This window comes from Methylobacterium sp. GC_Met_2, from assembly GCF_026540795.1.
Lineage (GTDB): Bacteria > Pseudomonadota > Alphaproteobacteria > Rhizobiales > Beijerinckiaceae > Methylobacterium.
On sequence record NZ_JALNUM010000036.1, the window covers coordinates 1 to 49,289 of the forward strand.

Genomic DNA, 49,289 nt, shown 5'->3' on the forward strand with positions numbered 1-49,289 from the left:
CATCCCCGAGCCCATGAATACGGCTTCCGGAGATTAATGCGCGATGCCATTCAGGCGTTTTTTTAAGCAATAATCGGCTGAACATTACCTTCCAGTTGGGCCGGCACTATCGATCATGGAAGGTGGAGATATATCCAGTGACTGGTTTTAGCGATAAACAGTCCCTGTTCCTTGACTCAGGATCAAAGGCGGACGTTGCCAGAGGGTTCAAGTCATTCAAGACACCTGTCGCAATCCCATATCCGTGCCGCTGGCACAGGGACTTCCTGATACAAGCCACATTAGACCCGGCGATTGAGGCGATCAACCCGCACGTATGTGGACCACATGAACGCTTTTCTATCGCAGTAAGCACGAAGTCATCGACCCATGTACTGATAGCAGTCCGAGATCGATCAAGACTTTTAGATGAAAACCCGCACTCTACACTAAATCTGATCACGAGATCGTTTGTACTTGCCGAGCCTCGCTGCTCGACGGCCCGATCGATCTGGGCAGCGCGTGCAACGCAGGTCGCGCCGCGCGATCGCATCAACATTCTACGACAGCTTGGAGAGCAATCTGACAGCATCAGCTTGGCTGCCTCTCCATCGCGAGGTCCGTGGGATCTGTAACGTGAAGCGCGATGCGACGGCAGGCGGCGGCTGCGCGGGCGATCCGATCGTCCGCGATCTTAGCCTCAAGCGGGATGCTTCCGCTCTTGCAGAACGCCCTGAATAATTCGGCGAGCCACGGGTGGGAGATCGTTCGGGCTTCCGCCCCGATCGCCAGCCAGGCAAGACGACGGCGAGTGCAGGGGTAATAGGGAGCATTCCCGGATCCGGGTACGACCTCCTGGCATCCCGGGCACCGATGAGTGAGGCCGACCGCGCAGGCGAGGCACAACCTCGGATTGGCCATGATAATATGTCGGCGGCCACAGACTTCGCAGATAGCACTCATCGCCGCTGTGCCGCCTCCGTGAACGCGAATGACCTCTCTCAGCCAATGCGAAGGAGCCGAGGGCTTCGCGCATTCTGTTCACTTTCTGTTCTACATCAAGGTCGGACGCTGCTCGAGGCCGGCCCCGATCAAGGGGGGTGTGGATAACGGGGATGAATGCATCAGCGTCTAGCGCGAATGCCGAGTATATGCTGCGACTTAGCCACCGGTTTCGGTACTCGATCAGCGCGCGACGACACGGCCAAATCGATCGACCCCCTCGCAGTCTGAGGCCCGGGAACGCGCCGTCTGCAAAATCCGCATTGGCAATCAGCAGAGGAGACTTCTGCGCCTCTACGTAGCAGGCGCGCAGTTGCCAAGCGACGCTTGTTCTTGTTTTGTTCAAGGTGTAAATAGGAGGTCACGTGAACGCGGGTCCAGCGCCTGCACGTTCGAGTTGGACGTGGGAGAAGCGAGAGACAGGGGCTCGATCGTATCGTCTGGGTTGTCAGCGTCCTTGCGCCCAGCCAATCTCGGCCGCAGTGAACGACACCTGAGGTCGTCGCATTCGCCGCCGGGAGGACAGGTGACAAACACCATTATCCGCGTCGCGATCCACGACCTGACCAAAACCCAGGGGGCTTTCGTCGTAAAACACGGGAAAAGCGATCTGAAAGTTACTCAGACCATGCAACGCGTGATCGACGACCTGACTAATCTCTACGCCAAGCGAACCTCCAAATCTTACGGCAAATTCGCGGTCGATGAAGATCGTCTACCCACCAAAAAGCATCTTCGCGCCTACCTGGACGTCAAGCCCAGCGATTTCACGACGTTGACGCACAAGATGATGGAAACGCTCAAAGCTCAGGCTGGCTACAAGGGCGCGGCCACAGGTGGCCACGTCTTCTTCGCCCAATTCGAGCGCGAAGAACGGCAGTACCTCCTCATCGCGATCGTCAACGAGAAGCTCGGGGCGTCGATGACGAGCGACCTCGATGTTCGCGATGTCCGCCACCTCGACATGGATGGATTTCGGTTCGCGGGCCGCATCAACATGACCGGCTGGGACAGTGGCGAGGAGCGCTACATCGGCTTCCTGAAGGGCAAGCGGGAAGTCTCCGAGTACTTCAAGGAGTTCCTTGGCTGTGATCTCACGGTCGAGAACCGACGTGACACGACCGATCTCGTCCAGGCCTTGATGGCGTTCGCCACCGATGAAGCTATGGACACGTCGGTCAAGGATGACTTCCTCGCCCGCGCAAAAGCCATCTGCGAGCGGTCGGCCAAGGCCCAGGAGGAACTCAGCTTCGAGGCTCTCGCCAACGAATTGAGCCCGCAGGATCCCGAGAGGCTCATGACGGCTCTGGCCAATCCGGATCTTCGCCTCAACGATGGGTTCGTGCCCGATCGCCGAGCCCTCGGATCGCTCGTCAAATTCAAGGGCAAGACTCCAACCTGGAGCATCGAGTTCAACCGAGACGCGATCACCCGCGGAAACGTGCGGTTCAACGCTGAGGACAACACCCTCACGTTGTCGGGCCTGCCAGAGGATCTCAAAGCGCAGTTGCGTGCCGAGTACAGCCAAGATGGCTAGGATCACGTTCGACCAGCTGACCCTGCTGTATCGTCATATCGCCTTCGATCAGAACAGCGATCAGGGAAGGCTGTCGATTGCGACCTCCGAAGTCCTGGAGGTCATCCAACTCATCGAAGATGACCAGGATGTCGCCGCCGATGCGGACATCGCTGTGGTTGAGGACGTCGACGCGCTTCGCGTTGGCCAAATCGTATCAGTCCGCGTTGGCCCCCCGCGGACTGCGCTCGGGCCCCTGGTTCGTGACTTCGACGGATTGTTGGATACGCCGGATGCGCGGGTCAAAGAGCCACGCGCTTATTTCGTCATCGACGGCGGTATCACTCCGGACATCGCCCCCTGCCCCGAGCGCTTGGGGACCTATCGCAAGGTCCTTGAGGTCACGAAGCTCGTCGGCGAAGCGGCGGCTTATGTCGATCAATCCAAAAGGGAATTGATCTTCATCAAGGATGGCAAGTTCAGCGTTCCGCTGGCGTATACGGCCGCCGACTTGGACCGTGTGAGCGTCTCCGACGCCGACGCCATTCTCAATGCCTGCGCCGACGAAATTCACAGAGATCAGAAACTCGCGATCCTCGCCGAAGCGGTCATCGGCATCTGTGCGTCTCAGCCGGTTGTCGGTCGATTTCGACACCTCATCGCGAACCTCGGCGCGGTGAACGAGGAGGTCCGCAACGGCTACAAGCTGTTCGCGTCCAGCTTCTCCTACTCGAAGATCCGCAACGAGATCGAAGCCGCGCGCATCGATTATCTCAACAAGATCCACAAAACGATCATCGATATCCAAACCCAATTGCTCGGCATCCCCGTCGCGACTGTTATCGTCGCCTCGCAGCTGAAAGTCGCATCGGCCTGCGGCGTCGAGTTCTGGACCAACTTCGCCGTCGTCGTAGGGGCGTGGATCTTCGTCGCGCTCTTGGCGATCGCCATCGGAAATCAGTGGGCGACCCTCGCGTCCATCTCCGACGATATCGCGCGCCAAAAAACCAAGTTCCAACGGGACTTTGCGGCAGTCAGCGATCAGTTCGATACGATCTTCGTCACCCTTGCCGGTCGCATAAAATGGCAGCGGCGGTTTCTGGGGTTTGTTGGAGTGCTCGCAGTCGTCGGCGCAGCGGTAGCCACGTTCGTCGCGTATCGAGTGACCAACGTTCCGTACATGAGCTGTTGGTCGGGTGAGCTTTCGGCGTCGGCAGCGACCCCAGTCCCGGCGGCCGCGACGCCTGCCCAAAGAAATCCGACACTAGGCGTGCCGGACAAGCTTCAAGAAAAGTCGGCGGCACCTCAGCCAAGCCCGGCTCCTAGCGCAGCACCGCCATTTCCGTCACCAGACCCACCCAAGGTTCCTCCGACAACGTCACTGCAGCCAGAATCGCCTGGAAACGCCGGCCGGTGATCGAGCCAGACGGCTTTGCGTTGGGCGTTTGGTACCCATGGGACAGGATTGGGGCGCGGCTTTTTGGGGGCGATATAATGGCCCTATGCCGACGCCCCCTGTGAGAGGTTCAGTTTCACCCGACTTTATTTACTCGCATGTTTCACTCGACTAATTATTTCACCCGACTTTATTTTTTCACCCAACTTCATTCGCCGGACACAACAGGGCGTGCGCGAAGGCGCGGCTATTCCACCGTTACCGACTTGGCCAGATTCCGCGGCTGGTCCACGTCTTTCCCCATGAACACCGCCGTGTGGTAGGCGAGCAGCTGGATCGGCACCGCGTAGACGATCGGCGCCACCGTGGCGTCGAGCGCCGGCATGGTGAAAGTCGCCATCGTCTCCAGCCCGTGCTCCGCCGCGCCCTTGGCGTCGCCGATCAAGACGATCCGGCCGCCGCGGGCGGCGACCTCCTGCATATTCGAGACCGTTTTCTCGAACACCGCGTCGTGCGGCGCGATCACGATCACCGGCACGCTCTCGTCGATCAGTGCGATCGGCCCATGCTTCAGCTCGCCCGCCGCATAGCCCTCGGCGTGGATGTAGCTGATCTCCTTGAGCTTCAGCGCGCCTTCCAGCGCCATCGGGTAGCTGGTTCCGCGACCGAGATAGAGCACGTCCCGCGCCTTCGCGACCTCGCGGGCGAGACCTTCGATCGCGCTCTCCTGGGTCAGCGCCTCCGCCATCAGGCCCGGCGCCTTGATCAGAGCGTCGACCAAGCGCCGCTCGCCCGCCGCGTCGAGGGTGCCGCGTGCCCGGCCGGCCGCGATGGCGAGGCAGAGCAGGACCGTGAGCTGGCAGGAGAACGCCTTCGTTGAAGCGACGCCGATCTCCGGCCCGGCCAGCGTCGGCATCACGACGGAGGATTCCCGTGCGATGGTCGAGGTCGGCACGTTGACCACGCTCAGCGTGTGCTGGCCCTGGGATTTCGCGTAGCGCAGCGACGCCAGCGTGTCGGCGGTCTCGCCCGATTGCGAGATCACCAGAGTCAGCCCGTCCCGCTCCAGGGGCGCCTCGCGGTAGCGGGCCTCCGAGGCGACGTCGATATCGACCGGCAGCCGCGCCACCTGCTCGAACCAGTACCGGGCGACGAGGCCCGCATAATAGGCGGTGCCGCAGGCGGTGATGGTGATGCGGCTGAGCTTGGCGAAGTCGAAGGGCAGCGGCTCGGGCAGCATCACCCGCCCCTGTGCCATGTCGACGTAATGGGCCAGCGTGCGGCCCACCACCTCGGGCTGCTCGTGGATCTCCTTGGCCATGAAGTGGCGATACTCGCCCTTGTCGATCCGGTAGGCCTGCGTGGCGATCTTCTGGCGCGGGCGCTCGACCGTGGTGCCCGACGCGTCGCGGATCTCGGCGCCGTTCCGGGTCAGGATCGCCCAGTCGCCCTCGTCGAGATACGTGATGGCGTCGGTGAACGGGGCGAGCGCCAGGGCGTCCGAGCCGAGATAGGTCTCGCCCTCGCCGAAGCCGACCGCGAGCGGCGCGCCGTGGCGGGCGCCGATCAGCAGATTCTCCTCGCCGGCGAAGATGAAGCCCAGCGCGAAGGCACCACGGAGCCGCGGCAGGGCGGCCGCCACCGCCTCGACGGGTGCCATTCGCCGGTCCATGTTCCGGCTGACGAGCTGGGCGACGACCTCGGTGTCGGTCTCGGTCTCGAACACGATGCCGTCGGCTTCAAGCTCCTGCTTCAGTTCGCGAAAGTTCTCGATGATGCCGTTGTGCACGACCGCGAGCCGCTTGGTGGCGTGCGGATGGGCGTTGGTCTCGTTCGGCCGGCCGTGCGTGGCCCAGCGGGTGTGGCCGATGCCGATCGTGCCGGCGAGCGGCTCCTGGACGAGACGCGCCTCCAGGTTGACGAGCTTGCCCGAGGCCCGGCGCCGCTCCAGGCGGCCGTGCTCCAGGGTGGCGATGCCGGCGGAATCGTAGCCGCGGTACTCGAGCCGCCGGAGGGCTTCGATCACCTGCCCCGCCACCGCGTCGCGCCCGACGATGCCGACGATGCCGCACATGGGATGTCTCTCGCTTTGACGCCCGGGTGGCCGCGCGCGGACGCGCCGCGCAAGGTCCGGGCCGTTCGCTCAGGCCTTAGCCGAGCGTGGCTTGTACCGGATCAGGGCCGCGCAGGGCCAGCCCCGGCCGAATCGAGGCTGTCGCGGCAGCGGTCCCGCTACGAGGGCGTGGTCCCGCGTGCGGCGATGGTCGGGTTCCGGCTCGACCAGTAACCGGCCAGGACCGAGCCCGACAGGTTGTGCCACACGGAGAAGACCGCCCCCGGCAGGGCGGCCAGCGGCGAGAAATAGAGCTTGCCCAAGGCCGCCGCGAGGCCGGAATTCTGCATGCCGACCTCCAGAGCCAGCGTACGGCAGGTGCCCTCGTCGAAGCCGAGCAGGCGCCCGCTCCAGTAGCCGCAGACCAAGCCAGCGCCGTTGTGCAGCACCACCGCCAGCAGCACGAGCGGCCCGACCGCGGCGATGCTCGCCCGGCTCCCGGCCACGACGGCGCCGATGATCAGCAGGATGGCGACCATCGACACGGCGGGCAGAGCGCGCTCAAGGCGCCCGACGAGCCGCGGTGCGAGTCGGTTGAGCGCCAGCCCCAGGGCCACCGGTGCGGCCACGATCTCCACGAGGCTGGCCAGCAGCCCCGCCACATCGACCGGCACGGCGGCGTCGACGTAGAAGCGCACCAGGAGTGGCGTCGCCACGAGGCCCACCAGCGTCGAGGCCGTGGCGATGGTCACCGACAGGGCGACATCGCCGCCGGCGATGTAGACCATCAGCGTTGAACTCGTGCCGCTGGCGACGCTGCCGACCAGCACCATGCCGGTCGTGAGCTCCGTACCCATCCCGAGGGCATGGGCGATGGCCCAGGCGGCAGCCGGCATCACGAGGTAATGCACGACGACGCCGGCCGCGACCGGCGCGGGCCGGGCCAGGATCCGACCGAAATCCGCGGGCGTCAGCGTCACGCCGAGGGCGAACATGATCACGGCCAGCAGGGCGGCGACGTGCGGGAGCACTGGGAGGAATACGCCCGGCGCGCCATAGGCGACGGCCGCGGCCAGGACGGCGCAGACGGGAAACAGGCGGTTGAGCAGCATCGTGCGGGTCGGGATCCGGGAACGCGGCGGCCGTGTCCCAGTTGGGCCGACGCGCGTCAAGCGCAGGCGTGCCCGCGGGCATCGCTGTTGGTTTGAGCCTCTCCCTGCTGTCGGCGCGTCGGCCGTTTCCCTGAGTAACCAACCGAAGGGTGTCTTTTCGGACAAGCGCATGGCCGGTCGCACGGTTGGCTTGAGCCGGATGCTGAATGGCCGCTAAGGGTGGATTGGAGCCGGTCGGCTTCTGAGCGGCTTTGCCATGAAGCGGACGTCGTTTCCGCCCGCGCTTCCAGCCTAAGGCGGGCAACGGGGACGTCCGCTTCCATGCGAACCTCAGGCGTTAGTGAGCGCCCAAGGACGCATAGCCTCTGGGCCGATGATGTCGGGCGGCGGTTTGAAGTCACGTGCCGCGCCCCGCATCGCCTCGGCGCCACGCCGGAAGCCGCTGCGGCGGCGATAATCGCGTCGGACTTTCTCAGACGGAGCGAGCGGCGCGTCCGAGAGGCTCCGTGCACAGATCACATCGACGGCGGTGACGCCGGCCAGAGCCACCAGAGCGATCAGCACATTGTCCTTTCGGGGGTTGTGGCCCTCCAACCCAGGCAGCACCGTGACGATATCGAGCGCGTCCCCGGCCACGCGTGCCGAGATCCAAGGGGTTGGATCGCTTGCACCTAAGATCCCGACCCCTTGCAGGATCTCGCGCACGCCGTACGCTTGGATGATTGCTGCTGAGCGCGGCATCCCGAGCCAGCGTGCGATGGCGCCGCCGCACGCCACTTCCGTCAACCCGAGGCCGATCGAGAACCAACCTAAGCCTTGGGCAAGTTCTCTGGTTGTGGGATCCGGCCTTCGGCGCGGATCTGATACGAGATAGCTCGGCAACTCTGAGCGATCAGGAGCGCCGCTCCGGCGGCGTTGAGACATGGTCTCGGACATGCTGATTTCCTCGCTGCAGCAGGGATGGCCAAGTGAGCAGGCCCGCCGTAGCGCGACGGGCCGCCGAACCTCTCAGGGTCTGAGCACAACCTTGATGCAGTTGTCCCTCTTGTCGCGGAACGTCTTGTACATCTCGGGCCCTTGTTCGAGCTTGGCCCGGTGAGTGATGACGAAGGAGGGGTCGATCTGACCGTCGGCGATGCGTTTGACGAGGTCGTCGGTCCAACGGTTCACGTGGGTCTGCCCCGTGCGGATGGTCAGTCCCTTGTTCATGAGGGCTCCCATCGGCACCTTGTCGATGAGCCCGCCATAAACGCCCGGGATCGAGAGGATGCCGGCGGGACGGCAGACGTAGATCATCTCGCGCAGCACTGAAGCGCGGTCGCTCTCCAGCATCACCGCCTGCTTGACGCGGTCGTAGGCATGTTCGAGCGCGCGCGGCGAATGTGCCTCCATACCGACCGCATCGATGCACTTCTCCGGGCCCTTGCCGCCCGTGAGTTCGTTCAGACGCTCGACCGTGCTTTCCTGGCTATTGTCGACTGTGATCGCACCGCCAGCGCGCGCCATCTCCAGGCGCTCGGGCACGCTGTCGATGCAGACCACCTGCTTCGCCCCGAGCAGCAGCGCGGAGCGCAGCGTCATCTGGCCGACGGGACCAGCGCCCCAGATCGCGACCGTATCGGTTGGCTGGATATCGGCCTGCACCGCCGCCTGCCAGCCGGTGGGAAAGATGTCGCCGAGGAACAGCACCTGCTCGTCGCTCAGGTTCTCCGGCACCTTGATGTGCGTCTTGTCGGCAAACGGCACGCGGACGTACTCGGCCTGCCCGCCCTGATACCCGCCGGTGAGATGAGTGTACCCGAACAGTCCTGCGGTGGTGTGCCCGAAGGCTTTGTCGGCAATATCCTTGTTGCGGTTCGAGCGTTCGCAGACCGAGAAGAAGCCGCGCTTACACTGGTCGCACTCGCCACAGATGATTGTGAACGGCACGACGATGCGCTCGCCCTTCCTGAGCGCACCGTTGACGCCTTTGCCGGTCTCGACGACTTCGCCCATGAACTCGTGGCCCATGACGTCGCCCTTCTCCATGCCGGGCATGAAGTGGTCGTAGAGGTGCAGGTCCGAGCCGCAGATTGCGCAGGCGGTGACCTTGATGATGGCGTCGCGGTCATGCTCGATTTTGGGGTCCGGGACCGTATCGCAGCGGATGTCCTCAGTGCCATGCCAAACCAGCGCTCTCATGGAACACCTCCTAACATGTATAAATTTTTCTAACCCCCGGATTTCAGCTCCACTTGTCGGAAGCAGCTTCGGCTTGGAAAGTTTCATGTTCGAACTGCAATAAATCCGAACTCGATGACACTCACTTCGGCGTGTCACCTTGGCCATGATGCCATGCATCAATGGATTTTGCGCGTTGTACAAATTGCCGGCAACCAAATTTGACAAAACTATTTAGGGGGTATGGCCAATAGCTGCCAAGCTGGTCTGGTGCTGTGAAGGAAGACGGCCTGTTCGAAGCGGGCTAGCGCTGAGGATACCTGCTTCGGCGCATGCTTCGACGACCAGCGGCTGCCGTTGAAGGCCAAAAGTAGAGCGTCCGCCTCAGCACGAGAGGCCAAGCCCAGTTTCCGCCCGAGCCGAAGCCATTGGAGATCTGACGAACGGCTGCTTCGGAGAATTGCCGACAGCAGTCCAGACGGCTGGGTTGGGTCGTAACCGGCCGCCGTACGATCAAGCCGCTGGGGAGCAGCCCCCGGATCCCCGCGCCTCAACGCCCCCCGCGCAAGGCCTTCTCGGCGAGCAGCGCCGCCCGCTTCAGCTTGGCCCAGCCGGGCTTCACCGCCTGCCGGCCGCGGGCGACCGCCATGGCGTCCGCGGGAACGTCGTCGGTGATGACCGAGCCGGACGCCACGTAGGCCCCCTCCCCTACGGTCACCGGCGCAACCAGCGCGGCGTTCGAGCCGATAAACGCCTGGGCGCCGATCGTGGTGCGGTGCTTGAGCACCCCGTCGTAATTGCAAGTGATCGTGCCGGCGCCGATATTGGCCTTCGCGCCGATGTCGGCGTCACCGAGATAGGTCAGGTGCGCCGCCTTGGCGCCGGCCCCCATCCGGGCATTCTTCAGCTCGACGAAGTTGCCGAGTTCGGCGCCGGTCTCCAACACCGCATGGCCTCGCAGGCGCACGAACGGCCCGATCCGGACGCCCGCCTTCAGCTCGGTCTCGGTGAGATGGGCGAAGGACCGCACGGTGCAGCTGTCGCCGATCCGCACGCCCGGGCCGAACACCACGTTGGGCTCCACCATCACGTCGCGCCCGAGCATCGTGTCGTAGCTCAGGAACACCGTTTCAGGGGCGATCAGGGTGGCGCCGCCCAGCATGGCGTTGCGCCGGAGCCGGCCCTGAATCGCCGCTTCGGCGACGCTGAGCTGCACCCGGTCGTTGACGCCCTGCGCCTCCGACTCGTCCACCGGCACGACGGTGACCGACAGGCCGTCCGCCACCGCGAGCGCCACCGCATCCGGCAGGTAGTATTCGCCCGCGGCGTTGTCGTTGCCGATGCGGGTGAGCAGCGACAGGGCATGCCGCCCGGACAGCGCCATCAGCCCGGCATTGCACAGGGTGACGGCCCGTTCCGCCGCGCTCGCATCCTTCTCCTCGCGGATCGCCAGGACCCGGCTACCCTCGGTCAGTACGCGCCCGTACCCAGCGGGCGACGGGCTCTCGAAGGCCAGAACCGCGATGGCCGCACCCTCGGCCAGCGGCGCGCGCAGCCTCAGCAAGGTCTCGGCGGTGACGAGCGGCGTGTCGCCGAACGCAATGACCACGTCGTCGTCGGGATCGGCGAGCACGTCGCGGGCCGCCAGCACCGCGTGGGCGGTGCCCAGACGATCGGCCTGCGGGAAGATCTGCGCGCCGGGGGCGGCCTTCGCGATCTCGGCGGCGACATCGTCGCGTCCGGGCTCGGCCACAACGGCGATCCGCCCGGCGCCGGCCGCCTGCACGGCGGCCAGGACATGGCCGAGCATGCTCCGGCCGGCGATCCGGTGGAGCACCTTCGGCAGATCCGAACGCATCCGCGTGCCCTTCCCGGCCGCGAGCACGATGGCGGTGAGGCTGCGCGGGGGCGTTCCGGTCGGAGTCATCGCGGGTCCAGGCGTCGTCAGGGCGCGCCACGGATGGGCCGGACCGGCGCGCCGCGCAAGCCCGGCCGTTGGCTCAGCGCAGGGCCAGGGCGGCGTGGTGGCCCGAGCCGTGGGCGAAATGCTCCCGGCGGCGTTCGATCGAACTCGGGATCCGGAGGGATTCCCGATATTTGGCCACGGTTCGCCGGGCGATGTCGACGCCCTCGCCGCGCAGCTTCTGCACGAGCGCATCGTCGGACAGCACGTCGTTCGGCGTCTCGCCGTCGACCAGTTGCTTGATCCGATGGCGCACGGCCTCCGAGGAATGAGCCGCCGCGCCGGCGGCCCCCGGGATCGCCGCGGTGAAGAAGTATTTCATCTCCAGCGTGCCGCGGCTGGTGCCGATCGCCTTGTTGGAGGTGACCCGCGAGACGGTCGATTCGTGCATGCCGATCGCCTCCGCCACCGTCTTCAGATTGAGCGGACGCAGATGCGTCACGCCGTACACGAAGAACCCGTCCTGCTGGCGGACGATCTCGGTGGCGACCTTCAGGATCGTGCGGGCGCGCTGCTCCAGGGAGCGGGTCAGCCAATTGGCGTTCTGCAAAGCCTCCGACAGGAAGGCCTTGTCGCCATCGGCGTTCGCCCCGCGCACCACCCGGGCGTAATAGCTCTGGTTGACGAGGACCCGCGGCAGGGCCTCGCTGTTCAGCTCGACCAGCCAGGAGCCGTCCGACGCCGCGCGCACGAACACGTCGGGGATCAGCACCTCCGCGGCGTGCGAGCCGAACGCCCGGCCGGGCTTCGGATCGAGCCGGCGGATCTCGCCCAGCATGTCGACGAGATCCTCGTCGTCCACGCCGCAGAGGCGGCGCAGCCCGGCGAAATCGCGCTTGGCCACGAGATCGAGGCGCGAGACCAGCGCCTGCATGGCCGGGTCGAACCGGTCGCGCTCGCGCAGCTGGATCGTGAGACATTCGGCCAGGTCGCGGGCGGCGACGCCGGGCGGATCGAACGCCTGTACCAGGGTCAGGACCCGCGCCACGGTCTCGGGCTCGGCGCCGAGGCGCTCGGCCACGCCTTCGACCGTTTCGCGCAGGTATCCCGCCTCGTCCACCGCATCGATCAGGAAGCCGCCGATCAGCCGCTCCATGGGGTTGCGCGTGGCGAGATCGAGCTGGCCGGCGAGATAGTCCCGCAGGGAGGTCTCCGCCGTCAGGGTGGCTTCGAAATCCGGGGCCTCCGCGTCGAAGCTGCCGCCGCTGCTGCCGTAGGGTGGCGGCGTGAGCGAGAGCATGTCGCCGCCGCCGATCTCCCGCGCCTGGAGCGGCGCGTCGTCTGGAAAGACGTTGTCGAGGCGCGTGTCGAAATCGCCCTCGATCTCGCCGCGGCTCGGATTAAGCTCGTTCGACAGCCATGAGTCGGGCTCGGCGGTCTCGAAGCCGTCGCCCGCTCCATCCTCGGCGTAGGCCGGTTCGGCTGCTTCGCCGGCGCCGGTCGGCTCGGGCTCGGCCCGTTCGAGGAGGGGGTTTCGCTCCAGTTCGGCCTCGACATAGGCGGCGAGGTCGAGCTGCGAGAGTTGGAGAAGTTTGATCGCTTGCAGGAGCTGCGGCGTCATCACCAGGGCCTGGCCCTGACGCACTTCCAGCCGTTGCACCAAACTCATACGAGGCCCCGATGCCCTTCCAGCGCGGTTAGCCGGCCACCGCCGAGTGCGTGGCGGCATGAATCTTGCTTGAGTTAGTTTCTCATCTGTAGACCGATCGCGGCCGAACGTCAAAGCGTGTGCACGGCCGGGCGCTGCCGCCATGAGTCTCGGGGCTCGGCGCGTGGCGGAACAGACTGTTCCGCCCGTGTCTCCGGCACCCTAGAGGCTTTCGTTTAAGGAAGTTTGGCGCGGTTTTTCCGGCGTCGAACGCTCCGTTCCGCTGAGGTTATCCCCACTCGATTGCAGCGGAAATCGTTTGATCGCGGATGCAGTGACGGCGTGACACGCGATCCGCCTGCACGCATGAACCGACTGCTGCCGCAGAACGGGGCCGTCAGCTCACGGCGGCAGGTCTCGTCCGGCGAGAGTCTCCGGGCCTGATTGCGCGCCGTGCGGACCGCATCGAGAAACGATCGACCGTCCCGTCGGCTCGGTGCTGATCGCGACCGCACTTGTTCTCCCGCATACGGATTTCGGCGCTGTCGGTCGACGCATCCGCGTGCCGGCCGACCGTCACTGGGGGGCAATCGCCCTGGAGGACGCGGGCTGGTCCTACGGTCCCGCGGAGGCCGGGTACGGCTGCCAGATGCGGCCGTTCACCAACCGCAGTTCGGAACAGGCGGCTGCGCCTTCGCCAAAGCCGACTTCTCGATCTGCACCATGGCGCCCCAGGCGTATTTCTGCGCGTGGGGCGTGACGTTGGCGAAAAGGCAGCCGAGCTGAAAATGGGTCGCGCCCATCTCGCCCGAGAAGGCCATGCAGTCGACGAAGGTCCAGGTCGTGGGGACCGGGGTCATCGAGCGCCAGCGCGGCATCGCAACCGGCGAACAGACTTTCACGGCGCCGGTCGACGCGTCCGCATTGAGGGCGTCCCCAGGCGCCTGGGCCGCCGCGGACCCCAGGGTCAGGGCGAGCGGGAACAGCGCAGCACAGGCGCGGAGTTGGCCGTATCGCATCATGGGGTCAGTGCATCGTCCGCCAGAGTGTCGCGAGGATCGCGAAGCCGACGAGATTATAGAGGATCGCCAACAGCCAGACACCCAGGATCGCGCGGCTCGGCTGCCGCGGCCGCTGCCGGCCGAGGCGCAGGCGGTTGCGATCCTCGGGCGTCGGCCAGATCGCGTTCTTGGGCGCCCGGAGCAGGCGCGTCAGCGTCTCGGGCAGGTGCGGGCCGGGCGGTCGCTCGCCGTTCATGACGGCCTCGGATGCGGCGATGGGCGGACCGCGGTCGCGGCCCGTGCCCGGCTTCTACAGGGGGCCGCCCCGGTGCGGCAATGCAGCCCGCACCGCCGGTCGGCTAAAGAACCGTTCCCGGGGCCTCCGGATCGTAACGGTAGGCCCAGGTTTCGGAGAGCAGCCTGTCGCCAGACTTCAACTGGAGCCGCATCTCGACCGGCTCCGGCCCCTCGGCATAGACCTTGAAGAAGACCCGCCAGGGGCTCGGCTTGCCGTAGGGCGCCCAGGTGGCGCCGACCTCCTCGGCGCTGCCGCGCGAGAGCGTCAGCGTGACCCTGGCCTTTTCCGGATCGAGCCCTGCCAGGGCTGCGCCCTCGAATTCCAGCACGAATTGCCGCCCGAGGTTGGCCCGGCCCGGGCGGCGGTCGGACTCGGCGAGCCATGAGGCCTTCATCGCCCGCGTGGCGACGCAGCGGGCGAGATCGGTCGCGACCGGTTCCTGCACGGTCCAGCGCAGACGGTAGGCGAAGCTGCGCTCGTCCCCGGCCTTCGGCGGATCGGCCGGCACCCACATGGCGCCAATGTTGTCGTCGGTCTCCTGGTGGGTCGGGATTTCGACGAGCTGCACGCTGCCCTGTCCCCAATCCCCCTGCGGTTCGACCCAGATGTCCGGCCGGTTCTCCTCGAACCCGTCGTCGATATAGTGGTCGAACACCCGGTCGCGCTGGAGCAGGCCGAAGCCCTTGGGCGACCGGTCCGCGAAGGCGCTGACACTCAGGCGCGGCGGGTTGTTGAGCGGGCGCCAGATCAGCTCCCCGGCCCCGGTCTGCATCAGCAGCCCGTCGGAATCGTGCACCTCCGGCCGCCAGTCGCTGGCGACGAACCGGCTGATCCCCTCCGAGTACCAGAGCATCGAGGTCAGCGGCGCCACGCCGAACCGCTCCACGCTCCGGCGCATGTAGAGCGTGCAGGCGACGTCGATGACGACGTGGGGCTCCTTGCGGGCGACGAAATGGTAGGCGCCGGTCAGGCTCTGCCCCTCCAGCAGGGCGAGCACCGTGACAGCCCCGTCGGCGGCCGGGCTCACGTAGAACCGGGTGAAGACCGGGAACTCCTCGGTCTTGCCCGGGCCGGGCGCCGTGTCGATGGCGATGCCCCGGGCCGAGGCGCCGTACTGCGCCCCGTCGCCTGCGGCGCGGAAGTAGGACGCGCCGAGGAAAGCCAGCCAGTCCCCGTCGTCGCCCGGCTGGCCGGCCGGGAACTTCTGGTAGCGGAAGCCCGCGAAGCCGGCGCCGTCCGGCACGTCCTTGGCGGGGTTGCCGGGCAGGTAGCTGAACAGGTCGTGGCTGTAGAGCACCGGGCGGGCCTGCCCGCCTTCGAGCGCGTAGATCTGCACCGGGTGCCGGAAGAAGTTTCCGAGGTGGAAGAAGGTCACCGGATAGGCGCTGTCGGCGTAGAGCGCGTGGGCCGGCGGGTAGCGGATCTCCTGCAGCGGCCCGTACGTCAGGGCGTCGAGCGCCTTGGAGGCGGGCGCCTCCGGCGGCGGGCTGTAGGGCCGGTCGCGCAGGCTGCGGGCGAGAGCCTTCAGCCGGTCGAGATCCATCGGCTCGGGCGGGCCCAGCCGCGGTCCGGCGGCGGCGAGCGCGGGCTTCGGGAACGGCGCAAGGGCCAGGAGCCCGAGGGCGGTCAGGACGCGACGCGTGATCAAGCGAGAGCCTCGGAGATTCGGCCGGGCCACGGGGGCGATGCCGCCCTCTATCCAGCCCGGAGCGGCGGCGCAATTTCCCTGATGCAGCTCAGCTCCGCGGCCCGCAGGTGCCCGTGGGGCCGTCCGTCGACCAGAGTTCGGCGCCGCCGCCGGGGGCACACTGCCCGGGCAGCGCCAGGGTGATCAGCTTGGACAGCGCCCGATTCTCGTCCTCGCCGTAGCCGATCTCCCCGACCATGCGGCCGGTCTTGTCGAACAGCGCGACGGTGGCCGAGTGCTCCATCGTGTAGTCGCCATCCTTCGTCGGCACGCGACGGTAGGCGACGTGGTAGGCATCGGCCATGCGGGCGACCTGATCCGGCGTGCCGACGAAGCCGCGGATGCGGGGATCGAACGAGACGAGATAGTCCCGCAGCGACTCGGGCGTGTCGCGCTCCGGGTCCAGGGTGACGAACACCACGTTGATCCTGTCCGCGTCCCGCCCCATCCGGCCGAGCGCCCCCGACAGGGTGGCGAGCGTGGTCGGGCAGACCTCCGGACAATGGGTGAAGCCGAAGAACAGGGCGGTCGGCTTGCCGAGGAGGTCGGCCTGGCTGACCGGATTGCCGTCGAGATCCGCCATGACGAAGGTCCCGCCGACCCTGCGCGGATGGCTGAACCGCGAGCCCTGCTGGGCGACGATCGCCCCGGTTCCGGCGGCGACGAGGCCGATCAGAGCAGCGGAAGCGATGAGGGCGATCGGACTCGGTGCCATGCTATGACCTACGACGGCGCGTCGATGCCCGTCATATGGGGTCGCCGTCGATCGGCGCGATGCTGCGCGGGGTCGCAACCGGGGGAACACCCATAGGGGCGGCCGGTTGCCCGGTCGAGAGCCGGTGCCGCCGCTCTGCCGGCCTCCGCCCGCAGCTTTCCCCTTCCCCTCCGAGGCAGGAGCCGCCGCCATGGCCCAGCAAATCCCCGTCGACCCGGAAGCCAGGGCCGATGATCCGCGGCGCGACGCCGAGCGGGACGATGAAACGCACGCGCTCACCGACGACGTCGCCTATCGGCGCCTCGTCCTCGTGAACGTGGTGTTCGTCGGCGATCCCGGCGCGGGGGATCGCGGCTGGGTCTTGGTCGACGCCGGCGTGATGGGTGGCAAGCGCGCCATCCTGTCGGCCGCCGAGGCACGCTTCGGCGCCGGTGCGCGCCCCGCCGCCATCGTGCTGACCCACGGCCACTTCGATCATGTCGGCGTGCTGGAGGATCTGGCCTCCGAATGGGATGTCCCGGTCTACGCGCACGCGCTGGAACGGCCCTATCTCGACGGCAGCGCCTCCTACCCCACGCCCGATCCGAGCGTCGGAGGCGGGCTGCTCGGCCGCCTCTCGCCGCTCTACCCGACCCGGCCGGTGGACGTCTCCGGACGATTGAAGTCCCTGCCGGAGGATGGCTCGGTCCCGCCCCTGCCGGGCTGGCGCTGGCTTCATACGCCGGGCCATGCGCCGGGGCATATCTCGCTCTGGCGCGCGGCGGATCGCACGCTGATCGCGGGCGATGCCTTCGTGACGGTGGCCCAGGAATCGGCCTACGCGGTGGCGCTTCAGGAGCCGGAGCTGCACGGCCCGCCGATGTACCTGACGATCGACTGGGACGCGGCGCGCACCTCCGTGCGGGCGCTCGCCGCCCTCGAACCCGAGCGGGTGATCACCGGCCACGGCCGTCCTCTCCAGGGGTCGGAGATGCGACGCGCCCTGAATGTCTTGGCGGCGGATTTCGACCGCGTGGCGGTCCCGAAGCACGGGCGCTTCGTCGTGGCGCCCCTGCGCGCCGAGGACGGCTCGGCCTACAGGGACGAGCGGTGAGCGCGTTCCCGTACGCCGCCCTGCCCCGCGCTCAGGACGCCCGCGCCAGTTCCTCGGCTGCGGGCGGCGCGTAGGACGACTCGTTGGCCGGGCACAGGATGTCGTCCATCTCGGATTTCGGCATCGCGCGACCGAACAGGTAGCCCTGGCCGAAATGGCAGCCCTGGTCCGAGAGCCAGTCCAGGCTCGCATCGGTCTCGATGCCCTCCGCCGTCGTGGTGAGGCCGAGGCTGGTGCCGAGCTTGATGATGGCGTCGACGAGCTTGGCGCGCTCGTCGCTCATCGTGATGGCGTCGACGTAGCTCCGATCAATCTTCAGCTTGTCGAACTTCAGCTCGCGCAGATGGTAGAGGCTCGAATAGCCGGTGCCGAAATCGTCCAGCGCGATGCGCACGCCGAGCTGCCGCAGCGACAGGAGCGTCGCGCGCGTCGCCTCCAGATCCTGGATCAGGGCGCTCTCCGTGATCTCGACTTCCAGCCGCTGCGGCGGGAAGCCTGTCTCGGTCAGGATCGCCAGGATGCGCTGGGCCAGCCACGCGTCCTGGAACTGGTGAGGCGCGATGTTCACCGCCAGGACCAGATGGGACGGCCAAGCTCGGGCGTCGAGGCAGGCGCGGCGGATCAGGTTGTAGCTGAGATCGGCGATCATCCCGGTCTCCTCGGCAACGGAGATGAATTCCGAGGGCGCGATCAGGCCGCGGACCGGATGGCGCCACCGGGCCAGCACCTCGACGCCGACGATGTCCTTGCCGGGCAGCGAAACCACGGGCTGGTAGAAGGGCTCGATCGCCCCCGTCTCGATCGCGACGCGCAGCTCCGCCTCGGTCCGGGCGCGGGCACGCAGTTCCTCGTCCATGGTGCTGCGGAAGAAGCGATAATTGCCGCGTCCGTCCTTCTTGCCCTGATACATGGCGAGATCCGCCGCGTGCAGCACCGCATCGGAATCCGCATGCTCCGCGGCCACGATGGCGACCCCGACCGTGGCGCCGACCTTGAGGTCGTTCTGGTTCCACGAGACCGGCTCGGAGATGGCGGTGATCACCGCCTGGGCGAGGCGCGTCAGCCCTTCGCTGCCGTGCTCGACCGGAACCAGCATGGCGAACTCGTCGCCGCCGAGCCGGGCGGCCACGCCGCCGGCGGGCAGGAGCTGATTCAGGCGCTCGGCCACGGCGCACAGGACGGCGTTGCCGGCAGCATGGCTATAGAGGTCGTTGACCGGCTTGAACCGGTCGAGATCGATCAGCAGGACGGCCGCGGTCGGCTCGGTGCTGACCTTAGCATGCGCCCGTGCCACCGCGTCGATGAACCGGCGCCGGTTGGCGAGACCCGTGAGCCCGTCGTGCCGGGCGATCGCTTCGGCCTGCGCGGCCGACGCGTCGCGCTCCAGCATCAAACGGCGCAGCAGGATCGACTTGCGAACGGCCGCGCCGCACATGGCCACGCCCATGCAGGCAGCCAGCATCAGCAGGTCGTTGAGCTGATAGTCAGAGATGAGTCTGCTGAGGGAGTCGAAGGTCCCGAGGTTGACGCCGACGAACCAGATGCCGGCGCCGATGATCAGCAGGCACAGTGTCTCGTACAGCTCGCCCCGGCCCCACGCGTTCGACGTTTCGCTCGGCATGTTTTGCGCCCAATCTCCGACGCATTACAAGAGCACGAAAAGTGCTAAAAGGCTGTGAATCCAGTCCTCACTAAGTCGTGGCTGCCAATTAACGATGGTCGGCATTGCCGGAGATGGGGGATGAACCGAGTCTCGTTCGCCACCGCGTAAGCGTGAGGCTTGGCCTTGAAGCTTGGCTTCGGCGCCTGTTGCCAGCCTGGCCCCTATCTCGGCGCCAAAGCGGGGTCGTGGCTCCGGTGTGACGGCCGCACAGCCGCCGCCGACGCGACCGTCAAGCGGACCCGTCTTCGCAGATCCGGGTAGAACATGGCTTATCCGGTCCCCTGGACGCTTCACGAGCGTGAAACTCGCTCCGGACCGGCGCCGGCCCGTCACCGGGCCTGGGGGCCTACCGCCTCGGGCGAGCGGGCGAGCGAGGCCAGAATGAACGCCATGAAGAACAGGAAGTATTGATTGACCGAGAGTTCTTCGAACATCATCGACGGGATGAGGAATAGGGCGCTGTAGAACAGGAACGGTCCGAACCGCCCCGGCGCCGACAGGATCCGCACCAGTCCGGCGATCAGCAGCAGGGCGACGGCGATACCGTTCTGGAGGGCCAGCGAGACGAATCCGTTATGCGGGGTCACGAGGCCGGTCAGCGCCTTCAGCTCCTCCCGACGGGCGATCTCGCCGACGCCGAACGGATAGGCGACGACGAGGCGCAGAGCCGTGATGCCGGAGAGGAACCGCTCGTCGAAATTTTCTGACACGTTGTGATCGTCGGCGAACCGCTTCTCGATCGCCTGCGCCAACGCGTTGGGCAGCGGGATCTCCCCCGTCAGCGACCATCCAACCAAGAGGATCGCCAGCACGCCGAGCACGCCCAGGACCATCGAAGCCTTGAGGTTGCGCCGCATCAGCAGGGCGAAGACGATGAGCGGCATGAACAGGCCGGCCCGGTTGTTGGTCAGCGGGAAGCTCGCCATCAGGGCGACGAAGTAGAGGACGTAGATCGCCTTGAGCCGGTAGCGCAGGCTCAGGATCAGCGCCGCGACGCCGCCCAGCGCGAAGACATGGCCGGTCTCGTTGCCCGAAGCCCAGAGGCCGCCCTGCTTGTCCTCGACGAACAGCTTCAATTCCTCGTCGAGGCCATCGGTCGGCACGGCGAGGCCGAAGCGTTCCAGAGGCACCCCCGAGGATGCGAGCAGCAGGATCGCCAGGGACGCCAGCAGGCCCGCGAGCAGGCCGGCGCAGAAGGCGTCCTCGACGCGATGATCCCGGAACAGGACCAGCAGGATGAAGGCCTGCACGACGTAGAGCAGCAGGATGAGCGTCAGGTAGACGTCGCCTGCCTGCTTGTGCGCCTTGAGGAGCATGGAGACGCCGACCAGGGCGAGGACCGCACCGAGGGGCGCGATGCTGCGGAGCGCCTCCGTGATGACGGGCCGGCGCAGCCCCAGCCAGGGGATGAGCAGGAACGGCATCAGGTCGGACAGGCGCTGGAACGGCAGCCCGAAGCTCGACGTCAGCACGTTGAACTGCAGCGCCGCTCCGAGCAGGAAGACGGCGGCGCGCTGCGACCCGACGGAGACCGCCGGGATCGTCGCTGCCATCGGTGCCGCCTGTCCCGCCATGGTGCCGATCCGTTCAGAGCGCGCCGATCCCCGGCCACCACCCTCGCGCACAAAGGTTGGCGGAGCGTGGAGATCAGGTGGTCCGGCGCAGGAAGAAGCCGAGGGCGGAGCTGACCGTGTCCCGCATGAAGACCTGGGCGAGGCCGGCATAGGCCAGGATGCCGATGCCGACCGCAACGAACAGGCCGAGCCTGTCGCCGAGTGCGGCATGGATCGGATCCTGGATCAGCAGCACGAGGGCTGCCATCGCGGCGGAGCAGGCGGTGACCGGCAGGAGCGCCCGGGCAAGCTGGCGGTTGCTCACCGGCACGATCCGGCCCACCGCCGACACGATCGCCGGCGTGAACAGGTAGGCGCGTGCCACGTGCCCGGCGACGAGGGCGACGAGGCCGAGCGGCGCGGTCACCACGGCGGCCACCGCACCGAGGCCGAACTGCGCGCCGGCCAGCCGCAGCGCCGTGCCGTTGCGCCCGAGCGCCGTGAAGATCATCCACAGCATCGAGGTCGCGACGAATTCGGGCGCCAGGAGCGCCAGGATCCGCAGCACCGGGGCCGCGTCGTGCCATTGGTCGCCGAACAGGAACGGGATCAGCGTCGGCGCGACCGCCGCCATGCCGAGGAAGGCCGGCACCGCCACGAAGCACGATGCCACCGTGAAGGTCTGGAAGGCGGCCGCCAGTTCGTCCGGCCGGTCCTGCAGCCGGGCATAGGTGGTCAGGCCGACGGTCGTGAGCGGGATCACCGCCACCTGGCTCACGAGGTCGATGCAGCGCCACGCGAGTCGCAGGTAGCCGATATCGGCGGCCGACAGGAAATAGGCCGCGATGACCTCCTGGCTGCGGATCGAGAGAACGAGCAGCAGGTACGTGCAGAACACCCGCGAGCCGAAGGCGATCTGGCTCCGGGCCGCCGCGAGGTCGACGCGGCGCGGCGGCACCCAGCGCGACGCCGCCCAGGTCAGCAGCGTCGTGGCGGTGGTTGCGACGAGGCGCTGCACCACGAGGCTCCAGACGCCGTAGCCGGCATAGGCCATCGCCAGGGCGACCGCCCCGCCGGCGAGGTTGGCGCCGAGCGCCCGCAGGGCGAGCTTGCGGAAGCCGAAACTGCGCTGCAGGCGGGCTTCGTGGATCGCCCCCGCGGCCGTGATGACGAAGCAGATCGAGAGGGCGGACAGGACCGGGCGCAGCTCCGGCATATCGAAGATCCAGGCGATCGGGCCGGCGGAGGCCGCCAGTGCGACCGCGCAGAGGAACCCGGTGCCGAGCATCACCCAGAACGCGGTGGCGGCGAAGGTCTCGTCGAGATCGGCCCGCTGGACGACCGCGTCCGGCAGGCCGCAGCGCGCCACGATCTGCAGGATGTCGATGAACACGACCGCGATCGCCACCATCCCGAACTCGGCCGGGGCGATGAGCCGCGCGAGCACGAGGAACACGCCGAAGCTCAGCACGACGTTGCCCACGGAGGCGAGCGCCACCCAACGCGCCGCCGCGAAGGACCGTCCGGTCACCTCCGCGCCGGTCGGGCCCGGCACGAAATCGGAGGCATCGGCCGCTGCGGCGGCCTCGGTGAGCGTCGGCGTGCCGGCGGTCACGACCGGGCCGCCCGACGCTCGGCCACGAGCTCGGCGTAGAGGTCGATGTACTTCTCGGCGACGCGCTCCGAGGTCGATTCCTGGATGACGTGCTGAAAGCTGCGCTCGTCCGGCAGGTCGCCCCGGCCGCGGGCGATCACGGCCGACAGGCGCGCGGCGAGGTCGGCATCGTCGCCGGGCGTGAACAGCCAATCGGCATTGTCCTCGCCGATCAGCTCGGGGATCCCGCCCGAGGCCGCGCCGATCACCGGCACGCCCATCGTGTAGGCCTCGTAGATCGTCCGCGGTGACGGCTCCGCCCAGAACGAGGGCACGACGAGCACATCGATCTCGCTCAGGAAATCGGCGGGCTTGGCCCAGCCGACGAACGCCACCGGCAGGCCCTCGGCCTGTGCCTTGAAGCGCTCGATCGAGTCGTCCATCGCATGCCCGGCCACGAGGCAGCGCCAGTTGCCGGGGCCGATCCGCTTGAAGGCGTCGATCAGCGTGCCGACGCCCTTCTCGGTGTTGATCCGGCCGAGATAGCCGAAGGTCATCGGCTTGCCGGTCCGGTCGATCGTGCGGCGCGCCTCCGGATCACCCTCCGGGACGGTGCAGGAGTAGAAAATGACCCGGCGGCGTTCCGGCGCCAGATGCGTGAACAGGCCGTGATTGACGTGGGTCTTCAGGATCTCCGTCCCGACGCTGACGACCGCGTCCACGGAACGGTTGGTGATCTGCTTGCCGGCATTGACCACCTTGCAGCCGAGGTGCCAGCGATCGCAGGGCTTGCCGTTCTTGAACATGGCGGCGTTGCCGCAGATCAGATCGTACTCGCAGACCGTGTGGACGATCGGGATCCCGCGCTTGGCCGCCTCGCGCCAGACCAGAGTCGAGACGTCGAGCAGCGAGTGCGTGTTGACGATGTCGGGGCGGAAATCGTCGAGGACCCGGCCGAACTCGGCTGCGATGGCAAAATTCCACTGCTGCTTGAGCTTCGCCCAGGCGCGGCCGAATCGGCTCGCCTTGGGCCAGTCCTCCAGCCAGAAATCGTTGTGGTGCGCCATGCGGTAGACGGTGACGCCGCCGCGGACGCTCTTCGGCTCCGGCTCCCGGGCGATGCAGGCCGCCGCCACCGTGTGGCCCGCCGCGACCAGCTCCTCGGCGAGGTGCTCGACCGAGCGCTCGGCGCCGCCGACGATGTAGGGCGGGTAGAGGGCGCTGAGGTGCAGGATCCGCAGCGGGCCGGTCGCGGCGCGCAGGGACGCGGCGTCCGGCGCCCGTTCGCGGGCGGTCGGGGTCGGGGCCTCGGGCAGGGCCCGGGCATAGGCTTGGGAGAGGGTCGGGGTGATCATGGGCGGCACTCGCTGAGCTGCGGGCGCTCCGCGCGTGCGGGGCTACCGGATTCACTGTTCCCCGTGCGGCCATCGGGTTCACACATCGTGTGGGGCGCGGTGGCGGCCGGATGAAGCGCGGGTCCCCTCTCCCGTGCGGGAGAGGGACAGGGTGAGGATCGAGAACTTTCAGGACGGGACGCGCCCTGTCGGTGCGTCGATGGCGCGCCCTGTTCGGAGAGTTCTCGTCCCTCACCCCAACCCTCTCCCGCACGGGAGAGGGGGCCGGTCGCGCCGTGTCGCACGCGTCGGTGCGTTGCGAGCGGCTTGGGTTGCGCGGCGTCGCGGGTCGCCGCGTACAGGTCGAGGTAGGCGGATGCCACCGCGGCTGGGTCGGTCCCGGCGCGGATCGCATCGGCGCGGGACAGGCCCTCCGCGAGTCGGCGCGGCTCGGCGACGATCCGGGCCATGGCGGATGCGAGCGCGGCATCATCCCCGGGCGGCACCAGCCAGGGACCGGGTCCGATCTGCTCGCCGATGCCGCCGATGGCGGTTCCGATCACCGGGACGCCGCTTCCGTAGGCTTCCGCCACGGTGCGGCCGAAGGGCTCGGGCCAGATCGGCGGGACCACCAAGCAGTCGATGCCGTCGAGGAAGGCGTCGCGCTCGGCGAAGCCCGCGAACGAGACGGGCAGCCCCTCGGTCAGCGCGCGGTAGCGGTCGAGGCCGTCCGCAGCGCGGCCGGCAACGGTCAGGCTCCAGCCCTGCGGCGGCAGCCTCCGACAGGCCGCGAGCAGGATGTCGACGCCCTTGGACGCCTCGATCCGGCCGAGATAGCCGAACCGCACCGGCTCGCCCGGGGGCCGCGTCCGCCGCGCCGCGTGGGGGCGCGACGGGATCGGATTCCAGATCACCCGGCGCAGGCCGTCCGGCACCGCACCGAAGAAGCCGGCCGCGAGATGCCGCGCCAGAAGGTCCGTTCCGACGGCGGCCACGGCCGATATCGCGCGCTGGCAGCGTCGATGCGGCTCCGCGTAGATCCGGCACTTGAGGTGCTGGCCGGCGCAGGCCTTCCCGTGCCGCGCCATCGCGCCGTTGGTGCAGAGGCTGGTGAAGTCGTGCAGCGTGTGCACCACCGGCACACCGAGCTGTGCCAGCATCGGCCAAAGCGTCGGCGGCAGCTCGGAGATCGAGTGCGTGTTCACGACGTCCGGTTCGAACGCGCGGACCGCCGCGGCCATCCGGGCCAGAGAGGTCGGATTCCACTGGGTCGCGAGCTTGTAGCGCAGGCGGTCGAGCCGCCCGTGCTCCGGCCAGTCGAGGATGTGGAACGGCGTGCCGTACCCGGTCCGGTAGACCGTGACGCCGTCCTGAACGACCGGGGCGGCCTCCTGCCGGGCCGTGCAGGCGACCGCGACGGCGTGGCCGAGGCCCGCCTGCGTCCGGGCCAGGGTCTCCACCATCAGTTCGGCGCCGCCGACCTGCTCGGGCGGGTAGAGCGAGCTAAGGTGCAGGATGCGCATGGGGCACCTCCTGCGTGGGTCTGTCGCGCGCGGTGTCGCGGAGCGCGTCCAGCATCAGGGCCTCGTAGCGACGGGCCGTCTCGGCCCAATCGTAACGGCGCGCGTTGTCGTGTCCGCGGGCGATCAGCGCGCCGCGCAGGCCCGGCTCGTCGAGGAGGCGGCGCAGGCAGGCGGCGAGGGCATCGGCGTCGTCGGGGTCAAAGGTCAGCGCGCCCGCGCCCGCGATCTCCGGCGTCGCGGACCGGTCCGAGCAGACGACCGGGCAGCCCAGCGCCTGCGCTTCGAGGACCGGCAGGCAGAACCCCTCCGAGAAGGACGGCACGCACAGGCAGAGGGCGTTCCGATAGAGCGATGCCAAGCGACCCTCTCCGATCCGCGAGAGCCGTGTCAGCCGGACCGGGGCGCCGTCGAGGGCCGTGGCGATCGCCTCGTCCGGATCCTCGCCGACGTGGACGATGCCGATCCCCGGAAGGCCGAGGGCGGCGACCGCACGTGCGAGCGCGGAAAAATTCTTGTTGTACATGGCGTTGCCGACCGCCAGCACGTACGGCCCCGCCGGTAGCTCGGGGGACGGATCTTCCGCGTCGGGGTCGAGCATCGCGGCCGAATGGACGGTCTGCGTCCGATCCCGGACGAACGGGTAGAAGCGGCAGAGGTCGGTCTTGGTTGAGTCCGAGACCGTGATCACCCGGGCGCTGTTGGCCAGGACGAAGCGGAAGATCGGATCGGTGGTCAGGGCCTCCCGCGAGCGGCTCCGGCCCGGCATCGTCCGGAAGTAGAGATCGTGGACGACGCTGACCCGTGCGCGACCGCCGAAGGCCGCGCCGTAGGGATCGGCGTTCAGCACCAGGTCGATCTTCAGGGCGCGGCACAGCTTCGGAACGGCCAGGGCCTGCCGCACGACGTCGAACAGCATCACGCGGGGCCGCGGCACGGTCACGACCTCGATCCGGTCGCGGATCTCCAGGGGGAGCTGGTCCCGGGTCCAGGGTGAGCGCAGCACGACCGCGAAGGCGCCGCGGTCGAGCAACCCGGCGATCACCCGGAAGGCCACGAGGGCGACGCCCGAGGGACGTCCGCCGAACTGGGTCGGCATGTTCACGAGGACGCGCGGCATGGCGGTTCCGGCAACTCCGTTCGTGGATGAGGCTGGCCCGTCAGGCGCGGGCGGTGACTTCGAGGATGAGGTCGGACAGGGCCTGCTGCATGCCGGCCGCGCCGTAGCGGGTGAGCGCGCGGTCCCTTGCAAGGCGGGTGCGCGGGGCGAAAGCGTCCGGATCGGCGAAGAGCTCGGCGAGGGCCGTCGCGAGACGATCGGGCCGGCGCGGTGGCACGAGGGTGCCGGCCGCGCCCCCGTCGAGTATCTCCGCCGAGGCGCCCGCGTCGGTGGCGATCACCGGCACGCCGGCCAGCATCGCCTCCACGAGCGTCCGGCCGAAGGGCTCGGGATCGACCGAGGGGTGCACCACCGCGTCGACGGCCTGCATCAGCCGGGGGACGTCGGCGCGCTGGCCAAGGAACAGCACCCGGTCGGCGACGCCGAGGTGTTCCGCCTGCGCGCGCAATCCGGCCGCGTAAGCATCCTCGCCGAACAGGGCCGTACCGACCACGATGCAGCGCAGGTCCGGAAGGCGCGCCAGCGCCTCGATCACCACGTCCTGCCCCTTCCAGGGTGCCAGACGGCTGAACACCCCGATCAGGGGGCCGGCCGGCAGGCCGAGTTCCGCACGCAGGGCCGCCGGGGATCGGGTATCGAGTTCGAGATCGAGCCCGTTCGGCACGACGGTCACGCGGGATGCGTGTCCGCAGGCTGCGATGAACGCGTCCGCGGCGGCGCGCGAGGGCACGACGACGCGGGCGGCGCACAGGTTGGCCAGCCGCGCCTGCACGACGCGTTGGGTTCGGCCGAAATGGGCGTCGTCGAGGATGTCGTGCAGGTGCCAGATGATCGGCCGGCCGACGAGTCGCGCCGGGATCGCCGAGAGCAGGAAGGCCTTCTGCGAGTTGGCGTAGACGACGTCGGAGGTGCGGGCCGCGCGGGCAAGCTCCAGCGCGAGGCCGGCGAGCCGCCCGAGCTTCGGTAGCGCCCTCAGGACCGAGGCGTCCCGGCGCAGGCCCGACAGGCTTGTTCCCCGCCGGGCGAGGCGGATCTCGATCCCCGCGCCGCGCAGGGCCTCGGCCAGCGCGCCGTCCTCGAACAGGAACGCCGTGGAACCGGCCCAGGGGCGCACGGCATCGCGCAGGACGAGTTCGGCCCCGGACATCGTTCCGGTGTGGGACACGAACAGGACCCGGGGCCGGGCCTGCTGCCCGGCCTCTGCGCCCTGGACGGACAGCCCGTCGATCGACAGTGCCCCGGTCATCACGCGGCCTCGGCGGTGCGCGGCTGGGGCAGACGCATCACGTCGTAGGTCGGCTGACGGCCTGACTTGACCATGGTCATCGCGATCCCGAGCACATTGCCGCCGGCCTGCCGGAGATTCGTGACGGTCTCGACGATGTCGGAGATCTGCGAGCGGCCGTAGCGGGCGCAGCACAGGACGCCGTCCACGTGGCGGGCGAGCATCGATGCGTCCATCAGCAGGCTGGTCGGCGGGCTGTCGAGCAGCACGAGGTCGTAGCGACGCGTCCAGCGCAGGAAGTCGACCATGCGCTCGCTCATCAGCAGGTCGGTCGAATCCGAGGTCGGCATCCCCGCCGGGATCACGTCGTACCGGCCCGTCGCGACCACGGCCTCGGCGGCCGTGGCCTCGCCCCGCAGCACCCCGACGAGCCCTGGCCCACGCCCGAGCCCGAGCGAGGCGTCGAAGTTCGGCCGGCGCAGGTCGCATTCGATCACGAGCACCCGCCGTCCGCTCGCGGCGCCGATTGCCGCGAGCGCGAAGGCCGTGAAGGATTTTCCTTCGCGCGGCTTGGCCGAGGTGACCAGGACGAGGCGCGATGCGCTACCGCCCGCCAGGACGAGATGCGCGTGCAGATTGCGCAGCACCGTCTGCATCACCGGATTGAAACGGGCCCGCTCCAGGGCTTCGGGCAGAGCGAGTTCCCGGCGCCGGTCGGACAGGCGCCCGACGAGACCGGGGGTGTCGAGGGTCGGCAGCTGGGCGAAGACCGGGGCACCGGTGCCGGCCATGAGTGGCCCTGGATTGCGGACCCGCTGATCGGTGTAGTCGCGCAGGAGGGCCGCCGCCGCCGCCAATACGCCCGCGAGCACGATACCGCCGGCCAGGAACGGCACGGGCTTCGGCGAGAACGGCTCCTGCGGCAGCTCGGCGAGGCTCACGAGCCGGGTGCTGCCGGTCAGGATGCGCCGCTCGGTCTCCAGCTCACCGGCGCGCTTCACGAGGTCGGCGTACCGGTTGCGCTGGATCTCCGCGTTGCGCACCATCCCCTCGATCGAGGCCTCGTCGTCCATCGCCGCAGCGGCCTCCGTCTTGGCGGTTTCGAGCTGGGCGCGCAGCGACTGCGCCAGGGCGTTCGAGGCCTCGTAGGACTTGCGCAAGCCCTGGGCGACGTTCCGGATCTCTTGATCGATGCGCTCGCGCAGGTTCGCGCGCTCGGTCGTCAGCGCCCGGATGGCCGGGTGGTTGGCGCCGAGCAGCGTGCTCTGGTTGGCGAGCTGCGCGGAGACGCCGCTCAACTGCTGCTTCAGGGATACGATGGTCGGGCTCGACAGGACCGCAGGCGCGGTGTCGGCACTGCGTGCGCCCCGATTCTCGATCTCGCCGAGGCGCGCGGCGGCGTCGGCCTTGGCGGCCTGGGCTGTCGAGAGCTGCTGGCTGATGCTGGTCAGGCGCTCGGCGCTGATCGGCGCGTTGGTGCCCTTCAGGAGGCCCTTCCGGCGGCGGAACGTCTGGATCCGGGTTTCGTCCGCGCGGATCGAGGCGTCGAGCTGGCTGATCTCGGTGTGCAGCCAGTCGGAGGCCGCCTTGCGGCTGGAAGCCTGGGCTTCGCGCTGGTCGTCGAGGAAGGCGTCGATGAGCCCGTTGGTCATCGTCTGCGCCACCTCGGGCAGCGGCGAGCGATAGCCGATCGTGATGATCCGGGAGCGGCCGGAACTGATCACGGTGTAGCGCTTCTGCATGTACTCGACCAAGGCGTTGCGGTCGGCGGTGAGCTTCGTGCAGGCGGCCTCCTTCTTCTCGGAGATCGGCCCCGCCTTCCCGCCGCTGGCGGCATGGCGGCACTCAGCCAGGACGGAGGCGGTGAGGCCCCCGTCGATGGCGAGCCGCAGCAGCCGAGGCGAGCGGATCACCAAGATCTGGCTCTCGATATCGGCCGGATCGCCGATCTTCTGGATCCAGGCCATGGAGGCGTTGTGGGCGCCGGGCTCCGCCTCGGCGACGATCACCGAGCCGGTCGCCACGTATTGCGGCGCGATCATCGTCAGTGCGGTCACGGCGAGGCCGAAGACCACGACGAAGACGGTCGCGAACAGGTAACGGCGGCGCCAGATCCGCAGGAGCGGCGCGGCGAGCGGGCCACCCCGCGTCTGCTCCTGCGCGGCGGCGCGCATCGGGGGGCGTTCGTTGAGATCGACGGTGACGAGCGACATGGACATCGGCGTCAGCTCACAGCTTCCAGGCGCGGAAGGATGCGCATCGGCGGCTCGCAGGCCGCCCGGTGGAGGGCCATCTGCTCATCCACGAAGCGGGAGAACCGCACCCGGAACAGCTCGGCCGAGAACTGATCGGCCTGCGCCCGGCAGGCCTCGCGGGTGAAGTTGCTTTCCTGTTGGAGGAATCCACGTACGCAGTTCGCGATCGCGTCCGGGTCCGACCTGTCGAAGAACATCCCGGACCGCTGGGGACCGCGCGCCTGGACGGTCTCGCGCGCGCCGCCGCGCCCGAGGGCCAGGACCGGCGTGCCCTCCGAGGAGGCCTCCAGCACGATGATCCCGAAATCCTCTTCCGCCGCGAAGATGAAGGCGCGGGCGGTGGCCATGAGCCGGCGCAGGCCCTGGTCGGACACGAAGCCCGTGAAGGAGACGTTGGGGCCTGCGATCGCCTGCAGCCGCGCGGCGTCCGGGCCGCTTCCGGCCACCACGAGGTGGAGGTCCGGAAGATCCGCAAAGGCGCGGATCACCGCCTCCACGTTCTTATAGGGGACGAGGCGGCTCGCCACGAGGAAGTGGTTGCCGCGCGGCCCGTCGAAGCGCTCGCTCGACAAGGTGATCGGCGGATGGATCACCTCGGCCTGGCGGCCGTAGACCTTCTGGATGCGCCGGGCCACAAAGGCCGAATTGGCTACGATCGCGTTGGGCCCGGCGGCCGTGCGGACGTCCCACAGGCGCATCCGGTGCAGCACCATGCGGGCGAGCGCGCCCTTGAGGCCGGTGTCGCAGCCGCTCTCGCGCAGATAGGTGTGCTGCAGGTCCCAGGCGTAGCGCATGGGCGAGTGGATGTACGAGATGTGGAGCTGATCGGGCCCGGTCAGGACGCCCTTCGCCACGGCGTAGCTCGATGAGATGATCAGATCGTAGTCCGACAGATCGAACTGCTCGATCGCGATCGGCATCAGCGGCAGGTAGGCCCGGTGCCGCGTGCGTGCGAGCGGCAGGCGCTGCAGGAAGCTCGTCTGCGCGTGATCGTAGCCGATCCGTGCCCGGTCCGCCGCCGGCAGGAAGTCGAACAGCGTGAAGACGTCGGCGTCCGGATAGATCCTGAGCAGTTGCTCGAGAACGCGCTCTGCCCCGCCGACGACGTAGAGCCAGTCGTGAACGATTGCGACCCGCATCCGAGATTCCTTGTCGACACACCGCGACGCGCACCGGACGACATTCCGTCTGCCGAGGGCACGTGAGCCCGTGGACTGCGTCACGTGTAGAACCTAAGATGAGGCGCCGGTTTTAAAGAAGGAATGAATGCGGTCTGCGTCAGGGCGATTATTACTTATTTCGAACTAACGGATCGGCGACAACCTTAATTTTAATCCTACGGTATGGTTAATTTGTTGGCGAATTCCAATCTCAATTCCGCATCTGCAGGTTGTTATTCGCGCGGAGGCGAAGCGAACTCGCCGCGAGACACTGCCCGCACTGACAGCCACCCGGTGCGATCTGTTCGCCGTGTCGTATGTGCTTCCGCGTCCGGCCGCCCCCGACCGATGCGTCCTCGCGGACCTGCGCCCGGCGGTACGACGGTGCCGCGCTGCTGTCAGCGCGTCAGGGCGCTCTGCAAAGGCGTCGGCACCGGTCGTCGGTCGAAACGACGCCGGAGGGCGGCGTTCATCGGGGCCTCGATGTGGCGGGACAGGACCGACCCGAGGGCGGCCGAAGCCGCGAAGGCGAGCACGAAGATCAGCCCGGCACGCAAGGATTCGCCAACGGGAAGGAGCGCCACGACTTTCGAGGCCGTGTGGAGCATCAGGTTATGCATGAGATAGAACGAGTAGCTGGCGTTACCCTGAGAGAGTAGCCAGCGTGAGCGCAGGGTGATGCCGCCTTGCTCCAGCAGCAGCATCGCGCCGACGACGAGGCTGGCAGCCGATCCCCAAACCAGGGGCCGGAGGAACCCCGTCATCTCCGGCGACACCCCGAGACTGTAGGCCACGGCCTGCCCTCCGAGCACGAGCAGCCCGGCCGACACGATGGCAGCGCCCGTCACGCGCCGGACCGGGAAGCCCGGGGGCAGGCTCCCGAGGCGCAGATAGGCGTAGCCGAGGCCGATGCCGGCGGCGAATTCGAGCACGATCGGCTTCGTGTAATAGGCCCAGTACAGGCCGGGCACCGGCAGGAGCCCGAGGAGCGTCAGGCTCAGGAAGAGCGCGGTGGCGGTCAGGGCGCGCCATTCGCGCGTCGGTACCAGCAGCAGCCCGGCGAACACCACATAAAAGAACATCTCGTAATTGAGAGTCCAGCCGACGGAGTTCAATGGTTCGATGTAGCCTCCCCGGGAGAACGGCAGGAAGAGCAGGGACTGGATCAGGTATTCCGGCCGCAAGTCCATGATGCCGATCGGCCTGAGGCCAACAAGCGCCATCAGGGCCAGCCCCAGGGTGACGAGCCAGTAGACCGGGACGACCCGCGCGATCCGCCGCGTCAGGAACGTGCCGACGCCCGCATCACCCTCGCTGGTGCTCACGAACATGATGAAACCGGACAGGACGAAGAACACGTCGACGCCGGCGGCACCGAACGCCAGCAGGTCCGGCCTCGGCAGGACTGGGCCGGCATACAGGCCGAAATGGGTCAGGAAGACGAGGTAGGCCGCCAGAGCGCGCAGGATCTGTAGATTGTAGAGCATGGTTCGCTGGCTGCTCGCGGAACATCGTCTGCCCGGGCGGGCGCAACGACGCGCCATCATGCCGGATCCCGCGCCGCCGAGTCACGGAGTGTTCGGATTCTTGCTGAACAAGCCGCCTCCCAAAGGCGGAAGACATGCCCCAAGTCAGTCTTGTCCACATGTCCAGGCTGAGACACTAGTCGATATGGCTTGGAAATTGGTTGGAAAGGCGTGTGCGGTCAGTATGACCCAGGCGGTTCCACCGGGAACCTCAGCTTACGGCCATGCTTTAGTCGGTAGAGCGGATGGCCGAAATTTACTATTAATACGTAGAGTATTTGACGCCTCACGAGGCGGATCAATAAAGTGTCGCTCACTTGATTAAGGAGTTCCGCCTTGAACATCGCTCAAGATATTCGCGAAATCCTGGGCTCGAACGAAGCCTTCGCCGGTAAGGTCGATCAGCTCTCGGACGACGACAGCCTGTTCGATATGGGCCTCGACTCGTTCGGTTCGGTTCAGCTGATGCTGGCCCTGGAGGAGCGCTTCAACGTCGAGTTTCCCGACGAGCTCCTGAACCGCAAATCGTTCTCGTCGATCCGCGCGATCGGCGAGGCCGTCTCCACCCTGATCAAGCAGGAAGCCGCATGAGCACGCTCGCCGCGCGTGCAGAGCGGGCGGCGGCGGTGGCGGCTCGCCACGCCGATGCCGTCGACCGCGAGGGCCGCTTTCCCGCCGAAGCGGTCGCCGCCCTGAAGGCCGAGCGCCTTCTGGGCCTCCAGATTCCGGGCCAGTTCGGTGGCGAGGGCGCCGGTCTGGTGCAGATCGCGGAGGTCTGCAGCACGCTCGGCCATGCCTGCAGCGCGGCCGCGATGGTCTTCGCGATGCACCACATCAAGGTGTCGAGCCTCGTGGTCCATGGGCTCGACAGCGCGTGGCACTGTCGCCTGATGGAGCGCATCGCCCGCGAGCAGCTGCTGGTCGCCTCCTCGACCACCGAGGCGGGTATCGGCGGAGACCTGCGCAACTCCCTGTGTGCGGTCGAGACGACCGGCGAGACCTTCTCGCTCGGCAAGGACGCCTCGGTCATCTCCTACGGGGCCCAGGCCGACCTGATCCTCGCCACCGCCCGGCGCCACCCGGAGGCCCTGACCTCCGATCAGGTGCTGGTCGCGCTGATGGCCGATCAGATTTCGCTGGCCCGCACCAGCCAGTGGGACACGCTCGGCATGCGCGGCACCTGCAGCGATGGCTTCCGGCTGGAAGCCCGCGACGTGCCGGTCGAGCAGATCCTGCCCAAACCCTTCGCCGAGATCGCCGCCGTTTCGATGCTAGCCGCGTCGCACCTGCTCTGGAGCAGCGTGTGGTACGGCATCACCACCTACGCGGTCGATCGTGCCCGGGCGTTCGTGCAGGCCGAGGCGCGCCGCGCCCCCGGCAAGGTGCCGCCTACGGCCCTGCGGCTCGCCGAGGTGGTCAATGCGCATCAGGCCATGCGCGGCACCGTCGTGGCGGCCCTGCGCCGGTTCGAGGATGCGCATGGCGACGCCGATACGATCGGGTCGTTGGGCTTCAGCGTGATGCTCAACAACCTGAAAGTCACCGTCTCCGACATGGCGGTCGACATCGTGCGCCGGGCCCTCTCGATCGTCGGGCTCTCCGGCTACAAGAACGACACGCCCTTCAGCCTCGGCCGACCGCTCCGCGACGTCCTCTCGGCGCCGCTGATGATCGGCAATGACCGCATCCTCGCCAACACCGCCAAGCTTCTGCTCGTGCAGAAGGGCAGCGGCCAGCTCATGAGCGCGTGATGGACTCGATCTCTTCTCCCCAGGGCGACCTCATCCTCGACGACGAGCCGGAGGGTAGCCCGACCTTCCTCGACCGCCTGTTCGATCACGGCCTGCTGATCCGCACCGGCGTCGACGGCCTCTACGGCCGCAGCGGCGCCTTCGAGAGCGTCGTCGAGGCCCTCGATCGGCTGATCTCGCGCCTCGGCGCTGCGGACTGCGCCGAGGTGATGCGCTTCCCGCCCGGCATGAGCCGGCCGGCCTTCGAGCGCAGCGGCTATCTCAAGGGCTTCCCGAATCTCGCGGGCACGATTCACAGCTTCTGCGGCGACGGGGCGGGCCATGCCGAGATCCTGGCCTGCGTCGAAGAGGGCCGCGACTGGACCGGCCAGCAGGAGGCCACCGACGTCGTCCTGACCCCCGCCGCCTGCTACCCGCTCTATCCGGTCGCCGCCGCCCGGGGGGCGCTGCCCGCCGAGGGGCGCCTGTTCGATCTGCAATCCTACTGCTTCCGGCGCGAGCCCTCGCTGGAGCCGACCCGGATGCAGCTGTTCCGGATGCGCGAATACGTGCGCATGGGCAGCCCCGAGCAGGTGCTGGCCTTCCGCGAATCCTGGCTGGAGCGCGGCACCGCCATGATGCGCGACCTCGGCCTGCCGCTTGCCATCGATGTCGCCAACGATCCGTTCTTCGGACGCGCCGGCCGGATGCTCGCCAACAACCAGCGGGCGCAGGGGCTGAAGTTCGAACTGAACGTGCCGGTCAACAGCGTCGAGAAGCCGACCGCCTGCCTGAGCTTCAACTACCACCAGGACCATTTCGGCAGCACCTGGGAGCTGCAGCAGGCCGACGGCAGCGTGGCCCACACGGCCTGCGTCGGCTTCGGCCTGGAGCGGATCACCCTGGCGCTGCTGCGGCACCACGGGCTCGACCTCGCCGCATGGCCCGAGGCCGTGCGCACGTCACTCTGGGGCTGAGCCGTGACCGCCGCCTTGCGCTTGCCCTCGGGGCTCGAAATCGCGGCCCCCTATAGCCCGCACCCGCTTCACGACGGGGAGCGGGACTGGCCGGAGACGAATTGCTACGTCGATCTCTGGATCGAACTGCTGCATGGCCGCGGCCTCGTCCCGGAGGCAATGCTGGGCTTCACGCTCCGGCAGGATTTCGAGGGCGACCAGTTCACCTTCTTCAAGCCGCCGCCCGCGGATATCGAGCGGCTCTACGGCCTGGAAGTGCTGGAACTCGCGGTTTATGCGGGCCTCGAAGCGCACGCGCTGATGCAGATGGCCGCGGGCCGGCCGGTGCTGGTCGAGGTCGACGCGATCTATCTGCCCGACACGCACGGCACGACCTACGGCCGCGACCACGGCAAGACGACGATCGGCATCCTGGCGCTCGACCCGGCGGCCGGGGAACTCGACTACCTGCACAATGCCGGCCGCTTCCGCCTTTCCGGCGCGGATTACGCCGGCATCTTCGGCCCCGCGACCCTGCCGCCCTACGCGGAGTTCGTGAAGACGGTCGCCCCACCCCTGCCGGCTTCCGAGCTTCCCGGCGTCGCACGGGAGTTGCTCGCCAAGCACCGGGCACGGGCCCCGCAGCGCAACCCCGTCCTGGCATTCCGCGACGCGTTGGCCGCCACGGCCGAGGGGCTCGTGGTTCAGCCGCTCAGCGTGTTCCACGCCTACGCGTTCAACACGACCCGGCAGCTCGGCGCGAATTTCGAGATGCTGGCGAGCCATCTCACTTGGCTCGACGCCAACGGGGCCGGTGCCTTCGCACCCGCCGCCGAGGCCGCTGCGGAGCTGAGCCGGGAGGCGAAGGCGTTCCAGTTCCAGCTTGCCCGCGCCTTCCACCGCCGCAAGGCGGACGGGTTGGCCCCGCGCCTCGACAAGGCGGCGGCGACCTACGCGCGCGTCTTCGCGGCCCTGGACGACGCGCTGGGCCGCTAGGGGTTCGCGATGGCCCTCATCCGCAACGTCGATGGTCGGGCGTCCGAGGCGCTGCCCGGCTCCTGGCGGCTCGCAGTGACCCCGCCCGGCGCCTGCGCGGGGCCGGGTGATCTCGATGGCGTGGCCGGCTGGATCCCGGCCTCGGTTCCGGGGACCGCCGCCGCTTCCTTGCGCGCGGCCGGGCGCTGGTCGGAGACGGCGCCGACGCCGATCCATGACCAGGACGTCTGGTATCGCATGGACGTCTTCGGCCCTGGCCGGTACCGCCTGCGTTTCGAGGGCTTGGCGACGCTGGCCGAGATCTGGCTCGACGGCATCCCGGTCCTCACCACCCGCTCGATGTTCGAGCCATACGCGGTCGAGGTCGATCTCGCCGCACGATCCGACCTCGCGCTCTGTTTCCGGTCGCTGCGTGCGGAACTCGACCGTCCGGCCAAGCGCGGGCGCTGGCGGCCGCGGATGATCACGCCGGGGTCGCTGCGCCATGTGCGCACCAGCGCGCTCGGCTTCATGCCGGGCTGGTCCCCGGAGATCGACCATGTCGGGCCCTATCGGCCGATCACCATCGAAGCCGTGCACCCCGGCGCCGTATCGGCCGATCTCCGGGCGACCCGCGACGGCGAGACCGGTTGTCTGTTTGCCCGCCTGACCGTCGAGGGCATGGCCGAGGCGGTCACGCTCCGGTGCGACGGGCGCGAAACCACGCTCACCGAGACGGAGCCGGGCCTGTTCTCCGGCGAACTCGTGCTGCCGGAGGTCGTGCCCTGGTGGCCGCATACGCACGGCGCGCCGAACCTTCACGCGGTCTCCGCCTGCGTCGATGGAGCGACCGTCGATCTCGGCCGGGTGGGCTTCCGGTCGCTCTCGCTGACGCGGCCCTTCGCGGAGGGGCTTTCGCTCGCCGTCAACGGCGTGCCGGTCTTCTGCCGCGGCGCCCTCTGGACTCCGCCGGATCTCGTCGGCCTCGGCCCCGAGGGAACGCGAGCGCTGCTCACGCTGGCCCGCGAGGCCGGCATGAACATGCTGCGCGTGCCAGGCACGACGCTCTATCCGGCGACCGATTTCTTCGATCTCTGCGACGAACTCGGCATCCTGGTCTGGCAGGACCTGATGCTCGCCAATTTCGATTACCCGCACGACGATCCGGGCTTCTCGGCCACCCTGAACCAGGAGGTCACCGCCTTCCTCGACAGGACCCAGACGGCGCCGTCGCTCTGCATCCTGTGCGGTGGCAGCGAGGTCTGGCAGCAGGCCGCCATGCTGGGCGCGCCGCGCGCAATCTGGGCCGACGCTTTCTGCGAGGCAAAGCTGCCGACGCTGGCTGCAGGCCAGCGCCCCGACATCGTGGTCGTGCCGAACTCGCCCTCCGGCGGGGCCCTCCCCTTCGCGCCCCGCGGCGGCTGCACCCATTATTTCGGCGTCGGCGCCTATTGCCGGCCCCTCGACGATGCCCGCCGGGCCGAGGTCGGCTTCGCTAGCGAGTGCCTCGCCTTCGCCAACCCGCCCGAGCCCGGGACGCCGGGGCCTGCGGGTCCGTCGGATCCGGGCTGGGCCGCCGGCATTCCCCGCGACCGGGGCGCCGACTGGGATTTCGAGACCGTGCGCGACCATTATGTCGGCCACCTCTTCGGCGTCGATCCCGCTGCTCTGCGCGCCGACGATCCGGAGCGCTACCTCGATCTCGGCCGCGCGGCCGTGGCCGAGGTGATGGAGGCGACCTTCGCCGAGTGGCGCCGCCCGCATTCGCCGACCGCCGGCGGCCTCGTCCTGATGCTGCGCGACCTCGGGCCGGGTGCCGGCTGGGGCGTGATCGACTCGACACAGCGTCCCAAATCCGCCTGGTACGCGCTGAAGCGCGCCTTCCGCCCCGTACAGATCGTCATCACCGACGAAGGGCTGGACGGCCTGCACCTCCACGTCCTCAACGAGACCGCGGAGGCCCGTCGCCTGACGGTGACGCTGACGTTTTCCGATTCCAACGGCCGGGTTGCGGCCCGCGCCGAGCGAGCGGTGGCTGTCGGCGCCCGCGGGACGCTGACGCTCAGTTCGGCCGAGCTGCTCGGCCGCTTCTTCGACGCCACCGACAGCTACCGGTTCGGCCCCCGGGTCCACGACGTCGCCCATGCGCGCCTGATCGATGCGGACGGGCGCATGCTCGCCGAGGCGTTTCACCTTCCGGGGGCCCGCCCGAGCACGCAGGACGCCATCGGCCTCACCGCCGAGCCGGTGACGACGGAGGCGGGACCGGCCCTGAGGGTCGCCACCGAGCGGCTCGCGTTCGGCGTGCAGATTCGCGCCTCCGGCGCACGACCGACCGACAGCGGTTTCCATCTGGCGCCCGGAACGGCGCGGATCATCGCCTTCCCGGATTGTGCCCGGCTTCCCCGCGGAACCGTGCGGGCCATCAACGGCACCGAGAGCGTGGAGTTCGGCCATGACGCCTGAGGCCCGGCCCATGCCAGCCCCCTCCCCGGTTCGACACGATCCGGCGCCGGTGACCTTCGAAGGTCTGTTCGGCTGGTTCCATCCGGCGGCCGGGCGGCGTGGCGTGGTCCTCTGCGGCGCGTATGGATTCGAGCAGATGGCGGCCCATCGCCCCTGGCGGGCGCTGGCCGAGCAACTGGCCGAGGCGGGCTGCCCGACCCTGCGTTTCGACTATCCGGGCGAAGGCGATTCCGCCGATCCCGACGCGGCCGGCGTGGAGTCCTGCGTGGCCGCGATCCGGCAGGCCGTCCGGTATCTGCGCGAGACGGCCGGAATCGCCGAAATCGTGCTCGTGGGCCTCCGCCTGGGTGCGACCTTCGCGGCGCTCGCCGCGGAGGCCGAGCCCGTGGACCGTCTCGTCCTCCTGGCGCCCGTCGCCACAGGTCGCGCTTACCTGCGCGAGATGCGGCTCCGGGCCCAGACGATCGGGCGGCTGCCCGACGGATCGGCGCCACCCGCGGAGCCGGACAGCCTGACCGTCGGCGGCTTCCGCATGGAGGCGCCGTTTCAGGCCGCGCTTTCCGGGCTGAGCCTCACCCGGATCGCGTCGCCGCCCGCGCCCCACGTGCTGATCCTCGGCACCGATCCGGGGGCGCTGGCCGAGCACCTCAGCGCCGTCGGCTGCGCCGTCGAGACGGGGCCCTTCGCCGGCCTCGCGCATCTCGTGGGCGATCCGATCTTCGCGAAGGTTCCGGAAGCGGATTTCGCCCGCATCGCCGCCTTCGTAACCGAGGGGGCTGAGTCGGCGGCGACAAGCGCGACGGCCCCGCCTGCGGCGCGTCTCGCCGGCCCGGGCTGGACCGAGGAGGCAGTTCAGTTCGGGCAGGGCCTGTTCGGCATCGCCTGCGCGCCGGACAGGTCGGAGCCCGGTGCGCCGACCATCCTGTTCGTGTCCACCGGCATGACCGTGCGGTCGGGCTGGGGACGACAGACCACCCGGCTCGCCCGAAGGCTCGCCCGCGAGGGCATCGCCTCGTTCCGGTTCGACGTCGCCGGCATCGGCGACAGTGTCGGACGGCCGGACGGAAGCCGCCCGCTCTTTGCGCCGGACGGCTTCGCAGACGTCATCCAGGCGGTCGATCAGGTGGCCGGAGGCGGCCCGATCGTGCTCGCCGGCGGATGCAGCGGCGCCCACGCGGCCTTCCACGCGCTGTGCCGCGACCCGCGGATCGACGGGGCGCTCCTGATCAATCTCTACTGCTTCGACTGGGATCCGGAGCAGAGCATCGACAGCGTCATCCGCCAGACCTACGGCAGCGCCTCGACCTACGCGACGCTCCTGAAGCAGGGCGATACCTGGCGCCGGCTGATCCGCGGCCAGATCCGGGTCCGGGCGATCGGCGGCGTCCTGGCCCGCCGCGGTGTCGACGCAGCGCTGCGGCGGATCCGCCGGGCGTTCGGTCCGCGGATCCCCGGGGGATCGGTCGCGCGCCGCCTTACCGCGCTCCGGCGCCGCGGTGCCGAAATCCGCCTGCTCTACAGCGCGGGCGATCCCGGCTTGGCCGCCTTGCACCGTCACATCGGCCGCAACCCCGACCGGGTCGCGCGGCGCCTCGGCGCGCCGGTGTCGATCGTGCCCGGGGCGGACCACAACCTCGGCTCCGCCGAGGCCCAGGCCGCCCTCGAACAGGCTTTGCGTGACCTCGTGCGCGCGACCCAGCGCAGTCCCGCGGCGACGGCGAAGCGGCCGGCGCCGACCGTTTCCGCATGGCTCCAGACCGTGACTGGGCGGGCATGAGCGACCTCACGCGCCGGTCAGCCCTGGCGCTCGCTGCGGGCGCCCTCGTGGCCGGCCGTGCCGAGGCGGCCGCGCCGCCGCATCGTTGTGAGGATCTGATCGATTCGATCGGCGTGAACGTCCATCTCGGCCATGGGGGCACGCCCTATGTGGCGCGTTTCGAGGCCTGCGCAGCCGCCCTCGATACCCTCGGCGTCCGGCACCTGCGCGACGATATCGTCCTCACCGGCGGTGAGCCGGCCGGCCAGTTCGCCCGCATCGCCGCCCTCGCCGGCCGCGGCTACCGCTTCAGCCTCGTCTTCTACGACGGTCTGACGCCGGGCCCCCGCGTGCCCCCGGACAAGTTCGCCGCCATCGCCCGCTGGGCCGGCGGCGGGCTCATCATCGCGGAGGGCGGCAACGAGCCGCCGATCGCCGGCCGGCGCGACCTTCCCGGTCTCTCGGCCGACCATCAGGCGGCCCTGTTCCGGGCGGTGCGGACGGACGCGCGCGACCCCGCCGTCCAGGTCGCCGGACCGAGCTACATCCAGGGCAACGTCGCGGCGGCGCAGAACCTCGCCGCGCTGGTCGATCTCGGCAACATCCACGCCTATCCGGGCGCCGAGCACCCGGAGACCGGCGGCGGCGGCAGCCTCGCCCGCTTCGTCGCGGCGGCCCGGCCGGTGTTCGGCTCGGCGCCGATGATCGCCACCGAGAACGGCTACCACACGGCGCTCGCAACCCGCAGCGCCCACCTGCCGGTCTCCGAGGGCATCCGGGCGCGCTATCTCCCCCGCCTGCTCCTGTGGAGCTACCTGCAGGGGGTGCGGCGGACCTACCTGTACGAGTTGATCGCCAGCTTCGATCACGGCGATGGCGATCCCGAGAGCCGCTTCGGCCTCCTGGCCTATGACGGACAGCCGACGCCTGCCTTCACGGCCGTGCGCAACCTCATCCGGCTGTTCGGCGGCCACGGCACTGCGGGCGCGCCTTATTCGGGCGACGTCGCCATCACTCAAGCCGGCGCGATGCCGGATCTGGTCTCGGCACGCTTCGTCCGGCGGGACGGGGCCCTGCTGGTGCCGCTCTGGCAAGGCATCGACGCTTGGGACCGGCGCAGCCTCGCCGCCCGCCCCGATGCGCCGCCGAAAGCGGTGGATTTCCTCCTCGCGCAGCAACCTCGGAGCGTGCGTCTGCATCGCTTCGCGGATGACGGCTCCGTCAGCGTGAGCGTGCTTTCCGCCGAGCGGCGTATGATGGTCCAGGTGACCGACCGGCTCGGCGTGCTGGAAATCACGTAGGCTCTCCCTACGGACAGATTTATCCGCGCCGCCGTCCTAGATTGCACGGATCGGGAAGCGGGATCACTGACGGGGATCGGTGTCCGGGGCGGAAGGCTTAGGCCGGCCGACGGATGTGAGCCCGATTTCTTGCCGCCCGCGCGGTCCCGCACGTGTCGTGGCCACCCTCGCAACTGGATCGACCGATGCTCGCCACGCTCTTCGACAAGCTCGTCGGCGCGACCCTGGTAGTCCTGAACCTGCTGGCCCCGGTCGAGGTTCACGTCGACACGAACCGTGCCTATGCGGCCGGAAGCGAGCATCAGGCCGACATCTACCGGCCGAACAGCTCGGTGCCGAGCCCGGTGCTGGTGTTCCTCTACGGTGGCGGGTGGCGCAGCGGCTCGAAGGCGGACGTCGCCTATGTCGGCGCGGCTTTCGCACGACGAGGCTTCGTCGTGGTCATCCCCGAATACCGCCATTTCCCGGCCGCCAGCTTGTCGGACATCCTGGCCGACAACGCCGCCGCGGTTGCCTGGGCGATCGGCCACGCTTCCGAATTCGGCGGCGATCCCCGCCGCGTCGTGGTGGCGGGCCATTCCTCCGGCGCGTGGGCGGCGGCCATGCTGGGTCTCGATGCGACGTGGCTGGAGCGGGCCGGGTCCAGTCCCGAGGACCTCGCCGGGATCGTCGGTTTGGCCGGACCCTACGCGACCTCGGCGCTGACCGATCCCCTGGACAAGCAGGTCTTTGCCGGGGCCGACCCCGCGATGCAGCCGATCAACCACGCCGTCGGCCGGCACCCGGCGCTGCTGCTGCTGAGCGGCGCGGAGGATCAGGACGTGCGGCCGACTGGGACCGTCGCGCTCGCGAACCGGTTGCAGGCCGGTGATGAGCCTCCGCAGACGCACATCTACCCCGGTCTCGGGCACGGTCAGATCGTCCGGTCGTTGAGCTTCCCGTTCAGCGTCCAGGCCCCGACCGCGGACGACGTCGCGCGGTTCGCCGCGGGAGCGCATACCGCACCATGACGCATCTTCAGATCGTATTCGCTTGGTTGCGCTCACCCAGCCTTTAGCGTGACGAACGTTTGCCACAGCTTGGCCGTTCTCATTCTGTGCAGCTGTGCTTTCGCCGTGGCAGCCCTCCCGCACCTGCCAAGGTACGGTGCGGGCGTCTCCTCGAGGCGCCCGCCATGCTGATCCCCGCGTTCACCCTCCGCCGCTGCCTGTTGCTCGGGCTCCTGCTCGTTTGCCTCGTCAAACTTGCGGACGACATCGCGCGGTATGAACTGCGACAGGCGGCCGGTGCAGTCACGCTGACCGCTGCCGCGATCGGTGCGGAACCCCGGGCCTTCGCCGACGAGTAGCCGCGCCGCCGACGCGGTCCGCCAGCGTCCTCAGTCGAATCGAGGCTGACGTCGAGGCTGACGTCCAGGTGCGCCGCGCCGCCGGGACGGCTCCGGCTCACCGATTTTGGCTCGTAGAAGCCGCTTGTGCGCAGGATTTTGAAGTTGATTGGCCGCGACGTGGCGCTCGGCTGCTGCACCCGAGTGGCTGACGGAACCCCGCTTCCGCGGTGATCGAGACAGATTGTCAGCGGAGTGATGCGCTGCCTTCGAAACAGCAGCAAGAAAATGGTCGGCGTGGCCGGGCTCGAACCGACGACCCCTTGTCCCGCAGTTTGGCCGTGACCGTTAAGATTTCACAACAATTTTGCCAACGGCCGGAATTGATGCAGATAGAAAATGCGGCGTTTTATGGCCCCGATGCAAACGCATCGCTTTGTTGTGTCCCTGGACTACCAGCGTTCCAAAGGCGGCGATATTTGCCTGCGGTAAGTTATGTCGCAATGAAGGGAATGCGACGCTGACCCTTAACTGCTACGGCGTAAGACACTGGTTTAAAAGGGCAGCTTCCGAATCAACTTAGCCGTGCCGAGAGCCATCGACCCCTCCCGAAAGCGGCTATTCGTTGGCCGTCCGGCAACTCGGGCTTGGGGTAGCGACCGGTTCTTGGCCTGCTGCCGGAAATCTGACGTCCGACATTCAGCTTAGGTCGACGATACGATCCATTCGCCCGAAAGCAGAGCCGGGAGGGCTTTGCAAAGCTGTGGCGGCTCCAGCCGCGCTTGCGCAGCCGACAGTGTCTGCTTCACGCCGGCCCGCAGAAGTCCCGGGCGCGGCGTACAGACCCATGGGTTACTCCTGTTCCAACAGGTTCGTGAAGTTGGCGACGATCCCGGGCATCCGGCTGCCGTTGCGGGACGAGACCGTCAAGCGGACGCGGTAGCGGGCGCCGTCCGCCCCCTCGACCGTCCGCTCGGAGGGCTGGTTCGCCGCCAACACCGTCGGGATCTCGTCCTGCAGCCACGCCAGGGGGATCGGCGCCGAGAAGTTGCGCAGGGACCGACCGACGTCGCCCGGCTGCAAGCCGAAGACCTGCGCCGCTGCTCTGGTGAACATGCGGATGTGAAGATCCGGCGTCAGGAGTACGCTGGCGACGTTCATGCCCTCGAACAGCGCGGCTTGGTCGTCGCTCAACTGATCGATGGCCTCGATCTTGGACGTGAGCTCGGAATTCACCGTCTGAAGCTCCTCGTTCAGCGATTGCGTCTCCTCCTTCGAAGCCTCAAGCTCCTCGTTGGCGGCCTGCATCTCCTCGTTGACGGAGTACAGCTCCTCGTTCGAGGATTTGAGCTCCTCCAGGGAGGTCTCGTATTCCTCGATCACGGCCTGGAGTCGCTCGCGTGTCACGCTCAATTCGCGCTCCAGGCCTTGGAGCGCCGTGTCCCGCTCGGTCGCCTCCAGGGCCTGCTGGCGTTCGTTCTCGGCGGGCGCGGCGGCCTCGTTGAACACGACCAGGAACAGCGGCTCGATCGCGCCGGGCGTGTTTAGCGGCTTGACCACCAGGGAGATCGACTGGAGACGGCCGTCCGGAAGCTCGACGCCGATGCCGTCGCGCACGACCAAGGTGTTGCCCTCGATCGCCTCGCGCAGGGCCGTCCTGAGATCCAGCCGAAGACCTTTACGCGCCATCGCGGCCAACTCCCGGGTCGGCTGGCCGGGCACGACCTCCAGATGATCGCCGATCCGCGACGAGTAGTGCACGGCCTCACCCGTCCGCGTCACGACCGCGTGGGGCGGCGTGTACTCGGACAGCATCTGCGTCTCGACCGCGTGCCGCAGGGCCGTGTGCGTCGTCACGTTACGTCGGTAAGGCTGGCCGGTGCTGGCGAAGATCGCCGTGTCCGGCCCGGACATCGGCGGCAGCCGGGCCGGGGGGATCGCGTCGCGGGCCTGGAAGATACGGTGCCGCTTGTCGATCGTCTCGAACAGGTCCTCGAACCGCGTCACGTTCTCGGCCATACCGATGAACAGGAAGCCGCGCGGGCGGAGGGCGTAGTGCAGCACCGGCATCAGCTGCTGCTGGGCTTCGACGCCGAGGTAGATCAGCAGGTTGCGGCAGGAGACGAGATCGAGGCGCGAGAATGGCGGATCGCGCAGCACGCTGTGCGGGGCGAAGGTGCATAGGTCGCGCACGGCCTTCGCGACCACGGCGCTGTCGCCCACGACGACGAAATGCCGGGCGATCCGCTCGGGCGAGACAGCGGACAGGTAGGCTCTCGGGTAGAGGCCGGTCCGGGCGACCGTGAGTGCGCGTTCGTCGATGTCGGTGGCGAAGATCTGCACGCGCGGCGGATCCGCCAGGGTGAGCATATGCTCGCGCAGGAGGATGGCCACGGAGTAGACCTCCTCGCCGGTCGAGCAGGCAGGCACCCAGATCCGCACGACATCGGTCGCCGCGCGCGCCTCAAGCAGCCTCGGGATGACCTGCGTAGCCAGCGCCTCGAAGGCGGCGGGGTCGCGGAAGAAGTTCGTCACGCCGATCAGCAGGTCCCGGAACAGCACCCCGACCTCGGCTGGGTCGGCACGCAGCAGCTTGAGGTAACCGCTCGGGCCGGTCGCGCCGACGATGCTGATGCGCCGCTGCAGCCGCCGAACGAAGGTGCTGGGCTTGTAGCCCGAGAAGTCGTGGCCGACCTGACGGCGGAGGATGGCGAAGATCTCGGTGAGCAGTTCGGCGTCGAGCTCCCGCGCGACCGCATCGGCCTGACCAGCCGATGCGCCGACGCCGGTCGCGGCGATGTGCGCGGCGATCCGGTCGCCCATCCGTTCGGCCATCTCGCCGAAATCGACGAAGCCGGTCCGCAGCGAGCTGAGCGGCATATCGGCGGTCTCGGGGCCGTCGCCATCCGCGGTCTGGGCCAGGGTCAGGCCGCCGTGCTCCTTGATCGCCTTGACGCCGATGGCGCCGTCTCCGTCGCCGCCGGACAGGATCACGCCGACCGCACGCTCGCCCTGGTCGAGAGCCAAGGCGGTCAGGAAGACGTCGATCGGCTTGGTCTCGCGGCGCATTAGCTCGAGCGGCGTCAACGTCAGCCGCCCGCCCGCGATGCCCATGACGAAACCGGACGGCATGACGTAGACGCGGCCCGGAAGGACCGGCACGCCGTCGGCGGCGGCCTCGACCTCAAGCGGCGTGAACCGCGCCAGCACGTCCGGGAGCATACTTTTGTGCTCCCGGCTGAGATGCGTGATGACGACGAAGGCGGCCCTGAGTGTCTCCGGGACCCCCCGGAAGAAGCTCCGCATTGCCTCGATGCCGCCCGCGGACGCGCCGATGCCGATGATCGGAAAGTGGTCCTGGTCCATCACCGCGTTCTGAGCCTTCGGATCGATGCCGCGCCGTTCGTCGGGTTCCAGCATCATGCGTTCTTGGCCTTGTCGAGGACGGCCGCGCGGATCAGCCGTCGTGCGTGGCCTCCTGCACGACGTAGGCGAGGCAGCGGGCCCGGGCCTCGGGGCTCTTCAGCCGTACAAATAGGCGCAGCAGCGCTACCACTTCGGCGGGATGATCCAGAGCCCCTACGGCGGTTTCAAGGTCCGATTTCCCGGTGGGGTAGGTCGTCAGGAAGGTCGCGACCGGGACGCCCAGCGTCCAGGCGATGCGCACCAGCGCACCGGGGTCGTCGTCCGGCGGATCGTCAACGTTCATCGTAGCTCTCCGCCAATCCCTGCGCCGCGGCGCTCAATGCACCGCGATCCCGCCCGCGCGCGGTCCGATCATTTCGGCGACGCGACGCCCGACATGATGGAGCACGTGGCCGAGCAGCAGGCGGGTCTGGGGGTCGTGCTCATTTTCCGCGGCTTCGTAAGCCTCGATGAGAGACGTCACCAGTTGTTCCGAGGGGCCGGGGTCGTCGCCAGATGTCGACGGCCCGGTGGCGGCTTGCTCGCGGGAGCGCCGCACGAGATCGCGCGAAACCTGGAGCGTCCGCCGCGTCTCCTCGGCCGCCGCACGCAACTCACGGGCAATCTCAAGGCACCGATCTGCGCGGGGGCGGTCCATCATGGGCACTCCAGGCTGCGCGGCTTCCCAACGCGCAGACGACTTCTGCGTGGTCGCTGGCACTGTGCTCTCAATTCCTGGGTGTATCAATCCAGATGCCAACCCGGTGGTAATTGAGAGGGCCAACCTGCAGCATTCGCCAAAATTCTGGTTTTTGGAATTTTGTATGGTTTGTACGGATTCAGGTCAGCGCGCTGAATTCTTAGAGTCTTCACCCAACGAGATCCCGGGAAGTGGATCCTCCGAATTTCTGCAAGGGTTGCGAGCGCGTGTCGCGACGACGTCCGCATTCATGCATTGCCGCCTGAAAGCGGATCGGCTGAAAACCACCCAAAGCGAACCAACTGAAGCTCCACGGCGTGGCCCTCACGTCCGCGCCACGATCAGCTTCCCCAGCTGCGTCATGTCGCCCGGAGTGCGCATCTCGAACTTCGTGATCCACGCCCTCCAGCCCACCAATGCCGCCCCTCCGGCACTACGGTGCCCTGGTCCTGGCCGCACGTGTCTACCACCGCCATCAGTGGCCCCAGCCCCTCTCAAGCACCGCCGGGATCGGCATCGACGTGGTCCGGCGCCCCCGGCCGGGGGCGCCGGTACAGCACCCGCGCCCCTTGCCGCAACGTGACTTCGTCGCGCGGATAGGCGTTCTTTATCGCCTCGAACGCGGCGACTGCGCCGTCGAGCGGGTAGATCACGCCGAGCCGCAGCTCGACCCGGCCGCGCGCGTCCCAGACCTCGAGCGCGAACGGCCGGCCCGGCGGGACCGGCGGCTCCAGGTCGGGCATCTTCGGCAGACGCAGCGTTGCGAGGCACTGGCTCTCGTACTTGCGCGCGACCGTGGCGCCCGGTTCGCGCTGGTGGCGGCAGGATGTGGTGAGAGCCCGCAGGAGATCGAGCATCGCGATCTCCGGCCCGAACCGGGCCATCAGGCCGTCCAGCCGGTAGCTGCCGTGGCGGCGGCAGGACGCGCAGTCGATCGCCAGCCGGTCGCCGGCGATGTCGCCCAGACGCTGGGACAGCGCGTCAACCATGCACGTAGCCCCGCGCGTAGCCGCGCGAGATCAGACGCCCCTGCCCGGCCGCGCGCCGCTCGGCCGCGTCGAGATCGGTCAGCGCATCCGTGATCGCCTGAACGAGCGCCGCGCGGGCATCGCCGTCGGCGGCCCGGAGATAGGCCGATGCGATCGCCTCGGCCTCCGATGAGCGGATCTCCACAAGCGAATCGTGCCGTTGGGCGTGCATCCGGTTCACAACCTCGACTAGAACGCATCGGGAACAAAGCGGACGGCGAGGCGTGGTTCAATGGCTGTTTCGGATCGCAGGGCGATTGCGGTGGGCGGCTGTGGAGAGGTTGGGAAAACGTCAATGCCGCGGAGGCTTTACCGCTTCCATTGCCTGGGTGGCGGTGACGCCGTGTTCGATCTGCAGGGTCGGTGGCTGTCGAGCATCCGCGAGGTCCGGCAGCACGCGGACCGGGTGGCGCTGGGTCTGATGACGGGGGTCGGCTGCCAGGATTGGACCGTGTGGACCGTGGACGTGCGCGATGCCGCAGGCCGGCCGGTGCTGTTTCGTGCGTTCACCGCCGTACGGGTGGACGGCCAGCGGGCGTAGGCAGCGGCATGGTGATGAAGACGGCGTTCGTGGTGCAGCCGTTCGAGCTGCACCGGAAGCGGCTGCGGCCGGCGCGGCAGGAGCCTGCACAGACGGAGAGCGGCGCGCTGAAAAAGGCCGAGAACCTCGCCAAGCGGATGCCCGGGGCCGCGGCGCTGAAGGTGGTGGCCGACGACGAGACCGGGGAGCTGGAGGGCGTCACGATCCTCGGCCAGTGGGGCGAGATCCCGGAGGATTTCGCGGAGAGCCTGCAGGGCGGCTGACGATCGCCCTGGACACGTGAGTGCCTTGCACGTGCACGCGTCCGCAATCGCCTGGCTCGACCTGCGGATTGCCACGAAGCGGCAGTACGCGGCCGAGGATGAGGCGGAGCGGCGGCGCGGATGAACGACCGCCTGAGATACTCGGCGCGGCCTCAGCGCCGAGCAGCCCGCGGCTATTCGGACAGATTTCGCTGGGACCAACTCGGTCGCCGTCGTGTTGTCCAGTTAGATACTCCTCGTTTTATATCGGTAGGACACAATGAACCGTACCATTTTGAAGGCTGCGACGATTGTTGGCGCTCTGGCCCTTCTCCCGGCCACAGCCGAT

The 49,289-nt window shown here is 68.4% G+C and carries 39 protein-coding genes; 14 read left to right on the forward strand and 25 right to left on the reverse strand.

From position 1 onward, the window contains the following. Positions 1-1,507: 1,507 nt before the first annotated feature. Complete coding sequence (locus OXS49_RS14320; protein ID WP_267425099.1) at positions 1,508-2,518, forward strand: nucleoid-associated protein; 1,011 nt, start codon at positions 1,508-1,510, stop codon at positions 2,516-2,518. Next, positions 2,511-3,914: a hypothetical protein gene (locus OXS49_RS14325; RefSeq protein WP_267425100.1), complete on the forward strand. Its 1,404-nt coding sequence runs from the start codon at positions 2,511-2,513 to the stop codon at positions 3,912-3,914. The genes OXS49_RS14320 and OXS49_RS14325 overlap by 8 nt, the downstream gene beginning before the upstream one ends. Before the next feature lie 226 nt (positions 3,915-4,140). On the opposite strand, the gene glmS is transcribed toward OXS49_RS14325, so the two are convergent. The 10 genes from glmS to OXS49_RS14375 all read right to left on the reverse strand — a co-directional run bounded on the left by glmS (position 4,141) and on the right by OXS49_RS14375 (position 16,470). Next, positions 4,141-5,967, reverse strand: a complete 1,827-nt coding sequence (gene glmS, locus OXS49_RS14330) for a glutamine--fructose-6-phosphate transaminase (isomerizing) (RefSeq protein WP_267425101.1) — start codon at positions 5,965-5,967, stop codon at positions 4,141-4,143. A gap of 158 nt (positions 5,968-6,125) precedes the next feature. After that, complete coding sequence (locus tag OXS49_RS14335; RefSeq protein ID WP_267425103.1) at positions 6,126-7,058, reverse strand: bile acid:sodium symporter family protein; 933 nt, start codon at positions 7,056-7,058, stop codon at positions 6,126-6,128. Between the two features lie 330 nt (positions 7,059-7,388). Then, positions 7,389-7,994 carry a cyclase dehydrase gene (locus tag OXS49_RS14340; protein ID WP_267425105.1) on the reverse strand — a complete coding sequence of 202 codons (606 nt, stop codon included), beginning with the start codon at positions 7,992-7,994 and terminating at the stop codon, positions 7,389-7,391. A gap of 72 nt (positions 7,995-8,066) precedes the next feature. Beyond that, positions 8,067-9,239 carry a zinc-dependent alcohol dehydrogenase gene (locus OXS49_RS14345; protein WP_244007981.1) on the reverse strand — a complete coding sequence of 391 codons (1,173 nt, stop codon included), beginning with the start codon at positions 9,237-9,239 and terminating at the stop codon, positions 8,067-8,069. A gap of 529 nt (positions 9,240-9,768) precedes the next feature. After that, positions 9,769-11,145, reverse strand: a complete 1,377-nt coding sequence (gene glmU / locus OXS49_RS14350) for a bifunctional UDP-N-acetylglucosamine diphosphorylase/glucosamine-1-phosphate N-acetyltransferase GlmU (protein WP_267425109.1) — start codon at positions 11,143-11,145, stop codon at positions 9,769-9,771. 73 nt (positions 11,146-11,218) lie between these two features. After that, a complete protein-coding gene (gene rpoN / locus OXS49_RS14355; RefSeq protein WP_267425110.1) occupies positions 11,219-12,790 on the reverse strand; it encodes an RNA polymerase factor sigma-54 in 1,572 nt (523 codons plus the stop codon). Between the two features lie 638 nt (positions 12,791-13,428). Continuing rightward, positions 13,429-13,791 (reverse strand): hypothetical protein, encoded by a 363-nt coding sequence (locus OXS49_RS14360; RefSeq protein WP_244007975.1) that lies wholly within the window; start codon positions 13,789-13,791, stop codon positions 13,429-13,431. Between the two features lie 4 nt (positions 13,792-13,795). Beyond that, positions 13,796-14,026, reverse strand: a complete 231-nt coding sequence (locus OXS49_RS14365; RefSeq protein ID WP_267425111.1) for a hypothetical protein — start codon at positions 14,024-14,026, stop codon at positions 13,796-13,798. Positions 14,027-14,129: 103 nt separating this feature from the next. Further along, entirely contained in the window at positions 14,130-15,716 is a 1,587-nt protein-coding gene (locus OXS49_RS14370; protein WP_267425113.1) for a glucan biosynthesis protein, read from the reverse strand. 88 nt (positions 15,717-15,804) lie between these two features. After that, complete coding sequence (locus OXS49_RS14375; protein ID WP_244007968.1) at positions 15,805-16,470, reverse strand: SCO family protein; 666 nt, start codon at positions 16,468-16,470, stop codon at positions 15,805-15,807. Positions 16,471-16,660: 190 nt separating this feature from the next. Between OXS49_RS14375 and OXS49_RS14380 the strand changes: the two genes are divergently transcribed. After that, positions 16,661-17,563 carry an MBL fold metallo-hydrolase gene (locus OXS49_RS14380; protein WP_244007966.1) on the forward strand — a complete coding sequence of 301 codons (903 nt, stop codon included), beginning with the start codon at positions 16,661-16,663 and terminating at the stop codon, positions 17,561-17,563. A 31-nt stretch (positions 17,564-17,594) separates the two neighbouring features. On the opposite strand, the gene OXS49_RS14385 is transcribed toward OXS49_RS14380, so the two are convergent. From OXS49_RS14385 to OXS49_RS14430, 10 genes are all read right to left on the reverse strand, one after another. Continuing rightward, positions 17,595-19,184: an EAL domain-containing protein gene (locus tag OXS49_RS14385; RefSeq protein WP_244007964.1), complete on the reverse strand. Its 1,590-nt coding sequence runs from the start codon at positions 19,182-19,184 to the stop codon at positions 17,595-17,597. A 371-nt stretch (positions 19,185-19,555) separates the two neighbouring features. Further along, positions 19,556-20,779 (reverse strand): O-antigen ligase family protein, encoded by a 1,224-nt coding sequence (locus tag OXS49_RS14390; RefSeq protein WP_244007962.1) that lies wholly within the window; start codon positions 20,777-20,779, stop codon positions 19,556-19,558. A 94-nt stretch (positions 20,780-20,873) separates the two neighbouring features. After that, positions 20,874-22,394 carry a lipopolysaccharide biosynthesis protein gene (locus OXS49_RS14395; protein ID WP_244007960.1) on the reverse strand — a complete coding sequence of 507 codons (1,521 nt, stop codon included), beginning with the start codon at positions 22,392-22,394 and terminating at the stop codon, positions 20,874-20,876. Continuing rightward, on the reverse strand, positions 22,391-23,614 hold the full coding sequence (locus tag OXS49_RS14400; protein WP_346016946.1) for a glycosyltransferase family 4 protein: 1,224 nt from the start codon (positions 23,612-23,614) through the stop codon (positions 22,391-22,393). The genes OXS49_RS14395 and OXS49_RS14400 overlap by 4 nt, the downstream gene beginning before the upstream one ends. Positions 23,615-23,724: 110 nt before the next feature. After that, positions 23,725-25,230: a glycosyltransferase family 4 protein gene (locus tag OXS49_RS14405; protein ID WP_267425120.1), complete on the reverse strand. Its 1,506-nt coding sequence runs from the start codon at positions 25,228-25,230 to the stop codon at positions 23,725-23,727. After that, positions 25,211-26,347: a glycosyltransferase family 1 protein gene (locus OXS49_RS14410; RefSeq protein ID WP_267425123.1), complete on the reverse strand. Its 1,137-nt coding sequence runs from the start codon at positions 26,345-26,347 to the stop codon at positions 25,211-25,213. The genes OXS49_RS14405 and OXS49_RS14410 overlap by 20 nt, the downstream gene beginning before the upstream one ends. Positions 26,348-26,387: 40 nt before the next feature. Further along, complete coding sequence (locus OXS49_RS14415; RefSeq protein ID WP_267425125.1) at positions 26,388-27,593, reverse strand: glycosyltransferase; 1,206 nt, start codon at positions 27,591-27,593, stop codon at positions 26,388-26,390. After that, positions 27,593-29,791, reverse strand: a complete 2,199-nt coding sequence (locus tag OXS49_RS14420) for a polysaccharide biosynthesis tyrosine autokinase (protein ID WP_267425127.1) — start codon at positions 29,789-29,791, stop codon at positions 27,593-27,595. Before OXS49_RS14420 ends, OXS49_RS14415 begins: the two co-directional genes overlap by 1 nt. 5 nt (positions 29,792-29,796) lie before the next feature. Further along, the gene (locus OXS49_RS14425) at positions 29,797-30,966 is read right to left on the reverse strand and encodes a glycosyltransferase (protein ID WP_244007948.1); all 1,170 of its coding nucleotides are present in this window, start codon (positions 30,964-30,966) and stop codon (positions 29,797-29,799) included. 419 nt (positions 30,967-31,385) lie between these two features. After that, complete coding sequence (locus tag OXS49_RS14430; RefSeq protein WP_267425129.1) at positions 31,386-32,474, reverse strand: acyltransferase; 1,089 nt, start codon at positions 32,472-32,474, stop codon at positions 31,386-31,388. 375 nt (positions 32,475-32,849) lie between these two features. On the opposite strand from OXS49_RS14430, the gene OXS49_RS14435 reads away from it, so the two are divergent. From OXS49_RS14435 to OXS49_RS14475, 9 genes are all read left to right on the forward strand, one after another. Further along, positions 32,850-33,104: an acyl carrier protein gene (locus OXS49_RS14435; RefSeq protein ID WP_244007944.1), complete on the forward strand. Its 255-nt coding sequence runs from the start codon at positions 32,850-32,852 to the stop codon at positions 33,102-33,104. Continuing rightward, positions 33,101-34,264: an acyl-CoA dehydrogenase family protein gene (locus OXS49_RS14440; RefSeq protein WP_267425130.1), complete on the forward strand. Its 1,164-nt coding sequence runs from the start codon at positions 33,101-33,103 to the stop codon at positions 34,262-34,264. Before OXS49_RS14435 ends, OXS49_RS14440 begins: the two co-directional genes overlap by 4 nt. Then, complete coding sequence (locus tag OXS49_RS14445) at positions 34,264-35,220, forward strand: amino acid--[acyl-carrier-protein] ligase (RefSeq protein WP_244007939.1); 957 nt, start codon at positions 34,264-34,266, stop codon at positions 35,218-35,220. The genes OXS49_RS14440 and OXS49_RS14445 overlap by 1 nt, the downstream gene beginning before the upstream one ends. Before the next feature lie 3 nt (positions 35,221-35,223). Continuing rightward, positions 35,224-36,195, forward strand: coding sequence for a DUF1839 family protein (locus OXS49_RS14450; protein ID WP_267425133.1), 972 nt, complete (start codon positions 35,224-35,226; stop codon positions 36,193-36,195). Positions 36,196-36,204: 9 nt separating this feature from the next. Beyond that, positions 36,205-38,640, forward strand: coding sequence for a glycoside hydrolase family 2 protein (locus OXS49_RS14455; protein ID WP_267425136.1), 2,436 nt, complete (start codon positions 36,205-36,207; stop codon positions 38,638-38,640). Between the two features lie 10 nt (positions 38,641-38,650). Next, positions 38,651-40,417, forward strand: coding sequence for an alpha/beta fold hydrolase (locus OXS49_RS14460; protein ID WP_267425138.1), 1,767 nt, complete (start codon positions 38,651-38,653; stop codon positions 40,415-40,417). Beyond that, the gene (locus OXS49_RS14465; RefSeq protein ID WP_267425139.1) at positions 40,414-41,697 is read left to right on the forward strand and encodes a hypothetical protein; all 1,284 of its coding nucleotides are present in this window, start codon (positions 40,414-40,416) and stop codon (positions 41,695-41,697) included. Before OXS49_RS14460 ends, OXS49_RS14465 begins: the two co-directional genes overlap by 4 nt. A gap of 185 nt (positions 41,698-41,882) precedes the next feature. Continuing rightward, the gene (locus OXS49_RS14470) at positions 41,883-42,707 is read left to right on the forward strand and encodes an alpha/beta hydrolase (protein ID WP_244007929.1); all 825 of its coding nucleotides are present in this window, start codon (positions 41,883-41,885) and stop codon (positions 42,705-42,707) included. Between the two features lie 164 nt (positions 42,708-42,871). Then, positions 42,872-43,045: a hypothetical protein gene (locus OXS49_RS14475; protein WP_244007927.1), complete on the forward strand. Its 174-nt coding sequence runs from the start codon at positions 42,872-42,874 to the stop codon at positions 43,043-43,045. A gap of 831 nt (positions 43,046-43,876) precedes the next feature. Here OXS49_RS14475 and OXS49_RS14480 read toward each other — a convergent pair. From OXS49_RS14480 to OXS49_RS14500, 5 genes are all read right to left on the reverse strand, one after another. Next, positions 43,877-46,447, reverse strand: a complete 2,571-nt coding sequence (locus tag OXS49_RS14480; protein WP_267425144.1) for a CheR family methyltransferase — start codon at positions 46,445-46,447, stop codon at positions 43,877-43,879. Between the two features lie 34 nt (positions 46,448-46,481). Continuing rightward, a complete protein-coding gene (locus OXS49_RS14485) occupies positions 46,482-46,733 on the reverse strand; it encodes a hypothetical protein (RefSeq protein WP_244007923.1) in 252 nt (83 codons plus the stop codon). A gap of 33 nt (positions 46,734-46,766) precedes the next feature. Then, on the reverse strand, positions 46,767-47,090 hold the full coding sequence (locus OXS49_RS14490; protein ID WP_244007921.1) for a hypothetical protein: 324 nt from the start codon (positions 47,088-47,090) through the stop codon (positions 46,767-46,769). Between the two features lie 533 nt (positions 47,091-47,623). Then, positions 47,624-48,118, reverse strand: a complete 495-nt coding sequence (locus OXS49_RS14495) for a hypothetical protein (RefSeq protein ID WP_244007920.1) — start codon at positions 48,116-48,118, stop codon at positions 47,624-47,626. Continuing rightward, entirely contained in the window at positions 48,111-48,329 is a 219-nt protein-coding gene (locus OXS49_RS14500) for a hypothetical protein (protein WP_244007918.1), read from the reverse strand. Before OXS49_RS14500 ends, OXS49_RS14495 begins: the two co-directional genes overlap by 8 nt. Before the next feature lie 123 nt (positions 48,330-48,452). Here OXS49_RS14500 and OXS49_RS14505 point away from each other — a divergent pair, with 123 nt between their 5' ends. Continuing rightward, the gene (locus OXS49_RS14505) at positions 48,453-48,698 is read left to right on the forward strand and encodes a hypothetical protein (protein WP_244007916.1); all 246 of its coding nucleotides are present in this window, start codon (positions 48,453-48,455) and stop codon (positions 48,696-48,698) included. An 8-nt stretch (positions 48,699-48,706) separates the two neighbouring features. Continuing rightward, on the forward strand, positions 48,707-48,961 hold the full coding sequence (locus tag OXS49_RS14510) for a hypothetical protein (RefSeq protein ID WP_244007914.1): 255 nt from the start codon (positions 48,707-48,709) through the stop codon (positions 48,959-48,961). The last annotated feature ends 328 nt before the right edge of the window (positions 48,962-49,289 follow it).

Coding starts and splice junctions, on each gene's coding strand:
- OXS49_RS14485 (WP_244007923.1), bottom strand. CDS start 46,733: ATGAACGTTGACGATCCGCCGGACGACGACCCCGGTGCGCTGGTGCGC.
- OXS49_RS14465 (WP_267425139.1), top strand. CDS start 40,414: ATGAGCGACCTCACGCGCCGGTCAGCCCTGGCGCTCGCTGCGGGCGCC.
- OXS49_RS14440 (WP_267425130.1), top strand. CDS start 33,101: ATGAGCACGCTCGCCGCGCGTGCAGAGCGGGCGGCGGCGGTGGCGGCT.
- OXS49_RS14470 (WP_244007929.1), top strand. CDS start 41,883: ATGCTCGCCACGCTCTTCGACAAGCTCGTCGGCGCGACCCTGGTAGTC.
- OXS49_RS14445 (WP_244007939.1), top strand. CDS start 34,264: ATGGACTCGATCTCTTCTCCCCAGGGCGACCTCATCCTCGACGACGAG.
- OXS49_RS14385 (WP_244007964.1), bottom strand. CDS start 19,184: ATGCCGAGCGAAACGTCGAACGCGTGGGGCCGGGGCGAGCTGTACGAG.
- OXS49_RS14415 (WP_267425125.1), bottom strand. CDS start 27,593: ATGACCGGGGCACTGTCGATCGACGGGCTGTCCGTCCAGGGCGCAGAG.
- OXS49_RS14510 (WP_244007914.1), top strand. CDS start 48,707: ATGGTGATGAAGACGGCGTTCGTGGTGCAGCCGTTCGAGCTGCACCGG.
- OXS49_RS14390 (WP_244007962.1), bottom strand. CDS start 20,779: ATGGCAGCGACGATCCCGGCGGTCTCCGTCGGGTCGCAGCGCGCCGCC.
- OXS49_RS14495 (WP_244007920.1), bottom strand. CDS start 48,118: ATGGTTGACGCGCTGTCCCAGCGTCTGGGCGACATCGCCGGCGACCGG.
- OXS49_RS14420 (WP_267425127.1), bottom strand. CDS start 29,791: ATGTCCATGTCGCTCGTCACCGTCGATCTCAACGAACGCCCCCCGATG.
- rpoN (WP_267425110.1), bottom strand. CDS start 12,790: ATGAGTTTGGTGCAACGGCTGGAAGTGCGTCAGGGCCAGGCCCTGGTG.
- OXS49_RS14325 (WP_267425100.1), top strand. CDS start 2,511: ATGGCTAGGATCACGTTCGACCAGCTGACCCTGCTGTATCGTCATATC.
- OXS49_RS14375 (WP_244007968.1), bottom strand. CDS start 16,470: ATGGCACCGAGTCCGATCGCCCTCATCGCTTCCGCTGCTCTGATCGGC.
- OXS49_RS14360 (WP_244007975.1), bottom strand. CDS start 13,791: ATGATGCGATACGGCCAACTCCGCGCCTGTGCTGCGCTGTTCCCGCTC.
- OXS49_RS14380 (WP_244007966.1), top strand. CDS start 16,661: ATGGCCCAGCAAATCCCCGTCGACCCGGAAGCCAGGGCCGATGATCCG.
- OXS49_RS14430 (WP_267425129.1), bottom strand. CDS start 32,474: ATGCTCTACAATCTACAGATCCTGCGCGCTCTGGCGGCCTACCTCGTC.
- OXS49_RS14460 (WP_267425138.1), top strand. CDS start 38,651: ATGCCAGCCCCCTCCCCGGTTCGACACGATCCGGCGCCGGTGACCTTC.
- glmS (WP_267425101.1), bottom strand. CDS start 5,967: ATGTGCGGCATCGTCGGCATCGTCGGGCGCGACGCGGTGGCGGGGCAG.
- OXS49_RS14480 (WP_267425144.1), bottom strand. CDS start 46,447: ATGATGCTGGAACCCGACGAACGGCGCGGCATCGATCCGAAGGCTCAG.
- OXS49_RS14340 (WP_267425105.1), bottom strand. CDS start 7,994: ATGTCCGAGACCATGTCTCAACGCCGCCGGAGCGGCGCTCCTGATCGC.
- OXS49_RS14405 (WP_267425120.1), bottom strand. CDS start 25,230: ATGCGCATCCTGCACCTTAGCTCGCTCTACCCGCCCGAGCAGGTCGGC.
- glmU (WP_267425109.1), bottom strand. CDS start 11,145: ATGACTCCGACCGGAACGCCCCCGCGCAGCCTCACCGCCATCGTGCTC.
- OXS49_RS14455 (WP_267425136.1), top strand. CDS start 36,205: ATGGCCCTCATCCGCAACGTCGATGGTCGGGCGTCCGAGGCGCTGCCC.
- OXS49_RS14425 (WP_244007948.1), bottom strand. CDS start 30,966: ATGCGGGTCGCAATCGTTCACGACTGGCTCTACGTCGTCGGCGGGGCA.
- OXS49_RS14365 (WP_267425111.1), bottom strand. CDS start 14,026: ATGAACGGCGAGCGACCGCCCGGCCCGCACCTGCCCGAGACGCTGACG.
- OXS49_RS14345 (WP_244007981.1), bottom strand. CDS start 9,239: ATGAGAGCGCTGGTTTGGCATGGCACTGAGGACATCCGCTGCGATACG.
- OXS49_RS14505 (WP_244007916.1), top strand. CDS start 48,453: ATGCCGCGGAGGCTTTACCGCTTCCATTGCCTGGGTGGCGGTGACGCC.
- OXS49_RS14475 (WP_244007927.1), top strand. CDS start 42,872: ATGCTGATCCCCGCGTTCACCCTCCGCCGCTGCCTGTTGCTCGGGCTC.
- OXS49_RS14500 (WP_244007918.1), bottom strand. CDS start 48,329: ATGCACGCCCAACGGCACGATTCGCTTGTGGAGATCCGCTCATCGGAG.
- OXS49_RS14490 (WP_244007921.1), bottom strand. CDS start 47,090: ATGATGGACCGCCCCCGCGCAGATCGGTGCCTTGAGATTGCCCGTGAG.
- OXS49_RS14410 (WP_267425123.1), bottom strand. CDS start 26,347: ATGCCGCGCGTCCTCGTGAACATGCCGACCCAGTTCGGCGGACGTCCC.
- OXS49_RS14335 (WP_267425103.1), bottom strand. CDS start 7,058: ATGCTGCTCAACCGCCTGTTTCCCGTCTGCGCCGTCCTGGCCGCGGCC.